This window comes from Bacillus cereus group sp. BfR-BA-01331, assembly GCF_022663915.1.
Taxonomy (GTDB): domain Bacteria; phylum Bacillota; class Bacilli; order Bacillales; family Bacillaceae_G; genus Bacillus_A; species Bacillus_A mycoides.
Map to the genome: position 1 here is coordinate 1 of NZ_JAKUGJ010000007.1, position 57671 is coordinate 57671.

Below are 57671 nucleotides of genomic sequence, written 5' to 3' on the forward strand. Positions count from 1 at the left end.
GCCCTGTTAATACTGTTGTAATCATTTTGTATTGCCCTCCTTTTGTTTGATTACTTGTATCATAAAACAAGTATCTGAAGTTGATATGTAGCTTATCTAGAGTGTATGTAAATTTAAAAAATCTCTAATAAAATGTTTATGTTGTAACGTTACCATCAAAACTAGTGCTTCAAACACCCTGATTTGAAGAGACAGTAACCCATATTCTAGCTTGAATTCCCACTACAGTTCTATATTGAGTAAAACCAGTTGATCCCTATAATATAAAAAGAGCACCACTTTTTGGATGCTCTTCGTTATAACTATATATTATTTAATTTCCTTCTTTTGTTGGTACCATTTTTCCTTCTTGAGAACCTGTACCTTCTGTTCTTTCAACAGTTTTTGCATCTCCTTTAGGAGTTGCTGGCACTGCATCTTTAGGTACATCAAAGTTTTGTGAGAAAGACGTTGTTCCATCTGCACTCCGTGTAATTACTTGATTTGAACTATCTTCATTTGATTTTAAATTGTCCATTTTCGCATCATCTGCACCTACTGCCCCCCCCCGCTACCAATCCTGTACTTAAAAGTGCTCCTGCTAATAATGTTTTAATCATTTTTCATTACCTCCTTGTTTTGTTTGGAACTACATTTAGCATAAGACAAGAATCTATAGTTGATATGGACTGTATCTGGAGATTATGTAAAGAAAAATAGATGATCAGTTGTATATCCTAATGGGTGCTTAGGCAAGATTGAAACTTAATATGAGTTTGATAATTGAGTTACCCTTCGTTTTTGGGTGTAAGGTTTTTGGCTGGGGTGAAGTGAGGAGCTAACCTTTTCTAATTTGAAACATTTACAACTAAATTTGCAATAAATTTCTCAATATAGATATACTTGTTATTTATAGTTTCAAAATTTAAAAATAAAGCGTGATAAAAATATGATGATTATTCCTTATGTTTACTCCTTGTACTAAAGATAAGATTGAATTCTCCGATCTTATCTTTTTTGTTTGTAGAAATTTAATGCAAAAAAACAGAATCCTTATAATAAGGATTCTGTAACAAGAAATGACAGATATATAGCAATAAAAAGAGTTACTTATATTATAATTTAAAAATGCAACAAAAATATTGAGAAAATTAAAAATAAATAGAATATTATATATGTGTTTCTCATGCAATTTTTGTTCAAAATGCCAATGTTATTTAAGACTTTCTCCACAATAACTGAATTAATTATCTTTAAACTGCAATTCTTCCGTAGAACCTTTCAGCGCTGTCGTAGATGAAGTTCCACCCGTAATCACTTGTGCTACTTCGTCAAAGTAACCTGTTCCGACTTCTCGTTGATGACGCATAGCAGAATAACCATGCTCTTCTGCTGCAAATTCGGCCTGTTGTAATTCAGAATACGCTGCCATACCACGTTCTTTATAGACGCGTGCTAATTCGAACATACTGTGGTTTAACGAATGGAATCCTGCAAGTGTTACAAATTGGAGTTTGTAACCATATGATGCCATTTCTTTTTGAAAGTTTTCAATTGTTTTTTGATCTAATTTTTGTTTCCAATTAAACGACGGTGAACAGTTATATGCGAGTAACTTTCCTGGGTATCTCTTATGAATTGCTTCTGCAAAACGCTTCGCATCTTCTAAATTTGGTTCAGACGTTTCACACCAAATAAGATCTGCGTACGGTGCATATGCTAGGCCACGTGCAATTGCTTGATTGAGCCCCGCTTTTGTACGATAAAAACCTTCCGTTGTTCTTTCTCCTGTAATAAATTCTTGATCAATTGGATCAATGTCGCTCGTAATTAAATCTGCTGCATCTGTTCTTGCCACGATTACTGTCGGCACGCCCATAACATCCGCAGCTAAACGAGCAGAAATTAAATTACGTACCGCCGTTTGTGTCGGTAATAATACTTTTCCACCTAAATGTCCGCATTTCTTTTCTGAAGACAACTGATCTTCAAAATGTACACCTGCTGCACCTGCTTCAATCATTCCTTTCATTAATTCAAATACGTTTAATTGCCCACCAAAACCAGCTTCTGCATCTGCAACAATTGGTACGAAATAATCTATATCACTGCCACCTTCCATATGCTGAATTTGATCAGCACGTTGCAACGTTTGATTGATTCTTTTTACAACAGCGGGCACACTATTCACTGGATATAAACTTTGGTCTGGATACATATGTCCAGATAAATTGGCATCAGCAGCTACTTGCCAACCACTTACACAAATTGCTTTTAAACCTGCTTTCACTTGCTGCATTGCTTGATTTCCTGTTAATGCACCAAGCGCATTGATGTAGTCTTCTATATGAAGCGATTGCCAAAGTTTTTCTGCACCGTGGCGTGCTAGTGTATGTTCAATATCGATAGATCCTCGAAGACGAATAACATCTTCGGCACAATACGGGCGTTTTACCCCTTTCCAACGTTTATCTAACTCCCAATTTCCTTGTAATTGTTGAATTCTTTCGTTTTTCATCTCTTCCATCTCCTCGTATGTTATTTTTCAGTTATTCTTCCGAGTAACTATTGCACTAAATATTTTCTTGGCCGCCTGAGTATATTCCTGGATAATGAAGATAAGAATCAACGCTTTCTTTTATTTGTTCTTGGAAGAAAGATGCTAATATTTATTTTCCTGTTGAACAAATCCTATTTCTCTAGCTAATTTATCCAAGATATGTGATGACATATGTCGGGGGAATTTCTCAGTAAACAATTGTAGTTCATTTTGAATAGAAAGAGTCATAAAAAATGTTATGCTCTCTGTAGGAATATACAGAGAGCATAACATTTTTTCATTTTGGGGGAACAATGAGTTTCTTAACTTGATGGCAATGTGTTGATGTTAGAAAAACACTAAAATTTGCTATACTACAAAAATTACCCTTAGCAATACTTAATGCTTGGAATGCATCAAACTTTTTGCTTTTAAGTATAGAATCACTTTTCTTATACACTCACTCGCCGCAATAAAGCAAAAAATACCATTCGTTACTAAACCTAGCGCATACTGACTTGAACCTTTCAAAATATACGTTACAATAAAACGTAAAATAAATACAACAATCCATATACCTAAGGCGATATAAGAATTTTTAGCATAAACCTTCCCATTATTTTTATCGATTCGTATTATAGTTGTAGAACCACGCACAGCTCCTACAATTCCTCCAAGAGCAAGTAATACTACAAATAGACCTGTTTCTATTAATACGAGATCGTTAAATACATGAGTAAATGTATAGTATGCGATTAATACAGGAGCAATCCACATTCGTTGAACTTTCAATTCCCTTTCTTTTAGTTGAAGGAGAATTATAAGAATTAAAATAATAAGACCAGTTGTATTATCCATGCTATACTCTCTTTCTTTTTTATTATGATCTGTTTAATTTCAATTAGAAAAACACTATGTTAATTTAAAATTTTATTCTTTTTACTACATACAGCAGATATCACTTTACAATTTTTTTTCGAATTGCCATTACAGCTGCTTGTGTACGATCTGTTACACCTAGTTTTTGAAGAATATTATGGATATGAGTTTTGACTGTCCCTTCGGAAACATAAAGGATTTTAGCTATTTCATGGTTTTGTTTTCCATAAGCTAATAATTGTAAAACATCAATCTCCCGCTTAGTTAGAGTTTCCGTATATTCAAGTTCTTCGCCAGCTAAATTATAATCATTATTATCGTGTTTTATAAATTGTGTAAAAGCTTGATTTGCTGTCGTGCTATTATAAATCATTGCCCCTCTATTCATAGATCGAATACTATCTAGCATTTCCTCCGTTTCAGTATCTTTTAATATATAACCCACCGCACCAGCTCGAATACCATCTAAGACATATTGTTGCACATCAAATGTTGTTAATAGGACAACCTTTGTGTTTGGTAATATACTCATAATGTTTTTAGTAGCCAAAATGCCTGATAAATCAGGCATTTGAATGTCCATAATTACCATATCTGGTGCAGTTTCTAAAGCCACTTTAATTGCTTCCTTACCGTCTTTACATTCCCCTACTATCTCCATGTCATCTTGCATTTCAATAATATAGCATAGGCCTTTTCGAACAAATGGTTCATCATCAGCTAGCACAATACGAATCTTTTCTGTCATACTTCTCCTCCATTTTTCTGAATTGGAATAGTGGCTTCAACTCGAAGTCCTTTTGGTTCATTTAGAAAAAAGGAACAATTACCTCCAACTGATTTACAGCGTTTTATCATACCATTGAGTCCAAAGCCATATTTTAATGGCTTATCCCCTGTATATATACCATTATCATCAATTGTGAGTTTTACTACTCCGTCTATTTCTGTTACGTTTACAATAACAGAATCTGCATTAGAATGTCGTAAGACATTAGTTAAAGACTCTTGTAGAATGCGATACAGAATTGTACTTTCCTCCATCGTCCACTCTGTTATATTTCCAGCTTGAATGAACTCAATTTGTAATAAAGAATTCGCTTGAACCTGTGAAATCAATCCTTTTAATGAAGTAAGCCCGAGATCTTTTTCATCACTTGTCCATTCCTTAACAGCGACGCGGATTTCTTCCATTCCTTTTCGTGCCACCTTTAAAAGTTCTTCAACATGATCTTGGGCATCAGCAGGATTTTTCCTTAAGATAATCTTAAGAACCTGTAATTGAATAATAAGTGAGGTCATTTGATGTCCAAGTCCATCATGAATCTCTCTTGCTAATTTTGTTCTTTCCGTAAAAGCTGCATATCGCATAGAAAATACCGTTGTTTCTTGTAGTTCAGCATGTGCTTCGTCTAATTCTTTTAGTTGTTTTTGATTTTTTTGATATGCGTCTCTTAGCTTGGATGTACTTCGGATCGAGACATAGAGGCCGATAATAATTAATGTTTCTTGATAAGGAAACGTATTCGCATGTATAAATAGAATAATAACTATCCCCGTTATAGCAGCTAAAATTGTCGTTACTCGTGTCCACTTGGGTTCTGCAGCGGTAAGAAAAACTATGAGTGGCCATAACGTATAATTTGGAAAAATCGGATGAGAAAAATATAATACACATGATATGCTTATTAATATACTCGTAAATAAAGCGTACTTCCTTGCATTCCACCAAGATTTTGGTGAATACAACATCCATAGATAAATTGTTACAAAAACGCTACAAACCCATATTGCAAAGGTACCATGAGGTGCGAAACCTTTATAAAAAAATACGCATATTAAGATGCTTCCTATCGCATTTCCTGCATGACTATCAATCATTTTTAAAAATACTTTTTCCATGTACTTATTCCCTCGCAACCTTACTGTTTAGTTTCTATATTTCTTGGCTATAGATGAACATCCATTTCTTGATTTAAAGGCTGGAAATTTACAACTCCCAATTATAATAGTTCATAGTCGAGTTAAATTCCTTTAATGCATATCATCTAAAATCTGAAATTAAAAGAATAATGAAGTAGTTATTATAGTGTGTTTGTTTTACCTACTTCATTAGACAAAAGAAGTTGTTTTTCTTAACCTATTTCTTTAATTTGCTTTTAGATTTTTTCTATATCTTTGTATCCTAATCACAATTCCAATAGTACGAATAACTACCATCGCAATTGTAAAAAATACGAAAGCAGGGGCTATAACATTAAAATCCAAGTGATTCGATACCATGAAATCTATAAATTGTTGTGGATACCAGTCTGTCGCTACATAAGCTAATACGACACGCCATCCAAGTCCAATAATCCATAAACATAAATAAGGAATACCAGCAGTTACGTACGCTTTATTGTCAGAACCATATTCTACTTTCACTGTAAAAAGCATTAGCCCTCCCATGATCATGCCGACCATTGTCATGATTATGAGTGCGGTCATATTTGAACCTGAGGTAGGTATTTCCTCGACGAATAAATAAATACTTATACCACAAAGAATAAATGGCAATACAGCCTTTGTGGTTGTAAATACTTTTCTTCCGATTTGTGTTAATAATACAATTGTTAAAAATGCACCAATCATTATCCAAGCTTGAGTATTCAAATTAAAACCCCCATAAAGTATAAATTTATTGTTTATTTGCTTACTTACTGGAGGATTGTAACATCCCTACTATTTTAGAACATCTATCTGAAAGATGATTTTTTTTGAATACCCTCTATCTATAGATAGAGTTTTTTATGATTCTTTTGTGAAAAAAGCCACTTGAATATATATAACTGGATATATGGGACAGCAGCATATCTTCATCAACCGAAATATTTTAACCAAAAGCCAATTATTATTACGGTAGATACAACAACAGCACATGGAAAAATGTTATTTGCTATGTGAAAAATAGGAGTTTTGAATATGTTTTCTTATTAAAATTGTAACTAAATATTTTTATGAGATGAGATGATATGAGATTTAAACTTTTGACTATCCTTATACAAGAGATGCCTTTTTGGTAATATAAACAAGCTTTTTCGAATTGATTTTCCTTTTGATAACAGGTCGCTAAGTCAATATAAAATATGGATAATTGTTTATTATTATTTTCATTTTTGAAAAAGGGAATGGCTGTTTTTTCGAGAAATTTTTTAAAATTTATTTTGTCAAAATATAAATGATTTTGATAGGAAAATAAACAGTATAATTTAGGATATTTGTTTTTTGTAGTTCGTAACCCTCGATGTAACATCTTTTTAGCATCATTGATTTTTTCTTTATCAATAAGTGAAATCATAGTGGGGTTCGGCCGAGATAGGTGTAAAAATAGGTCGTAGCGATACATTTTTTCCTAGATGTTATTTTTCGGAGATATTTGTAACATAAACGTTCATTTTTGTTACGTTTTGTATTTAAAAATACGAAACTTCCTAACTGTTGAACTGGCTGTAACAAAATACTGTATCAAAAATAATTCATAACATTATTGATTTCAAACCTTTTTGTTATAATAAAATATGGTTATTGGAAATAAAATACAGGATATGACCCGAAATTACATGTATCTCGGTCGAACCCCTACAAAAGTCATTGGAGATAATTATGACGATGTCCTTCGATTGGCACATTCCATTCGCGAAGGAACATCATCAGCTTCCCTTGTCATGAGCAAAATGGGCTCTTACTCCCGGCAAAACAGTCTTGCAACAGCACTAAGAGAGATGGGACGCATTGAAAAAACACTGTTTATCCTAGACTATATTTCTAGCGAAACTTTACGCCGGCGGATTCAAAGGGGTTGAATAAAGGAGAAGCTATGAATGCATTAGCACGCGCAATTTTTTTCGGGAAACACGGTGAACTTCGAGAACGGGCACTACAAGACCAATTACAGCGCGCCAGTGCATTAAATCTAATTATCAATGCAATCAGTATCTGGAATACTGTGTATCTATCTCAAGCTATTGAACATATGAAAAAGATTGGAAAACATCGAGAAGAGTTGCTTCCTCATATCTCACCTCTTGGTTGGGAGCATATTAATTTTCTAGGTGAGTACAACTTTACTGTCAGCAATTATCATTCGTTCCGTCCTTTAAGAACATAAAAAGACCCTGATTTCCTGCTTAGCGTAAGGAAATCAGGGTCTTTTTTCTCAAAAAATGTCTTAGCGTATAATATCCACGTTTTGACGTCAGGACCCCCTAATAGGGGTAGAGTCACATCGCTATTAAGCTAAGAAAATACAGCTATCCCCAGAACGAGATTTTGTGCTAATTTGTAATAAAAAAGCTCATTTTTTCGTTTTGGGGCTGATTTGTTTTCTTAAGTTGATGGGCATGTGGCAATCGCCCATATAACAACAATTAGTTAAATTAATATTTTATTCGTTGTTTTATTTCTTTAAAACGATCATGTATTAATTTCTTGATATCCGGGTGATCTTTATATAAGGTAACGGTATACATGATGGAAGATGCAAGAATAGTAGACCATATTAACCAATCTCCAGCATGAGAAAGAACTTTAATTATTTCACTCGTAAACTGTTCCTGTCCCGCTTGAAATGTCGATACGAGCGAGTTAAGATTGAACAACAATAAAATAACAATCCTGCCCAAAAGCATAATAATCCATCCGATAATATACGTATAGCCTCCAACACTACATAATTGATTATTATGATGAAAAACTTTCACCCTCTTAGCTTGCCAATAACCAACTATCGCTCCTAATATAAGCAAGCTAATTAATTCAATTGTAATAATATAGTCCAATCTATTTGGAAGACCCATATAAGTTCTGATTATAGCCATGATTGGTATACCAAGAAGATCGAAGCTATCTACTTTCTTCGGGATAAGCTGCCTAATAATCAATACAATAACAACTACAAGAATAATAATGAAAACTTTATTCATGCGATTAATCCCTCTTTTTTTCTTTTAAATAATACTCAATAAGTTGATTTACTTTTTCTTCTGGATATGATTCTGGTGTTTGAAGGACATGAATTACTAGCCCATCAATAAATCCGTACAGTATCTCTAATTCAAATTCTCTATTGTGACCTGGTGTGACGTATCCTAGATCCCTCATTAAATCTAGAATTATTCCCATAAGATACCTCGTATGGTCATCCATTTTCTTCCGAAGTTTAATAAGTTCTGGAGAACTAAAGGATATACCCAGAAATGTAATCCAAACCTTCCCTTCCAACATTTCTTCTTTATTAGAAGGAATAATAAATTTCATTAATCTTCTAAGTGCTTCTTCTTTCGTTCCCTTAAATTCACTTGTACGAGTGTTTGCCCGTTCTTCCATTCGATTCAATACTAAATTCATTGCATAATGAATTAATTCATTTTTAGACGAAAAATGATGCTGAACAAGTCCAACCGAAATGTTTGCCTCGTCAGCGATTTGCTGTATAGAAGCTTTATCAATACCTTTTTCTAATATTACACGCCAAGTAGCAGTGGCTATCTGATTCTTCCTTTGTATTTGATCAACAATTTTAGGCACTCATATCCTCCTCCCTTTTTATAATATGATCATATTATAAAAAAAGTACCTAAAATAATATGATCATATTATTTTAGGTTTCACATTGCTCTCAAGCTAACAAAATTCCCCTATAATAAAAAATACGGTATTCCTACCGTATCCTCTAAAAAAAGAAACAGCATCTACTAGCATTTTTGAAAAAACGTTAGGTAAAAGTAAGAACATACAGTAGCTGGCTTTATTTTTAATATTATTCTTATTCCCCTTACAATCGTTCCAAAAAGATAGTAACTTTCCCCAAGAAGACTCTTACTGTCGACGTTCAAAAGCAAGACGTACAGCAAGACCTGTCAAGACGCTTGCCATAAGCCAACGCTGCACTCGCAGCCACGTTGGGCGTGTGCCAAACCATTTGGCAACTCTACTTGCTGTAAATACAATTAGGAGGTTGACTATAAAGCTAACCGTTATTTGTGTAAAGCCCAGAACTGCACCTTGTAGAAGCAACGATCCTTTCTCAGGATCTTCAAATTGAGGTAGAAGTGACACATACAAAATAGCAATCTTAGGATTCAGCAGATTCGTCATAAGTCCCATTAAAAATAATTTCCGTGGCGGCTCAATAGCAATAGTACGAGGTTCCATAATAGATGTAGCACCAGGCTTAATCGAATTCCATGCGAGCCAGAGTAAGTAAGCAGCACCTGCCCACTTAACTGCTTCATAGAGAGACGGAACAGCTAGGAAAAGGGCTGTAAGTCCGAACATTGTTGCAATTATATAAATTATGAAGCCAAGCATGATACCCAAAAGAGAAATGAATCCTGCCATACGCCCCTGCGTAATCGAGCGAGAAAGGAGATAAATCATGTTAGGCCCAGGTGAACAAACCATACTAAGTGAAACAATTGCAAAAGTTAGCAACGTGCTAAAACTGACCATGAATCTTCCACCCCTTTATCTTACATAAATTTCTTATCGTTTATTTTATCAGAACGTAGTGTGTAGCAGACTGTAAATATTATTTACTTATGTAAAAAAAGGCTAACAATTCAAGATCGTTAGCCTTAATCGCGCCTTTTAAAAAATAACTCAATATAACAAATGAATGATTCTTCAACTTACACTATATTCTCCTTTTATCACAAAAAACGAACCTCGAATTGTTCCAGCAAGTTTAGACTTCTGTCTAGCAAACTTAAACTTCTCTACTAACTCCGTTGGTATCTCCATTCCCTCAGAAAGCTTAAATCCAACAGCCCGCTTCTTTGGGTTATCCAGCGTATACATGACGTTGACTGCAAGACCATCCTCATAGAAGACATAGGCAAATTTAATATTTTCCACTTGAAAACACGATGTTTCTAAAGGTTTTGCCGCAAACTCAATATCACGTTCTTCTTTCAAAATGCGGTTCACATAATCAAGAGTCTTCTCGCTTTCACTAGCTGGTACAACCGTAAATTCATGCTTGTATTTATTCATAAAGTAACGTGCTTCATGGGCACGTAAACCAGCAAGTGCTTCTGCTACAGGTGAAGACTCCATGCCAGCTGTAGTTACGTTTTTAAAATCAACGATATCGGACAATTCCATCTCTCCTTTTAACACTTTACTTCCTAACAACTGGAATCCATATTTCACCAAATACTAAGCCGTTTCGCTGCCCCATCTCAACTGTTGTATTTGGCCCACCAACATAGGAAAAATCTTTTTCTTCTGCTAATGCTTGACCAAATGCAATACCAGTAAGCTTATTACTTAGCTCCTCAGCTGTATTGCCTTCACCTTTAACTACTAGGTATTCTCCCCTCGGAAACTGGATAACTCTAGATTCTTCTTGTATCGTTGCCTCTGTCATGACACCAGCGTAATACATCATCTTGTTATTCACCGCTTCACTCACAGAAAAAATGTAATCATTTGTAGCTAAAGCTTTTAAAGCGTCCAACCTTCCATCTTGTTCGACGGCCAGCCAAAAGTCTGCCTTTTCCTTGTTTATGCCCGCAAAGTCTGTATAGTGGCTCTTAAGTTCAGTTCCAATACCTAACACGATAAAGCTATCTTTTTCTTCTATTGTATAATTTTTCATATTTAAAACCTTCCTCACTTTTAAATTAATCAAACGATTTATCTTTTCACTTGATGAGTTTATAATATCTTTAAATCATGTCAAAAAATGATACTGTTTAGGAGACCAACATGAAAAAAGTTGAACGGATTAATACGATCATGCGGTACATTAACAACCGCTCCCACTTTACAATTTCTGAAATCATACGAGAATTTAACATCTCACGATCGACAGCTATTAGAGACATTAGAGAAATTGAAGCCATGGGGATGCCGCTCGTCGCTGAAGTTGGCAGGGATGGAGGATATTTTGTCATGCATAACTCTATCCTGCCCGTTGTTCGCTTTACTGATAATGAGGTCAAAGCTCTTTTTATTGCCTTTATGGCCACAAGAAATCAACAACTTCCCTATCTAAAGAGTCGTCAGTCTTTAGCCGAAAAATTACTAGGACTCATCTCAGAAATCCAGCAGGATGACCTTGTTCTTTTAAATCAAATCTTGCTTTTTGAAGGGACTAACCCTCATAATCCTGACCTACTTGAGCTTTCCGACCTCCCCCACCCTATGTTAGAAAAACTCATCCAAACCCTTCTTTTGGATAGCCATTTATTGATTACCGTAAAAGAAGAGGAGGAAACCAAGTCTTATCCAATTTATCTACTACACCTTTATCAAGAAAAAAGCCATTGGATAATTGAAGGCTTTGACATAAAAGAAGAACAAAAGAAGATGTTTCTTGTCGATCATCTCATTAATGTCGAACCCTATACGACGAAAAATAGATTAAGTAAGAAAAAAATTTCAGAAAAACTAAGTAAGAAGGACGAAGCAATCAACCTTGTACTTGAACTTGGTCCAAAAGCGATTACCCAGTTCAAAAAATACCATCCTATAAAAATTTCTATTTCCTATACAAATCCTTACCAATCCACAGCCATTCTAAAAACTTTTATCAATGTTAACAATCTCGATGAATTGATAGAAATAACAAATTGGCTACTTTTCCTAGGTAAAGATATCAAAATCAGGGAAGTTCCTGAAGAAGTGTTAGAAGGTTTAAAAGAGAGATTATGCTTATACTGCCCATAAGCAGTGGCCAGTTAAACCCAAAATAATATTGAGTTTGACTAGATGCCAGTTACCTCTATTTAAATACCTAGTAAAAACATTTTATTCTCTACCGCTACTTTAAACGCTCTTCTAAGAATAACGCCAACACAAAAAAAGACATGAACTAATCTTTGTTCATGTCTTTTTATATTAGAGTTTAACCCTCATAAAACAGCTTGTTTAAAATTCGAATATGGACGTATCTTATCCATAATCTCTTTCATTTTTTTTCATATCCCACTATTTTAGCACTTGAACTAACAATAGCGAATTAGAATAATGACTTAATACTTGCTAGGACAGTAAGTATACCTACAACAATAACAAATACATTGCTCATTTTCCCTTTGTATTTAGCTAGTACTGGTACTTTACTAATCGCATACATCGGTAATAGACATAAGATAGCAGCAACTAATGGACCGCTCAGAGAATCAATAATTCCAAGAATACTTGGATTTGTATAAGCGACAAACCAGCATGTTAATACAACAAAAGTAAGGATCATTGTCTTAATTGTTTTTTCTTCAATAACTTTTCCACGTGTTTTACCGAACTTCATAATCACGTCACGCATTACCTCAAATGCTCCTATATAATGGCCAAGGAAAGACTTTGTAATAGCCACAAAAGCAATGATTGGAGCTGCAATAGTGATTACAGGCGAATTAAGTTCATTAGCAAGATATGAAAGGATTGATAAGTTTTGCTCTTTTGCCATTTTTAAATCCTCTGGAGTCAAACTCAGTGTACTACTCCAAACGAAGAACATAACTACAACGAATGTCATGATATAACAAACTTTTTGTATTTGTGCACATTTAGCATCAGTAGCTTCTATTCCATACGTAGCCTTCTGTTTCACAACAAATGATGAAATCATAGGTGAATGATTAAATGAGAATACGATGATTGGTAAAATCATTAATATCGTTCCAAAATATCCTGTTCCTGTTGAAGCAGTAGAAACACTTGAAAAGCTAAGCATTGACGTATTCCACTGTGGAATTAAAGATATTGCGATGAAAAGTAGAGAAGCTATGAAAGGATATACGAGCATACTCATGATTTTCACAGTAATATCTTGACCAAAATTTAGTATAGCAATAAGGCCGAGCACTAATACAAGAGATAAAATGGCCCTTGGAGGCTCCGGCATGTGCAATTGATGCACGATAAAACTACTTGCGGTATTTGTAAGCGCAACCGAATACATCAATACGATTGTATAAATTGAGCCGAAATATACGATGTTAAAAATGATACTTGCCTTATTTCCGAAATACTCTCTTATTGTGCCTGTAATCCCCTCATCAGCAGAATTAGAAGTGTAAATCATTTTAGCAAGTGCCCTATGTGAGTAATACATAACTGGATATGCAAGCAATGTAATTAGTAGTAATGATAATAAACCACCTGAACCTGCATTAATCGGTAAAAAGAGCACCCCTGCTCCAATTGCTGTTCCAAAAAGGCTCAATGCCCAGGTAGTATCTTGTTTATGCCACTTTTTAGGATCTAGATATTTCTCATTTTTCACTGCAGTATTTTCAGCTTGAAATTCTATTTTTTTTGCAGTATTCCCATTCATATAATAAATCCCCCTTGTATCCTATTTTTACGTCTCTTTTTAGGCTTAAGAATATAGACCATTCTTAAAAAATGAACCGCTTACTTGATGCACCATATTGTAAACGATTCCACCTAAAGCTGTCTCTCTTAATGTGCGAGGCATTTATCCTCCAACCCTATACTTACCATTGATGATATTGTTTACACCAGCTAATACGATATCCGCTGCTGCTAAACTATTTTGAAGAAATCCCCCTTCTGGTCACACACCTTTCTGTAATTAATCGTTTCAGTCTGTCCAATTTTAAAATGTTTGATATTTTCTTCGTAGGTAATCGGTTACCTCTCGACGCCCTCATTATAACGTTTATATTTGCGAGTCTAATATTTTTTTATTTTTAGAAAGACAGAATAAACAGAATTATGAATAGATAATAAATTACAATTGGTATGTAGCAATTGTGTCTATTTTTTGAAGCTGTATTAGTTAATAGAAAAATAAACATAATACAGAGTTCCTTTCGTTAACACATTGATTATATTAGGAACTCGTTATAAAGATACTTATATTTCCCTTTGCTTTCACATCTTATCTTTGACATGAAGCTGTTGTAATAAATAATACACATTGATGTAAAGGAATAAATTTAGAAAACATAAAATTATTCCCATGAATTTTTATTACATATAACGAATTAATATTCATTTTTCAGAAAAGAAGAACTTTTACAAAGGAGCCTACGCACCTTATATAATGGTTATCATGTTAAGCCTGTTAAAAGAATTACACCATAAGTTTCCATTTACTATATGTAATATTTATTAAGTGTAGTTTTTTCTAAATATGCATAATTACATATTTAGAAAAGGAGAGTATACTTTCGAATTGTGTAGTAAAGATATAGCCCACCTACGGAAATAGGTGGGCTTTTCATGTATAAAAATTGCATTTATTATATGGCAATTAGAATTGAGGTCAAAATATTATCTCTTCCCTTTTAACTCTCTCAGTCTGCTTTTTCTCAACGTCTGATCCTACTTACGTACCAACTACGCAACCAGTAAAAATACCAACAACTATAGCATTAACTAAGATTGATGTGATTTTAATCCACTTTTCCAAACATATATATTATTTCAGAAGATTTAGTTGCAATAGAACACCGAACTGATGGTTTTACCCTAACTGACGTTTAAATGCTTTACCAGCGAAGAAGTAAGCGATAACCATAATGCCAACGCACCAAGCAAGTGCAATCCAAATATCGTTGCCAACAGTCCCTTCATATAAGAGGGCACGAATCGCATTCACGATTGAAGTCACAGGCTGGTTTTCAGCGAACGCACGAACAATTTTTGGCATAGTTTCGGTAGGAACAAAGGCCGAACTAATAAAGGGCAGAAAAATTAGTGGGTACGAGTAGGCTGTCGCCCCTTCCATAGACTTCGCTGTCAATCCAGGAATGATAGCCAACCATGTCAGCGCCAGCGTAAACATCCCGAGTATTCCAGCTACCGCGAGCCAATCCAGAATATTAGCACTGGAACGGAAGCCCATTAAGAGCGCAACAAGGATAACCACCACGATAGTAAGCACATTAGCAACAAGTGATGTTAATACGTGAGCCCATAATACCGACGAACGCTTGATAGGCATAGTAATGAAACGTGCCATCAGCCCGCTCTTTACATCCGTAAACAACCGTACGGAAGTGTAAGCGACACCGGATGCGATAGCCATCAGCAAGATTCCCGGCAATAAATAATTGACGTAGTTATCCGTTCCTGTCTTTATGGCGCCGCCAAATACGTAGACAAACAACAGCATCATCATAATCGGCGTAATCGCTACCGTAATAATTGTATCCGGACTGCGCATAATGTTGCGCATTAAACGCCCTAATAATACCCCTGTTTTGCTATTCATTTACATCTCCTCCTTTTTGCCAATGATCGCAAGGAAAATTTCTTCCAATGTCGGCTGCTTCTCGATATACTCCACTTTTGTTGGCGGGAACATCTCTTTAAGTTCTGTAAGAGTACCAGTCGTAATAATTTTTCCACCATGCAAGATAGCGATACGGTCCGCCAGTTGTTCGGCTTCCTCCAAGTACTGAGTTGTCAGCAAGATGGTTGTGCCTCCGCCGGCAAGTTCCTTGACGGCATCCCACACTTCAATCCGCGCTTCGGGGTCAAGCCCTGTCGTCGGTTCATCGAGAAAAATGACTGCTGGCGTCCCAATCAAACTCATCGCGATGTCAAGCCGGCGCTTCATCCCACCTGAGTACTGGTCTGCCCTCTGGTTGGCTGCATCAGTCAGGCTGAATCTTGCAAGCAAATTATCAGCGACTTGAGCAGGACTAGAAACTCCACGCAAATTGGCAATCATTATCAAGTTTTCTCTCCCCGTGAGCATACCGTCTAAAGCTGCAAACTGCCCTGTCAAACTGATACTTTGACGAACATGATCCGGTTGACGCTGGACGTCAAAACCACAAATACCTACTTCGCCGCCATCTTGCTTCATCAGCGTCGAGAGGATATTGACTATCGTCGTCTTGCCCGCTCCATTTGAGCCCAGCAGTGCGAAAATTTCGCCACGCTGCACTTCAAAATCCACCCCTTTTAACACTTCCTTATCTTTAAAGGATTTTTTTAACCCTTTTACAGAAATCGCTGTGTTGCTCATGCTTTTTTCCTCCTTGAAAAATGTTTTGTAAAGTTAGACTGCCTGCACTCCTCTATTTAGTATTACTGATAATCTGTATTACTTAGTACTGGTTTAAAAATATAACTGAATAGCGATGGTGGCAATTCACATTTGTAACCAGCTAATCAGTCGGTATTACCTGTTGCATTTATTTTTTTCTCAATTGCTTCATGATACTTTCGTTCAAATCTTCACGATACTTGGAAACATAAGTTTTAGCATTTGCCACTAGTTCGTCAGCAAAGGATGCCACGTCCTCCCCAGTGATTTCCAGCACTTGTCTGCCTTCCGCCGCACCGGCTTCAAACAAATCGATTAATTCATACTGTATGTGTAGCATATCCATCCCGTTACCCGCTGAAAAATTCCACATGTAGTTTTGGATTTTCTTAAACACAAACTGATAGTCCTCTGGCAGAGCCCCAACCCGTGCCATCATCATTTTGTACTCTCTTTTATCACCAATTAATTTTTTGAACATTTCCATCATATTATTTTTCCTCCTTTTTTATAAAGCAGAACAAGAAACTCCAAAATATCGGACGCAATACTTATCTTATGAAGCTAATTTGACTTCAAGACGTTAATTTTTGACGATACAAAATCCCATTTTTTCCAAAACAATTCAAGCTCCTGACGGCCATCCTCATTTAGTGAATAAAACTTACGAGGCGGCCCCATATCTGACGGTTTCTTTTCAATATTCACAAGTTTTTTCTTCTCTAATCGCACAAGGATGGTATAGACCGTTCCTTCCACGACTTCAGTAAACCCAAGATCATTCAGGTGGCGGGTAATCTCATAGCCATAGGTCTCACGGCGGCTGATAATTTCCAGCACACAACCTTCCAGCGAACCTTTCAGCATTTCAGTTAAATTTTCCATGTTCTGATCCTCCTTTACCCCCTATTCTGTCTGACTTATATTCAGTATCACAGAGTACTAAGGCTAATTTTTACTGAATAGATTTTGAGAAGCCTCACTATTCAGTATTACTTATTACATCTACATTGTATGACTGAGTAGATGGAATGTCAACTCGATTTTAAATTTTTTCTTAAATCCGCTTTTGCCTATTGGATACTGAATATATTTTTAAAAACTACGCTATTCAGTATTACTCATTACCACTACATTGTATGACTATGTAGATAGAATGTCAACTCGATTTTTAAATTTTTTCTTAAATCCGCTATTATCTATTGGATACTGCCTATTTTCTTCTTAAGAAATCTCACCACATACCTATCCAGCTAAGAAAAGGAAATACCCAAAACAAAAATTCCACATTTTTGTTTTGGGGCGTTATAATATTCCGAAGTTAATGAATGTGGCTAGCTCTCCTTATTAAAAAGACGGATCATTTTTTGTTCTTCTACTAATGCACCTGTGCATCTAATACATGAGCTTGCGAATACATACAAATTCTTTATAAAGTCAACTCTACATATAGGACATCCTTTTTGTTACGATAACATCATATTCATGTCTTCTGCTGCGGTTGTAATTAGTTTTAAACCGAATGTTTCTTGTAATACATCAAGCACACCAGGTGAAATAAATTCAGGTGCCTTTGGACCAATGCGAATATCTTGAATACCAAGACTAAATAGCCCAAGTAAAATGGCAACCGCTTTTTGTTCGAACCATGATAGAACAATACTCACTGGCAATTCATTCACTTCACATTGAAAAGCATCAGCTAAAGCGGCCGCTATTTTCACTGTAGAAATTGAATTATTGCATTGTCCTAAATCAATGTAACGCGGAATCTCCGTACCAGGTACAACACCATAACTCACATCATTAAAACGGAATTTCCCGCAAGAAGTTGTTAAAATAACCGTTTCTGGCGGAAGCGACGTTGCTAATTCACGATAATATTCTCCGCCTTTTCCCGGAGCATCACAACCTGCGATGACAAAGAAACGCTTAATCTTTCCTTCTTTTACTGCATTAATAATTTCCGGAGCTAATGATAATACTGTATTATGATGAAACCCTGTTACTAACTGCTCATCCGACTCCATATGTACTTCTGGAAGTTCAAGCGCTTTTTGAATCAATGGTGCAAAATCATCATTTTCAATTTTTTGTACACCCTCTAAACCTGCAATATCATATGAAAAGAATCGATCAGAGTATGATCCTTTAATTGGCATAACACAGTTCGTTGTCGCTAATATGGCACCTGTAAATTTTTCGAAAAGTCGTCGTTGATCGTACCATGCCTTACCGATGTTTCCTTTTAAATGTTTATATTTTTTCAGTTGTGGATATCCGTGTGCTGGTAGCATTTCAGAATGCGTATAAATGTTAATTTCTTTTCCTTCTGTTTGCTTTAATAACTCTTCTAATGCAAATAAATTATGACCAGTAACTACAATTGCCTTACCTTCTACATGGTTTTGTGTAATTTGAACAGGCTCCGGAACACCAAAGTGATTCGTATGTGCCTCATCTAATAACTCCATTACTCGTAAAGCCGATTTCCCTACTTTCATAGCCATATCAATATGTTCTTGTTCATTAAAGTTAGAATTTGTTAATGTCATATATAGCGCTTCTTGAGTTGTAGCATCTACAAATGCATCTGTATACCCTAGCTGAGCAGCATGAGTACGATAAGCAGCAATTCCTTTTAATCCAAACACAATCGTATCTTGTAAACTTGCAATTGTTTCATTCTTACCACAAACACCCATCACTTTACATCCGCCTGTTGGCGTTTGTTCACATTGATAACAAAACATATCATCCCACCCTCTCCCAATCATTCCTTACAAATCAAGCATAATACCCATTAGGAAAAAAGGATGTGATATGAATCACAATAATATATATAAATTTGTGGCAGTTCATATTGTTGACATAATATTTTTATTGGCGCTAAAAAACGGACACCTTTGTTAATACTTTCAAATAGCTAGATGATTGATTTAGAGAACTATTAGCAACTAATAAGCATACAAAAACGCTATTCTTTCTATCATTCAACAGAAAGAATAGCGTTTTTTCATTTTGAAGAACTATCAATTTTTTGATTAAAGATTTTAGAGGAAACCTCTTTATTTACAATACATTTACACCATCTTAACATTTTTTACATTATTTATATGATATATTTATATAGAAACTACTTAAGAAATTTCATGTACATCGTTATCTTTATAATCTCTTAACTGATTGATAAGAGATTATGTTACATTTTCATACCAGGGGTGAATTAGGATGACTGAAACTTTAAAGACACTTATAATGCTTGATGTTACTTACGTTGTTATAGCAATTATGACGGTACTGGTATTTGTATACTTGGAATTAAAATCTCAGTAACTTATGCAGGCATAATTGATAGCTTCGCATTTAAATATAGTTAGAAGAAAGCGAGGAGAAAATTATTTCTCCTCGCTTTTATATTCCCACAGTTTCTTATTTCAACAAATCCAATGTATGTAAAAGTAATCCTCTGTCCCCTACTTCTCCATGACCAGGCACTACTAAGTTCATATTTCCGTATCGGTTCAACACATTCTCAATCGATGTGGACCATTCATTTACATATGCATCAGCAACATTCCCTAAATCTTTAGCTTCCGCAGATTTCACTAAACAGCCTCCAGCTAAAATGTTGTATTGCGGTAACCATACGACAATATTATCTTCTGTATGCCCTTTCCCTGGATAGAACGTTTCTACTTTTATATTTCCAAACTTCATATTCGTAATTGTTTGTAAGTCTCCAAGTGGCTCTTCATATCCATTTTTCTTTGCTAGTTCCGCAGTTAATGCTGTACTATGCGCTTTAATGCCTCTTTCTTTCAACGTTTTAATTCCGCCAATTCGATCAGCATGCGCATGTGTAATAATAACATCCGTTACGCGCTTCTTAAATTTCTTTTCTACCATCTCTATTAGTTCCTTCGTTAACTTATCATCCCAAGAAGAATCGACAAGTACTAACCCATTAGAAGTAGTAAGAACTAGACCACTCGAAGGAACTGCTACTCCATTAAAATAACCTAGCTCAGTATGAACCCATACATTTTTATTTAACTGAGAAATTGAAATAGTTCCTGTCTCATTCTTTATTACTTTTTGCTCTAGCTTTTGTTCCGCTTTCACAGAAGAAATTGTGCTAACAAATTGGGTTGTTCCTAGCAAACTAACACATACCCCTAATTTTAATAATGTATTCTTTTTCATTTTCTCCACCCTTTCTTTCAAACTAAATAGTTATTACCTATATTAGACAGTTCATCTCAAATGTTTGTTCCATCTTTTTTTACATATTTTTCATACCATTAATAAAAAGCGCACAAAATTTTGTGCGCTTTTTAACTTTCCTTTTACCATTCACGTTTTTTATTAATCATCATTTTTTCTTCGAATGCCTTCTCTAAATCAATTTCTAACTTGTTTGCTAAATCACATACATTCCAAATTACATCAAACATTTCTAAACCAATCTCTCTTTTCGAATCTTGTATTTTATCACGCCTTAATATAACTTCCGCTAATTCACCTAATTCCGCCATCGCATACATCGTACGCTCTTCAATTGTTGTATCTTGAAATCCTTTTTCTTTACTGAAACTCGATACATATTGCTGGAATTCCGAAATATTCATATGTAATCTCCCTTCATCGTAAATATCTCATTTTTAATAAACTTAAAATCATACTATAATTTATTTATAGTCCATTAACGGAGGTGTTCTCAATGACTCTCTTCGCTTCTCCATCATTATTCATACTAGCAATCATTTCATTTGCATTAGCTTATTTCATCGGAGTAAAACAATACACTTGGCTCTTATCAAGATTCAATGAACGCCGTGTGTCAGATAAAGTTAAGTTATCGAAGATAGTTGGTCTTTATAATTTAACCGCTGGTGTTATCGCCACAATTGGTAGTGTCTTCACTACCCCTAATGCAAAAATCGTATTTCCTATCATTATAATTGGCCACGTTATAATAGCTGCTTATGTAAATACACGTATGGTGCAGTGAAAAAAGATCACCCAAATGGATGACCTTTTTATAACTTATCAACATATTGCTTCGCTTCTAGTATTGAAAAACCAAATGCTTCTCTTACTCTCTTAACTGCCGTAACTGTTTTTCCTTCTTCCATAAGCTGCCGCAACTCTTTATTAATTTCGGGTTCTCTATCTACAATTCCCATTTCTTTCGTAATTAATTGTAATCTATCTTCCATCCGCTTTAAACGCGCATCCGTTTTCTTTTCGATTTTATTTAATTTTTCAACTATATAAATAAACCCAAAGACCGCTATCGGTATGATCATCCAAAATTCCATGACTATTCCTCCTCACTAGCTTTCATATGTTTTATTTAAGTAACTTATGTAAATTTTACCACATGACACATTTAATGTATAATAGTAATATACAACACTGTTGATAAAGTGAAACTTTAATCAGTGGGAGTTTTACTGCCCGTTAATGCGGGATAAAACCTTTTATTTTAGGGGGATACTTTATGAAAAGATTTTTAAATACGTTACTACAATTTGTAGTTCTTTCAATTGCACTACATTTATTATTTGATATCGTTGGCTGGCTTGTTTTCAATGCACCAATTAAAAACAAACAAATCATTATTTCCTTACTAACAACCTCATGGCTTATGTACATGTACCGAGATAAATTTTTCAAAGCCTTTACTTCGAATTAACTTAAACTAAGAAAACACTTCATCGATAATAGATGAAGTGTTTTCTTTTTCTCTCCTTCTCTCTATTTATTACTGTATAATAAAAATAATATTCTGTCTTTTGAAGGAAAGGGGGCACCATGAACTTAAAAAACAACAATATATATGAGAAAATGAACCAATATTCTGTTGCAGGGTTAAGCTTTGCCGTTATACGTGACGGTAAACTTGATGAAGCTACTGCTTTCGGAACACTTGAATCTGGAACAACTAGAACTGTCACTACGAATTCCATATTCAATTCTTGTTCTATTAGCAAATTCATCACTTCAATGCTTGTACTAACGTTATCAGATCAAGGAATCGTACATTTAGATGAAGACGTAAATGATAGACTCACATCTTGGAACATCCCTACCAATCTATTTACTTCACAGAAAAAAGTAACGCTGCGAAATTTATTAAGTCACCAATCTGGAATCATTGATCCTCCCAATAGTTTTGAACATTATACACTTGCACAAGAACTACCTAAAATGGATGAGCTCCTTGCTGGTAAAACATTATATTGCCCAGTACCTATAGAAGTAACTTATGCACCAGAAAGCCAATTCCACTACTCTGACGCAAATTTTTGTATTATCGAACAACTACTTGAAGATATTACTGGGAAATCGTTCAACCTTTTACTTGAAGAATTTATTTTTCAGCCACTACAAATGAAAAATAGTACACTCTTCTCTCCCGAAGACATAGATAAAACCGATGCTTTTGCTTGCGGGCATAATAAAGATGGAACTGTAACAAATGAGAAGTATCCATTTTATCCATTCGCAGCAGCTTCAGGCGTTTGGACAACACCAACTGACTTATCAACTTTAATTATTGAGATCATTCAGTCCTTACAGGGAAATAGCAAACTGAAACTTTCTCAAAAAACTGTACAAGATATGATTTCTCCTCAAGGATGCACCAAATGGACTGGGTTAGGTGTTTTTCTAGAGTATTCTAATGAAGACTTACAAATTCATTCACTTGGCTGGGGTGTTGGATTTCAATGTATGATGGTATGTAATCCATACCGAGGTAATGGCGCTGTTATTATGACGAACTCGGATTTAGGTGTTCATCAAAAGGATGGGATTATTGGTGAGATTTTAAAATTGTTATCCTTATAATTAACGAAGTAAAACAAAGAAAGAAGCTGATTCTCCCAGCTTCTTTCTTTATATAACATTTTTCACCACAATTTTAATATGTTCTGGTGCGATAATTTCCGTTATACTTTCTTGGAAATCTTCATGCAGCAGTTCTTCAATATGTTCTAACTGCACTTCGACATGTGTGCATTCTAAATTATGTATGTTTAATAGTGCATAATGATCTTTCTTCTTAATTACTAAATATTGATTTTCTTCTGTTATGAGTACAGAACCTAATCGTATTCCTAGTAGACGTTGATCATCAAACTTCACAATCTGTTCCCCTTCCCAACTGTGAATGTAATTACTATACAAAAAAGATATTTTAAGGAAATCAATCTTATATAGACTATATCATACTTTACTAAAATATAAAGTGAAACTTTAATCAGAGGGACTTTTGTCCCTCTGATTATTAGCCCTCACCAATCGGGCTTTTACGGGCAGTTGATCTCTCACCTAACTTCCTCGCATGTGCCGAATTTTGAGGTGGGGGATCTTACTGCCCGTTAATGCGGGATAAATATCATATTTTCTTTCAATAGAAATCCCCGTTTTTTTATATATTTCGATACAAAAAACTTTCTCAACAAAAAAATGTAATTTTCAGTTTTTTATTTCATGAAAATCTATTATACTAAAGCTAATAAACGTTTGAAATGTTTGACCTCTCCTAATTCATGTACATATGGATGATCAGTAGCTGTTGCTACTGATCTATTTTTTGATTTCAGAAAGCAAATACACCGCATCCTTTCCTACACCACAAATAAGCGCAGAACCCCTTTGAGATTGCCACGGCAGTCCAATATAATACAATCCTCTTACTGGACTCATTCCCTTTGTATGATTAGGAAATCCATTCATATTCACTGCCTTTTCTATTTCAATCCATTTATAATCTTGAACAAAACCAGTTGACCATATAATACTTTGTGCACTATACGTGCCACCATTCTGAAACATAATATTATTTCCTGATGCACTTACCACTTTTCCCTGTAGTTTTATTGCTCCACTACGAATAAGTTCCTTACCTTCAAAACCAAAAATGGGATCCTTTCGCTTCTGAAACCACCTTCCTCTCTTTGTATGTATTTCGGCATACAATAAACCCATTTTTTCTAACCAATTAAAAATGCTTTTTCTAAAAAGATATAACGGTAAAAAGGTTAACGGATGACTTATAGCCATTGTAACTTCATGCGTTTTTGCAAGTTCTACTGCCATTTGCATGCCTGAATTCCCACCACCTACTACAAGTACTTTTCCCTTTGGAATTTGTAATGGTGATTTATATTGTGATGAATGTATTTGAAAAATATGTGATGAAAGATGTTGTGAAAATGAGGGGATGAATGGTTGCTGAAAACCACCTGATGCGATAATAACTTTTTTCGATTGTAAAATTTCTGTAGGAGTGTGTAATTCAAATATTTCTTTCTCTTTTCTTATTTTTAAAACTTGAGTCTGTAATTGTACCGGCAATTGAAAATACCTTGCATATTCTTCTAAATAAATTGCAATTTCATCTTTACATGGAAATCCACTCCCTTCTCCTTTTAATATCATACCTGGTAAACTACTATATTCCCTTGGTGTGAAGAGCTGCAAAGAATCATAGCGGTCTCTCCAAGAATCGCCAATTCGGTTTCCCGCCTCAAGTAATAAGAAACTATATCCTCCCTGCTTCAAGTAGTATCCTATTGTTAATCCAGCTTGACCAGCTCCAATAATAATTAGGTCTTTCACTCTAATCCCTCCTCCTCTTATATATGAATACATGTTCACACATTCATATGTTTCCATAACCATAACATTTTATTTTTATATAATTCAACATCTACATAAAATAAAAAGAGGAGTTTACTATAAAGTAAAACTCCTCTTCATTCTACCTTTCCAGTCTTTAGCGCTTGTGCCCAGTCATGCCTTTCCTGTTGAACAGCTAACCCAGCTGCTTCTTCCCAATTATAAGGAACTGAAATTTGTTCAATTATCCATTCTCCCAATTTTTTTCTATCACTACATATTTTGCGTGCGGAGTTCCTGACTCCATTTTATGCAAAACGGGTAATTCATCTTTGTATGCAGGAAGTCCTACACTCCCTGGATTTATAATGATTTTTCCGTTCGCTAAATAAACAACTCTAGGAATATGCGTATGACCACATACTATTATTTTTTGTTCTATATTTTGGAGTTGATCCATTATATTTTTTCACTCTTTAATACTGCACCATTCTCGTCCATCTCTTCTAATAAATACACCTCATCTGAAGTTGGCGTACCATGACAAAATAAAATATCGTCTACAATAAATTGGGAAGGATGTTGTTTTAACCAATCTATATGATTTTTTGTTAATTGATTTTGGACAAAAGTCAGTGTAGCATAGGTTCCCAAAGCATGCGATCACAATTACCCTTAATATGTATCATCTCGTTATTCATTAATATTTCAATTGTCCCTAAAGGATCTAACGGCCCATACACACTATCTCCTAAATTGATTATCATTTCGGCCTTGCGACGTTCAATATCTTTTAATACTGCTTTTAATGCGTGACTGTTCCCATGAACATCTGAAATTATAGCTATTTTCATCTAAATCCCCACTTTAATATATTATTTATATACATCCGCCGCCAATTCCCGCAAAACATCCACATTCATCACTTCAAAGCATCCATTGTTTTTCTGTATTATCCCTTTATCACAAAAGGTATTTAATGTACGTAATAAATGCCGATAACTCGTCCCTAACAATTCAGCTATTTCCGTTAAATTCCCACTAAACACAATTCTATTTCCGTGCTGAACCGCCCGTTCCCCTGCTGCTAACATGTAACTCGCAAGTCGATTTTCAAGTGGATACAGTAAATTAATTGTACTATTTTTTGAAAGTCGATTTAATTTATGGGCTAAAGAACCGCAAATACATCTTAAAAATTTCGCATCATGAAATAATTGGTTTCTCACTTTCCCTAAAGGTAGCCCAACACAATATGAGTCTGCCATAACTTGTACGTTTGAATTGATTCTTTGAGAGTGAATTAACTCTACATCTCCTAGCAACTGCAAACTGTCATAAAAACATAATAATACAGATTTCCCGTTACTTAATGTGTTAAACGCTTTCGCTTTTCCTTCAACAAAGAAATATAAATAATCTATCTCTTCGTTTTCTCTGCAAATGAACTCATTCTTTTTAAAAAATATAAGTTCCATATATGGTTTCATATCACTACTAAAAAATGAATCAATATTATTTTGTTTCATATACTCTGCTAATTTATTAGAATTACATACTTTCTTCATAGTCCCCCACCTTTACAACTCATCCCAATTGTAAACAAAATTTTCTTCTTTCACTATGACATATGTCATAGTAATACACAATTTCAGCATGATACAGTCATTACAAATATGAAATATAAAAAGGGGATATTACATTGTATAACTTTCTTTCTGTCTTTATTGGTGTGCTTATTGCCATTATGCTCCCATTGAATGGGATTTTATCTGAAATAATCGGTAATTATACAGCGAGTGTTGTCATTCATCTTGTCGGTTTAATAGCAGTTATTTTCGTTTTAATCCTTAACAAAAATAAACTCCATTTTGATAAAGGTATTCCACTTTTTTTATATAGCGCTGGGGCAATTGGAGTATTCACTGTTCTTTTTAATAATATAAGTTTCTCTGCTCTTGGTGCCTCTATTACGATTGCATTAAGCTTACTTGGTCAATCCATCGCTTCCATAGTTATTGATCATTTCGGTTTATTAGGAATGAAAGTTTCGAAGTTTGATAAGAAAAAATTAATTGGATTATTATTCATCTCTTCTGGAATTATAGTCATGACAATTTATTAATGGAGGTAAGAAAATGTTATATATTTGTATCGCTATTTTAGCTGGTGTTTCTATCGTTGTTGCTAGAATTATTAACGCTAATTTAGCAAAGGAAATTGGAAATTGGGAAGGCACATTTTTCAATTATATTACTGGATTATTTTTCTCCATGTTATTTTTAATTTTCAGTTCAGATTCGTTGTATATTTCTAGTCATACGCTACAATCCATACCTATTGCTGTATACTTAGGCGGATTAGTAGGCGTTATCGTCATCTCATTATCAAACTATATTACTCCTAAAATATCAGCATTTTATTTAACGTTACTCATCTTTATCGGACAATTGTTTACGGGGACTATCATCGATTTCTTCCTGTCACACGAACTATCAACCGGAAAAATTATCGGTGGATTTCTCGTATTAATAGGGCTTACTTACAATTTACTCGTTGATCGCCCTATAAAAACCGTGAAGCATAACCACGTTCAACTATAATACTTTACGCTTACCTATCATATATTAATAGAAAAGCTCTTCACATGAAGCCATAGAGAGGAGAATACCCTATTAAGAAAATCATTTTATTGATAGGTAGCGCATTGATTGTTTTTGGAACCGTATGGTTTTTAAACTCTGGAAAATCTATTCAAGATCTCTATACAGCAAGTAAACCAAAGAAGAAAGCTACTATTATTTCAACTCAAAGAGACCCAAATGCACCTCCTGTTTTTTTAGGAAAACAGGAAATAAAAGATATACATGTAGAGTCGCTTAAGACAAAAAAATCTATCTTCCTTACAAAAACAGATGAATTAAAAACATTCATTAACAGTATGGATACAGCAAAAAAAGGCGATTTAACGCTAGATGAAGAAGGTTCTGATTTAGTAGATTGTAACATGTGGATTACTTTCCAAGATGGAACTTATAAACAATATTTAATTTGGATAGTAGATAACAACAGTAGTGAAGTTATGATTGCCCATCAAAACACTCCTGATGACGTAGACCTTACTTATTATCAATTAAATGAAGGTAATTCAAAAAAAGTATATAACTTATTTAAAAAGGTTATTTAATAGAAAAAGTCATGAGCTACTAGGCCCATGACTTTTTCTATTTATATATATTCAGGGAACACTTTACAACTCTTTTCCTGCTCTATATCATGTCCAAAGAAAACAATTGGGTTCTCTTTCCTAACAACTTCTTTTAAACGTTTAATTGAAGATAAAGCTAATTCCGAATCAAATCCAGCGAACCGCACTTCATCTTCAAAATTTTCTTTCGTATACGATGCATCGATCGTTAATAACACTGGGCCAGAGTTCTCTGTCTCAATGAATAGCGACTGATGCCCCGGAGTATGTCCTGGTGTATACAATAATTGAACTCCTGGTACGACTTCATAATCCCCTTCAATGATCTTGTATTTCAAATTCGGCAATATACATTCTTTCATATATTCTTCACTATGTTGTGCCGCCTCATATTCAGCACGCTGCACAATAATCGGTGTATTTGTAAAAGCACCATTTCCTCCTGCATGATCAAAATGTAAGTGAGAACTAATAATATACAGAAGGTCTTCCGGCTCATAACCAACGCGTTTTAAAATATTCACGATTCTATCTTCTTCAGTCATTTTCGGTAAAATCTGTCCTTCAACAAATGTACCGTTAAAAAGGCCTTCATTATTAATCGCACTTTCTGGCATACCTGTATCTACTAAAATAGGTCCTTCTTCAGTCTCCAAAAGATAACACCAAACCGGTAAGTCTAATAATTTTCCTGGTGTTAATGTACTGTTAACAGACGAATGATCCAACATACAACGACCTGCTGGGACGAAATAAAGCTTTTTTACCGTCATTATGTATCCACCTTTACAAATAATTTAGGATAAAACAATACTATATTTCGCTTATGAGAAATAAACTCCTTCTCACCTTTCATTATTTCAACTATTATCTTTTCAATTGTTCACAACTTTTCATTCCAAATCCAGTGATACTGGAAAGCCTATGCAGAAATCCAATCCTCCTTTAAGTATATAAGATAAAAGTATCACTTTTTCTTATAATAACACTACAATTCCCTGAAAACAGAATATATTTGATATTTTCAGAGAATTGATTGAGTCGTCGAAACCAAGACGTTAAAACGAATTTTGGACATAAAATAACCGACTACCTACATGTTTTAAAAAAGGAGTCGGCTATTTTGCTTATTTATTATTGATTTGCATGCTCTTTATATGTGATGAGCGAAAATTTTCAAGAGTAATATGCTACTTTAGTTTCCATGCTTTTTCACTGAAATACTTCCGTTATGTGTGTTTAATTTAATTTGATTTTCTCCCTTCCCAATAACGGCATTTCCATTATATTTATTCAGGATATTCGCTTTTCCATTGTCGACAGAGACATTAAATTGAACATTAGTTGGTTCTTTTTCAGTTTCAATATTAATCTTGCCATTATGAGTCGTAAAATTGAGATTTCGATCAAGTTCATTTGTTTTAAGAGAAAGACTTCCGTTTTTAGATTGCCCTTCTAGTTCACCTTCAACATGATCTAGCATTATTCGTCCATTATTCGATTTCACATGAATATTTTGCGCCGTTATATCTTTAAAGTCCATACTTCCATTATTTGTTTCCGCATTAATTTTTTGCGAATTGATCTCTCTTAATTCAACACGCCCATTGCTTGTATTGATATCAAAATGCGTTGTATTTTGTTGTTTTGCAGAAACGTAACCATTGTTATTGGAAATTTTTAATGAATCATATTGTTTTTCAGGCAGATAGACATTTAATGTTAATGGGACCAATACTTCAGAAATGTTGAAGTTGAACCAACTCTGTTGTTTTTCTTTGTAAGAAATGAGAAGCGTTGAACCTTTTTCATCCGTAGCTAATGTTCTTTTTATGTTAGGATTAACTTCCCCATCTAATGTTACTTTCATGTTACTTTCTGTTGTAGGATTGATGTTAACACGCACGTTATTCGTATCGATAATGACGCTTGACACATTATTATTGTTAATGACCTTTTCTTCTGAAATTGGTACTGTGGCAATTGAACGATAAGTGAATAGACTTCCCACAATCCCAATAATGAAAATAATACCTGCAATGATTGAAAGTTTCTTTTTATTTATCATGCTTAAAACCACCTTTTACTAGTGCTATATTGAACTTTAAATAACGAACAAATCCATTCTTTGCTAGCTTCGTTAAAAATAACATAGCAATTACAATGAAATATCCAAGTCCACAAAGTGCTAAAGAAACGAAAAGATTAAATAACAAGAATGTATTTGGATGTATAATAGTATCAACTAGAACAAGTAATGGTGAACCTAAAAATGAGATTCCTAGAACCCATCCTGAAAAAATCAATGCCGCTAATGTAATTGCAGGTCCAAGCACGATTAACAAATTGAAAAAACCTAATCCAATTACTGCCCAAATTGCCCGAAAAACATTTCCTGTTGTTGCACTTGCTGTTACTTTCTCAATATGATAATCTGCTAATAACTCTTTGGCGATTTGAGCTGGAGAACCTAATGAAGCTACAATTTCTTCTTCACTTTTCCCTTCCTCTAATCCGAAAGTAAAATGTTCTTCATAATCTTTTAAAATATCTGCACGCTCTTTTTCAGATAATCTTTTTAGAGATGCATTTAATTGTTGTAAAAATTTATTTTTCGTCATTACGTACACCTTCTTTTATTAATTGATTGACACCTTGTGAAAACTCATTCCATTCCTCCAAAAGTTGATACAAATACGTTCTACCTTTATCCGTCAGTTTATAATACTTCCTTGAAGGCCCTTCTGAAGACTCCTGTAAATACGTTGTAAAATATTCTTCTTTAGTTAATCTACGAAGTAGAGGATAAACAGACCCTTCTGATATTTCAATTTGATTGGAAATACTCCGAACTAATTCATACCCATAACGGTCTTGCTTATCAAGTAAGACAAGAACACAAAGTTCTAAAACTCCTTTTTTAAATTGTACATTCAATATTCATTCACCCTATTCTAATTGGCATCTACTACTATTTATTGTTTAGTACTGTTTTATAATAAGTAACTACAAGTATAATATAACACTTGGTATTGTTCATTGCAAGGTACACTGGAAAAATAAGTATACCTTTCATCCGACGCTTATAAAATCAAAACGATGGCTCCTCTCCAGTTACAAAGTTCTAAATGAGGTTGAAACAAGCCTTTAACAAAATGGAAAGGACCCAACTTTTTTACATAATGACACTTTACCTACTATAATAAAAGAGAAAAATACTCTTACTTTAATGGAGGGAATAAAAATGAAAGCAATTGGTTTACATGAATACTTACCTATTGAAGAAGAAAACAGTTTAATTGATATTGAAGTTGAAAGACCTGTTGCCACAGGAAGAGATATACTTGTAAAGATTAACGCTATTTCCGTTAATCCAGTTGATACAAAAGTTCGATCTCCAAAAGATAAAAAAGAAGATATAGCAAAAATACTTGGCTGGGATGCTAGTGGTGTTGTCGTGCAAACTGGCGATGGTTGTACGTTATTTAAAGAAGGCGATGAAGTGTTTTACGCTGGAAGCATTACAAGGCAAGGTACATACAGTGAATACCATTTAGTTGATGAAAGAATTGTTGGTAAAAAACCAAAAACGTTAAGTGATGCTGAATCTGCAGCACTTCCTTTAACAGCCATTACCGCATGGGAAGGTTTGTTTGAACGTTTAGGGATTGATTATAATAAGAAAGATGAAAATTCATTTAAAAACATTTTAATTATCGGCGGAGCTGGTGGTGTTGGCTCGATTGCTATACAGTTAGCTAAATGGGCTGGACTAAACGTAATCGCAACCGCATCCCGCAACGAAACTATACACTGGGTGGAAAAATTCGGTGCAGATTATATAGTTAATCATCACCAACCTTTAAAAGATCAAATATTAGAATTTGGGCTAAAAGATGTAGATTATATCTTCTGCTTAAACAATACTGATCAGCATTGGCACGCGATGGGTGACATCATTAAACCACAAGGTAAAATTTGCTCTATCGTAGAAAATGAACACCCTCTTGAGATGGGAATTTTAAAAAGTAAAAGTGCTACATTCGTTTGGGAGTTTATGTTTACAAAAGCGATGTATGAAACTGGTGATATGAGTACGCAGCACGAACTATTAAATAAAGTAAGCGAGCTATTAGATGAAGGTATTTTAAAGACTACATTAAATGAAACATTCACACCAATTAACGCTGAAAACATAAAGAAAGCACATGCACAACTTGAAAGTGGGCGTACAATTGGAAAGATCGTTGTAGAGAAATTTTAATAATAAAAAGTCCGATTTCTAAACGGGAAATCGGACTTTTTACTATCTTTATTTACTTGAAATCTCTTGATCATTTTTAACGTCTAACGGAGCTCGTTTCCCTATTCCGAAAGCATAGAAACTAATTGTTACGATAGCTAAGAAAACAATACCTACAATTAGTGAAATACGTGTATCATCGTTAAACCACATTCCGATTAATACCATAATTAAAAAGGCTATCGTCAAATAGTTTGTAACAGGAGCAAATGGCATTTTGAATGGATGATCTTTCATCTCTGCTCCCTTTTCTTTTCTAAAACGAATTTGACTAATTAAAATGACAAACCATGGCACCATACCAGGAAGTACACTCGCACTATATACATATACGAATAAGTTTTTTGGTGCAATATAACTTAAAACAACACCAACCGCTAAACCGATAATTACACCAACTGTACCGAATAAAGGTACACCGTTATTAGAGATCTTCGTAAAGTATTTCGGTGCTTGTCCATTTACACCTAGTGTATAAAGCATACGTCCAGCACTATAAATACCACTGTTACAACCAGACATTGCGGCTGTAATAACAACGAAGTTAATAAGTCCCGCAGCTGCCGTAATACCAACTTTCGCAAAAGTCGCTACGAACGGACTACCAATTGAACTTAATTGATCCCAAGGATAAACAGTTACAATAACGAAAATAGCACCAATATAGAAAATTAAAATACGCCAAATTGTACTTTGAATTGCTCTAGTAAGTGTCTTCTTCGGATCTTTCGCTTCACCAGCAGTAATCCCGATTAATTCCACACCTTGATACGCTCCAACTACAAGTGATAATGCAAAGAAGAATCCTGAAAAACCACCTGTAAAGAAACCACCTTTTGCCCAAAGATTAGATATGCCAATCGCTTCTCCGCCGTTACCAATTCCAAAGAAAATAAGTCCAAATCCCGCAATAATCATTAATAGAATCGTAACGATTTTAATCATCGCAAACCAAAATTCAAATTCACCAAATGACTTAACAGAAATTAAGTTAGCCGCACCAAGAATAACCATCGCGATAATACCAGGTATCCAAGCTGGTAAATCCGGGAACCAATATTTCATATACGCTCCAACTGCGATAATCTCTGACATCCCAACAATAACCCACTGAAACCAGTTACTCCACGCTGTCATATAACCAGCTAACGGATGAATATATTTGTGACCAAATGTCGCAAATGAACCTGTGCTTGGCTCCATATACAACATTTCTCCCATGGCACGCATAATGAAGAAGATGAAAACACCTGCGATTGCATATGCAAGCATTACTGACGGACCTGTCCATTTAATCGTGCTGGCTGACCCCATAAACAAACCAACACCAATTGTTCCGCCTAAAGCAATCATTTGAATATGACGTGCTTCTAAACCTCGTTTCAATTCTTTGTTTGCCACTTCATTTCCCCCTCTTAGATGATTCATAGCCGCATTTAAAGTAAGATGGTGTACCCTAATTCCTGTTTGGCCCTGAAAATGATGAAACAAACGTCATTTTAGACTAACTTTAAAGCTATCCTAAAATCTCATTTTGCCTCTTATAAAATTTCCAAAACCCCTCATCTTCCTATTTTCTATAAAATTTAAAATTGCTCACTTCATATTAATTCATTTATCTGAAAAGTTCAATTATTTTTTCAGTAAATTATTATACATTAGTTTGATTAATTTTTAACTAAATTAACAATAAAATACATCTATTCAATATGATTCCGGTATGAATATTATTACAATATAAATAACCGAGGAGAAAATATCCGCCTCGGTTTCATACTGTATATACTTCACTCTTTATAGTTTGTACTGTAATTGCTTACACATGCGATTAACGTATCACGCAGAAATTTAATATATTAGTAGAACTACAAAGTCACTAACTTCTACTTTTCTTAATTATCCCATTATCACAGCTGAAAATTCTCTTTCCCATCTCCTACTTTAAGAAAAATATAACCGCACTTAAAACAATCAACAATACACCGGAAAGAGGAAAACTCTTCTCCTCAGCTTTTATCTTTTCCTTAATAATACCTTTAATTTTTGTCTTTATATCCTCTGGGCATTTTCTAAATAAAATATTAGTTGTATGTAATGGCCTATTCAATATTCGAATTTTAACAGGAGATTCTGATAAATATATATTATTTTTATCCAATGTAAATTCTATGTTCGCTTCGGTTAACCCGTCTTTCACTAATATATTCACTCGGCTAGAAGGTAGATTAAATACCGTATAATCGTTAAAAGCGAGCCCTCTAATCTCGAAATGTGAGTATATAAGAATAAAAGTTATCAGCAACAAACATAGTATCAATATAGTTTTTGTTAACGAAAGTTGCTCTAATACGTAGGAAGATGTTGTCATATAAGCGCAAAAGAATGCCATTAAATTACAAAGATAATGATTTAAAATGAAATTTTTTCTCACAACTATAATAAGTCCGGAAATGATTAGTAGAGCGCATACTAGGTTCATTAACATATTTTCACCCTCCCCAATAACTATAACTATAACTATAACTATAACTATAACTATACAACTTTGCTACATTTTAACATTAATTACATATTCATACCTATAGTTATGTTCATAAAATATAAAAGAGTCTCATTAAAAAATGAGACTCTTTTATAAATACAATTATGATTGTTGTAAAAACACACTATTTTTTCTATACTCAAGTGCCAAGTCATGTATCCTTTCCGTATTTTTAAAGTAGAATACATCTTCTTCATCAAGTCCTACTAATATGTATGCGATTTTCAGTGAGTATGGTGCAATTTTTCTATTTAATTTACTCCCTACATACACTCCAGCTACTACACCTATCACTGTACCGATACCAGGGATTGCTATTGTACCTAGTGACGATCCCACAACACCTAAAATTGTATTTATGCCAAACCTTGAAAACAGAATTAAAGCTTTCACTGCTCCTAGACGTGCTTTATCAGTAGCTTGTACTTGTTTAAAATCTCTATTCACCGAGGCTAAATCGAAGAGTAGTCTTATCCCTAAAACTATTTCTGTTGAATATGGTGCTAATGCAAAAACTTCATCTGGCACATCAATTCCTAAGTTTTCCCTCAATGTTTCCAATCCATCTTTTACGTCTTGTGTAAATTCATAACTTGAGATATCGATTGGAATAAATTGTTCCTGTAATTCCGGTTTTGCAGTAAGAATTTTTTCTCGTATTTCTGAGCTAGTAGTATAATAAACATCCGGATTATCTTGCATAATATTAGATAAATGGTTTGCTTGGGCAGGATCCATCATTTTCACCTGAATTAACATTTCTTCCCCGTTTTCTTGGCTAATACCTTTTATATCCCATATAGGTTGATTCGCACTCTCTGCAATAGTAAAATCATAGTCCGGATATCTTTCTGATAAGTTATTTTGAACATAATATTCAAATTGCTTTCCTTTAACCCCATTTACCAAACCAGCAATAGAACCTTCTCCCTTTTCATAAACTTCTACATACTTTTCATAAAGAGATACACCACTACTAGAAAGTTGTGGGTACTGGGAAGCATATGCATCAAACAACTCATCCGGAACATTTCTTGTTTCAAGTATTTGATAACCTATTATTGATGAATAAATGCCTGCTTGTAGTACAACATCTCTATCTTTTAACGCTTCTAATTGAGAAAACATTTTTTCTTTTGATACATTATTTGATGCTGATTTCGGTATTTTTTTTAATGACTCCAGCATTTTATAAGATTCCATACTTACACCTCATAGAATAATTGTAATAATAGATAGTATCATTGCAATTAAAACACCTATATTGACAGCTAAATTCCCTTTATTATTTCCTGTAACTCCTAAACTTTTATTCACTTTTTCCAGAACTTTTTTTACTTCTCTAATCTCTTCCTCTTGATTAATCAACATACTTTTCATTTCACTAATATGTATATCTTGTTCTTCTACTTTAGCAGTTAATTCACGTATTTGTTCCATCCGTTTAGATGATTCGCTTTTTAACTCCTCATGTAAACTACCAATCTCTTCATTATTTTTATCTATGTTTTCTTGCGACAAAGACATAGATATTAAATTTTTATCAAATTGAGCTGCCAAGTCTGTAATCATTTCATGATTTTTCACAACTCTCGGTATTAATTCTTTATTTATTTGATCTTGCTCTTCCCAAAATTTTAATTTCTCTGCTATTTTAATTTCTTTAGATACTTCACTCAAAAAACTTTCGCTCCCTCTAATATATAATGATTTGAATATATTAGTAATTATAATAAAAGAATATTTTCATTACAACTACATTACCCAAAAAATGTTAAACATAGGAATTCATTTGAATGAAAAAACTATTTTAGATGTAATAAAACAATAATGCCCTCCCAAAAAATTTTGAGAGGGCATTATTGTTTTTATACTTAAGAATTAATACATTTGCACAAAATAACGATTTGTTCCTATTTTATTTTCAAATCATTTTTGAAGTTTGTTTACCTAAAATAAACACTTTAGTAAATACCATCATGATAACTACTATAGCCAGAAAATAAAGCGGCATCACCATCAACGAGCCCGTATGAAGCTGACTCATTCCCCAAATTGTCATCGTTACAATTACATAGTAGCCTAAGCTAAACAATGCTCCAGCTGTACCAATGACATCTTGAAAATCTACTAATGCTAAACTTAAACAGTTAGGCAATGCTACCCCAATTCCTAATAGCAATATAAACATCGCTACTAAAAATCCAATCATATATATTACGTTTGGATTTGATCCAACAAACGTAATAACAGATAAAATGACTGCTCCCCCTGTCATTACAAGACAACCGATATATATGATTTTCTCTGGTTTATAAGTAGCAAGTAACCGCTTTGAACCTTTCGCCCCAATAATAGAAGCGGAAGCGACAACAATTCCTAGAAATCCGTACATACTAGGCGATAACTGAAAGTATTCAATAAAGATAAACGGCGCTTCTGCATAGTAGCTAAATAAAACACCATTCGCTCCTCCAATTAATAATCCATACGTTACTACTTTCGGATTTGTAATCAACCGTTTTAATACAGAAAATACATTTATTTTACCCGTTATTGCGTCCGTTTTTGTTTCCGGAAGCGAAACAAAAGTATAAAGCAAAATCCCGACACTCATAACAACTAAACTTAAAAATACTATTTTAAATCCAAACATTTGATCAAGAAAGCCCCCAATTAGTGGACCTATCGCTGGTGTAAAAGCAATGACTGCCGAAATTTGAGCAAACATAACATGACGTTTATGCCCCTCTACACTTTCACGAAGAATCGTTTGTGTCACAACTGAACCAGCACTTGCTCCAAATGCTTGAATAAAACGACTAAACAATAAAAATTCAATAGAATTTGCAATATAGCATAAGAAACTTCCAGCGCCATATACTACAATTCCAAATAACATTGCTGGGCGACGACCAATTATATCTGATAACCATCCAATAAAAAATACACCTAAAGCAAATCCAGCAAAATAAACACTAAGTGTTAACTGTACCTCATTATTACTTACGTGCAACGCCTTTGAAATATCTGGTAAAGACGGTGTGTAAATTGTTTCACTAATTTGTGGAAATGCCACAAGAATAATCATTAACCAAAGTGACGGTACTGAGACTTTTTTCACTTTTAATACCCTCCTATAACTTTGAAAATCTCAGAAATGAATAGACTTTCCTTAGCTATGGAACAGGAGGGGCCATTATAGAAATTCGATCATAAAACAACAAAGAAAACACCTCAATTACGCATGTTAATACTTATAGGAGGGTAATATTAACATTGATTTTAATATATGCTTTTTCAATTATATTACATATTACATTTCTTTTTCTAGTGTTGAGCCTTGGAGGATTTGTTAGAAGGATAACTTGATACCATCACCTTTTTATGGAATAATTAGGAGTAGTTTGAATTAATGGATCTAATTATCAAACGATAGACTAGCATTTTTTAATGTCGCAAAGCTTACAAACAGGAGGACTTTTGTAATGATTGAAATTTTAAGGACCATAGTAAACTTCCTAATTTCTCTATTCTCAGGAGAATTACCAATTGTATATTATGTGTGGATTATTACCCTATTCCTAATTCAAATAATCCAATCTACTCTAAACTATAAACTATTTAACAAGAAAGATAATTTCAGCACTTATATATCAGAAGGATTACTTGCTTTTATTATTTTATTGTTTGGAGGTATGTTAGTATCTAAGTTACTTGCTTACATAATAGACGACTCTACTATTAGTATGACAAATTTAACACATTATTTTATTTCTCTTATTATATTAACTATATTTGTCGTCATAAGCTGTCTTAAAGATTTTATAGAAACATCTATCAAAAATAAAAATGTGTCTCTTTTTAGCTTTTTAGTAGTTTCCTTAATAACAAGTATACTTTCATTCAAGTTTTTATCACCTTTAATCGAAGGTTCTTTTTCTCTTTCTAAATCTTTTATAACCACTTTAATCATTCTTGTAACTATATCAATTCCTCTATTAATTTCCTTAGAGGAAAAATATGCAGATAAAAAAGAAACGGAAAATTTATAGCTTCTCATTTACATAAAAGAAAGGGGAAGCTCCCCTCTTTCTTTTATATCGTCCTATTTCACAAGATTAAATCATCCCTTTTAATATCAACCCCAAAACTGACATTACTATTGCACTTATAATAATTCGCAAAATCCAAGTTATGTTTGTACTTATTTTTTCCAATTGCTTATTGATTGTTGCTATGTCTTTCTCATTAATAGTGGTACGCGTTTCTAAATTACGAATGTCTCTCATAATTTCTTTTTGCCCCGCCTTGAGACTGTCAATTTTAGCGTAAACATCTTCCATATATTTACACCATCTGTTCATCTCAATAGAAAAAACTATATATATTATGAGACAACCCTCTTACCTGTGAATACATTCCGTATATCCGCACACCAAATTATTTGTACAATCTAATTGAATTACTTACACGTTTCCATTCTCCTATATATAAGTCTTCGTTTAGATAATATGTGGTATAAAAAGAAATCTCATTATTCTACTTTAATAATGTATTCTAAGTACTCTTTATATGCCGTTTCATAAAGACCTGTAGCATATTTAAAGGCTATTTTATTTTTTTAACAACAAACAAGGTGCAATCCAACATGTGGTAGCACCTACGATAATTACTATTATTTAAATCACCATTCTCATATTTACAACTCAATATAGTCAGTATTCTCTTCTTAAAAATCAGCTTTTTTAGCTACTTAATGTATACTAATATTAATATGAAATAGCTGTATTGATAAACTCTCTAGTACAAGAAATATACTAGCTGAAGCAGATCTATATCCGATATTTTTCCCATTAACATTAATGCTGATTTCCACTAAATGAGTTTGAATAGCATTGTTTTCAAAAATTTCATCCTCAACTTTTACAATATCAGCTTTACTATCCACTTCTTTAAAGGTTTTCAATAATTTTGTTTCTAATAGACTAAAATCAAAATTTTCATCTTTTATTACAGCAAATTTAATCTTCATATCAATTTCCCCATTTTTAACAAACTAAAATCATTAAATTAATATAAATATATATCAATCTATTAAATAATTCAAAATATACGCTTCTTATACACTATTACTAAATATCAGTTCTAAAAGGATTAAGTGCAAAAAAGAAAGAAAGTAAATAAAGAAAAAATTAGTACTCTCACAATTAAGTAAACGCTAATTTTTTCTTCTATCTACTTATTATTTAAGGTTAATAGTGATATAACCAGACTAAAAAATTTGACTTAAATTCATTGATGAATGGAGAGGTTTATATGAAATTAAAAGACAAAGTAGCAATCATAACTGGTGGTGCAAGTGGAATTGGTGAATCCACTGTTCGCCTTTTTATTGAAGAAGGTGCAAAAGTAGTTATTGCTGACTTTTCTGCACGCGGAAAAGGCCTATCAGATGAATTAAATGCACATGGATATAATACATTATTTATTAAAACTGATGTAACAAAAGAAGCAGATATTAAACAGCTAATCCATGAGACAGTAAGTAAATACGGTAAATTAGATATTATGTATGCCAATGCCGGCGTTGCTGATGATGCACCGGCAAACGAATTGTCCTATGAAAAATGGAAAAGAACCATTGATATTAACTTGTCTGGGGTATTCCTTTCTGATAAATATTCGATTGAACAATTTCTTAAACAAGGTACAGGCGGTGTCATCGTTAACGCTGGTTCGATTCATAGTTTTGTTTCATTACCTACCCCAACAGCATACTCCTCTGCAAAAGGTGGTGTGAAACTATTAACTCAAAATTTATGTACTGCCTACGCTAAATATGGAATACGTATTAATGCGGTGTGCCCTGGCTATATTGACACCCCTTTACTTGGTAGTATTAATCCTCAACAGAAAGGATATTTAGCTTCACTTCATCCACAAGGCAGACTTGGAACACCAAAAGAAGTAGCCAAAGCTGTCTTATTTTTAGCAAGTGATGATGCTAGCTTTGTTAATGGTACAACACTTCTTGTTGATGGTGGCTATACTGCACGCTAATTTTAAAATTTGAAGTACGGCTCTAAGAAATATATAGTCTTTAACAAAAAAAGCGCCATCACAAGTGACGGCGCTTTTTATATGTAAGAGCTACTAGAAGATACCCTTCTAGCCTACTCCCATTTATAAGTCCAAAACTGTTCAAGTTGCAGCCATTTTAATGTTGCTGCATCTTTATTTTTTATTTTTGCATGCGTGTCTTCCAGCATCGCTTCTGTTTGTGAACGATGTGCACCTAGTGCAGTTAACTTATGTTCAAATACTTCACTAATATTATTTACAACATCCGGCTCACCGAGTACTGCTTCACGATTTTTCGTAATTGCAACTGCATGAATGACTGGACGCCCTTCTTTTGGCATACGTGATACAGCGCGAACGACAGCACGGCCAAATGCATTATGGTCTGGATGTACGCCATGCTCAGGATAAAATGTAATAATTCGAGATGGATTTACTTCTTGAATGATTGCTTCAATTTTGTCTGCAACGAAATCAACATCTTCAAACTCTAACGTTTTATCATGGAAACCAAGCATTCTTAAATCTTGAATGCCCATCGCTTCACAAGCCTCTTTCAATTCTTTCTCGCGAATATTTGGAATCGTTTCACGGTTAGCGAATACGTTTTTCCCCATATTACGTCCCATTTGTCCAAGAGTACCACATGCATACGTTACAGGTACTCCTTGATCTGTTAATAAGCGAATTGTTCCTCCCGCAGCATATGCTTCATCATCTGGATGCGGAAATACAACAAGTACATGTCTCTCCATAAGTTTCCCTCCTTCTTACTTAAATGGTGTTAAGCTTAATTCAAGCGCAACTGCTAGGCGGCCTAGATTATCATGTCCAGCTAATAATAAACGCTCTTGATCATCTACTTCCCAATGCGTAATACCTTCAGCATATACCCAGCCATGATCCATTTTTAGACCAACTCGGTATGGGTTTGTTCCAGTTATTTTCCCGCGCTCAAAACGGATAATTGCATTTCGAATGAATGCTCCAACTGTCATCATCTTTTCATTTATGTGTGATGCATACGCTCCGTTTGTCGTTTCTAAATGAATATATACATCTTTATTTACAAAACGTTCGATTTCATTTTGAATAAGAGAACTATCTTTTACTATTTCCATCGGAATTCACCTCTTTAAACCATTTTACGCAAAAATAATGTAAATTGCTATCTCTATATTAGAGGACAACGCTCACTTTTCCTAATAATTTGCACTGTGTTTTTTTATTTTTTTATATCATATGTAGAATTGATGTTTTTTCCTTCACTTTGTTAAATAGTTTTCTTTCTTTTTTGAATTTGCTACAATATAAATTACGCAGAGGGATGCATTTTTACAATTGAATACATACTTTAAAGAAGGTGACATGTTTGGAACATTCAGCACATGAAGTAGCAAATTGGCAATATTATTTTGCAATTGCTGTATTTTTAGTCACGTACGGTTTTATTATTTCTGAGAAATTGAATCGTGCTGTAATCGCACTATTCGGTGCTGCTATTATGATTATTTTTGGAATTGTAGATTTACATACTGCTTTCACATCACATATTCAATGGGAAACAATCACCCTTTTAATTGGGATGATGATTCTCGTACATATTGCGAGTCAATCAGGCGTATTTGAATTTGTAGCCATTAAAGCAGCAAAAACAGCTGGCGGAAAACCAATCCGCATTTTATTATTACTATCCATATTAACCGCTGTCGGTTCTGCATTTTTGGACAACGTAACAACCGTATTATTAATCGTACCTGTTACACTATCCATTACACGTATTTTAAAAGTAAATCCTGTTCCTTATTTGATTTCAGAAGTACTATTTTCAAATATAGGTGGAACAGCAACATTAATTGGTGACCCACCGAACATTATGATTGGATCAGCTAATAAGCATTTAGACTTTAATGCCTTTTTACTAAACTTAGCTCCAATCGTAATCATTATTTCTATCGTTACACTTGGCATTATTTACTTCATGTATCGCAACAAACTAAAAACAACGCCTGAGCAAATCGAAAAGCTAATGGCATTAAATGAAAAAGATTATATTAAAGATCAGAGCCTCCTTTTAAAATCCATTACGATTTTAGGACTAACTATTTTAGGCTTTGTACTTCATTCTATTATTCATGTAGACGCTGCCGTTATTGCGATGACAGGTGCTACACTTCTTATGTTAATCGGTGTGAAAGAACATGATATTGAAGATGTATTTGCCCACGTTGAATGGGTAACAATTTTCTTCTTCGCTGGACTATTCGTTCTCGTTGGCGGATTAATTGATATCGGACTTATTTCTTCACTCGCAAAAGAAGTACTCGACGTAACAAATGGCGATATCGGTTTCGCTGCTATACTTATCTTATGGGTATCTGGCATCGCATCTGCGACAATTGATAACATCCCATTTGTCGCAACGATGATTCCACTTATTCAAGATTTAGCTACAGGACTCGGACTATCTGTCGATTCTCCGCAAATTGAAGTACTATGGTGGGCGTTATCACTTGGAGCTTGCCTAGGAGGCAACGGAACATTAATTGGAGCATCAGCAAACGTAGTCGTTGCTGGTATTGCAAAACGTGAAGGACATGGGTTCTCTTATATGGACTTCTTAAAAATCGGTTTCCCCTTAACGATCATTGCTCTATTGTTATCACATGCTTATATATATTTACGTTATTTAATGTAAAAGCTGTATTATATGAAATTATATCTTCAAACAAAAAAGGTATGCAGCACTACGCCGCATACCTTTTTCCATCACCAAAATATACCTATAATTGCTAATCCACCTAAAATCATACCACCAATTTGTCCGATGATTGTTGGTGATAATTGAACACCTTTCCTCACTTCAACAACCGGCCTTTCGTGCCTTAGTTGCTGCACTTCACTTTGAAGTTGGTGCACACTTCCATGTAATTCTTTGATTAGTTCTTTTAATTCAGCGACCTCTTCATTTACTGGCTTACTTTTTTCTAAGTTCATCTCGCATAACTCCTTATAAATTCAATCAGTTCACTGTAAAATTTCGCCAATTATCGTTATATCTCCTGCATACTACATATATAATATGGAATGTACCTTTATTAACAAGACCCTTTTAAGAACAAATTTAGATATTTTAAAAAGACAACTTTCATTAGTTCTTTATATATAAAGGACTAATATATTCAACAATTCTATTCTTTATAGTTTCTTTTTCATACAAAAAGCTTCACTAAAATTTAGCAGGTGTACCTTGATGAAAATACATTTGCCATCTTCCTTCTCTAAATTTCCATATCGAACTACGTAACGAGTGTTGATTATTTATTTCATTGAATATTCGATAAGTAGTTAATGCTACATCTTTGGATAATGGATGTACTTCGAAATCACTCAAAGTCATTTTTACCACACCAATTCCACTTTTATCGATATCCTCATTTTTATATAAAACTTTACCAGAACTCCCAAACTCAAAAAAATCAGCGGCAAGTATCTTTTTAAGCTCCTTTTGAGATGTGCGAACCCCTGGTTTAAGTAATCGTTCCTCTAGCTGATATAAACACTCTCTTAATGAAGATAAACCTTCCATTAGTACACTCCTCCGCTCATCATTACCCAAATATTACAACTTTTCACTCTACACTACACAATTATTCTGTATGTTTTTGCTAGTTCTGCAGCTCTATCCATTCATCCCGCAATATCCCCATAATCATACGATCAAAACACTTTCCGTCTCGCTGAACTGCTTCTCTCATACACCCTTCCATCTGAAAACCCATCTTTTTATACAACGCAATGGCTGCTTTATTATAAGAAATAACATCGAGACCGACGCGGTGTAAATTCATTTCATAGAACGCATACTTTAGAATAATATGTATCGCTTCTTTCCCATATCCCTTCCCTCTATCATTTGCCTCTCCTATACCAATTGCTAATAGACCTGTTCTGTTATTCCACTCTATGCCGTGAATTGCAACAAAACCAATTAAGCGATCATCTTGAACTGTTCTTAACATGAAAGAAACACTATTCGATCTCCGTCCCTTTAATAGCCCATCACTCGCTATTTCATGTAACGATTGCGGGAATGCTAAGTCTGTATCTACATTTCTTAAATATTCACTATCCTCTTGCCACATAGCCATTACTTCAGCATCTGTCGCTCTAATAGCTGATAATTTAATAGTTTTATTTTGAAAAAGATTCATCGTCATTTCAAACTCCCCCTTTATTAAATAGCGGGGATAATTATTTTAGCCTATTTATCCCGCATTAACGGGCAGTAAGACTCCCACCTCAAAATTCAGCTGGAGCGAAGAAGTTAGGTGGGAGATCAACTGCCCGTAAACGCCCGATTGGTGAAGGCTAATAATCACTGGGGGATGAACAAAACCCCCACTGATTAAAGTTTCACTTTATCCCCTTGTTCCATAAACTGTTTTTTAACGGGATACTTACAATAAGCGCTGACATTGGCACATCTCCCTTGCATTGAATTAACTTCATTGTATAATTTTTCATTTATTCTAACAATAACAACAATAAAAAGGCCCTCCAAATTTAGAGGGCCTTTCCTAATAGTAAAACTGTATTATTTCGTAAACATTTTCTCCGCTTCATCCATTGCCATTTTGTTGCCTAAAGCAGAATAGTCAAGCCATGGTTGGTCATTGATAATGTATACGTGCTTGCCTTTAACAGCTTTTAAGTCTTTCCAAATTGGTGTTTCTTGAAGTTGTTTAAATGCTGCTTTCGCTTTATCGTCTCTGTTTACAACAACGAAAATAGCATCCGCATCAAAGTCAGGTAATACTTCTTGTGAAATGACTTCGAAAGGACGGTCTCCATCAATTTTCTCTACACCATTTGCAGGTTGTAATCCTAAGTCTTGGAATAAAATTGGTCCCATCGGTCTTTTCGTACTAAATACACGTAATTCTTTTGCAGTAACGCGAATTGCCATTACTTTCTCATTATTACCTAGCTCTTTATCTATTAAACTTTTTACTCGTTTTGATTGCTCTTCATAATCTTGAATATATTTATCTGCTTCTTTCTCACGGTTTACAAGCTTACCAACTTCTTTTAAATGATCTCTCCACGTACCTTCATCTAAATTAAAAGAATGTGTTTTTGCAATTTTTTCGTATTTCGCTAAATCTTTGCCAGCATATTTTTCATCCACATAAATTTCAGATGGCTTTAATTGTAGTAATGCTTCCATATTCGGATCTGTTACAACGCCAAGTTTCTTCGTATCTTTCAACTGTTCTTTCACGTGAGGTAAGAAATCTTTTAAATCTCCACCAATTACAGAACCTACCGGTGTAATTCCTAATGCAAGTAAGTTATTCGTTAAATGAATAGACATAGAAGCAATTTTTGGATCATTACTTTTTTCAGTTTTTTTAGTTGCCTCTTCACTAGATTTCGTTTGACCACATGCTGATAATACTAAAATAAACATAATGCTAAATAAAATAGTAAGTTTCTTTTTCATATGTTCTCCTCTTTGAAGTATTTATTTTGTTTTTGTAAGTAAATAAAGAAAATATGGCGCACCTAAAGCCGCTACTACTACGCCAGCTGGAATAGAGTTTGGCTCAAATAAAGATCGTCCTATCGTATCCGCGAGTACTAAAATAATCATTCCAATTATGCCAGCTAACGGAAGGAAATGTTGATATGTACTACCTACTAACTTTCTTGCGATATGCGGAGAAACTAAGCCGATAAAGCCAATTCCCCCTGCCATTGATACACTTGCACAAGACAATCCTACCGCTGTAGCTAAAAGCAGTAACCGTTCTTTTTGAACAGATACACCAAGCCCTGCTGCTACACTATCACCTAGTGACAGTGCATTTAACGTTTTGGATTTCAGCCATGCGTACGGAGTTAGTATCAAAATCCAAGGTAATAATGCTAGGACATGAATCCAATCTCTTCCCCACACGTTACCAACTAACCACCTAGAAGCGAATGTATACGTCTCATCATTTAACTTGAGCGAGAAAAATAACGAAAGTGCACTAAAACCAGCTGAAACTGCAATACCAACAAGAATAAGTCTAATGGGAAGTAAACCTTTTGACCGATCACTCGCAAGCAAAACAATAAGAAATGCAGCTAACACTCCTCCGCCAAATGTAAATAACGGTATTAAAATCGATGCACTCTCGTTAATAGAATGAAAGAAAGTAACAAATACAATAAGCCCGAAAGATGCACCCGAGTGTAATCCGAGAATACCAGGATCTGCGAGAGCATTCCGAGATAATCCTTGCAAAATCGCACCGGAAACCCCAAGGCCAATACCTGCTAACATTGTGATTATAATTCTTGGCATACGATAATCGTATAGCACGGTTGCACTCTCAAAATCACCATAGCCAAAAAGCGTTCGAATTACTTTGAGCGGTGCGATGCTCAGCGTTCCCGTATTTAAGCTAATCAAAATTACAGCGATACTTATACATCCGAAAATTGTAGTTACAGTAATAGCTCTCTTTTTATCCGTGCTAAAAAGATCCTTCACTTATAACTCCCTCCCAACTTTACGTGCTATATAAAGGAAGAACGGAACTCCAACAAGAGCTACCATAATTCCTATCGCAAGTTCTTTAGGAGGATTTACTGTTCTTGCTCCTAAATCAGCTAAAACTAATAACATAGCTCCTAATAATGCTGACATAGGAATAATAAGTTGATAATTAACACCTACTAATTTTCTAGCAATGTGCGGGATGACCAATCCTACAAATCCAATGGAACCAACAGCTGAAACAGAAACACCTGCTAGAATCACTACCATAATCATCCCGAGTATTCTCGTTCGGTTCGTTTTTACACCTAAATTTGTAGCGACATCATCCCCCATTGATATGAGTGAAATAGATCGCCCTAGCGCTGTCGCAAAAACAATTGTTATGAGAATAATAGGCACTAAAAATTTCAAGTGTTCCCACTTAACCCCCGCAACACCACCAGCATACCAAAACGCTAAATCTTGGCTTAAGTCATAATAAATCGCGACACCTGAACTTAACGAATGTAAAAGCGCGGCCATAACCGCCCCTGCAATCGTTAACCTCATCGGCGTTAGCCCGCCTGATGTTGCTGATCCAATAATAAAAATGAGTACTGTACTTAAAACTGCTCCAATAAAGGAGACAATCATTAAATAGGAATACGGCATATGCGGGAAAAAAGCAAAGCTAAGTGCTACTACAAACATCGCACCTGCATTTATTCCGAGTACACCTGCATCAGCTAAAGGATTTCGTGTTACCCCTTGCATAACAGCTCCAGCGACTGCAAAAGCAGCTCCTACAACTGCCGCTCCAATTACCCTTGGGAGCCTTAATTCATAAATAATTTGATGCTGTGTTAATTTCGGATTATAATCAAAAACCGCTGCCCACACCGTTTGCAAATGAATATCCTTTGCCCCGAATGCAATAGCTAAAAATATAGATCCGATTAAACATAAAATTGTTAAGCTCATGAAACATACGAACTTAATATGTATCCAGCGATTATTGCCAGCATGTACAGTAGATTTATGTAACATGTTTCATTTCATCCTTTATATTCAGTTCTTTTTTATAATTATTTTTTATTTATAATCATTATTGATAATAATTATCATTTTCATTTAGATATTATATCCCCACTTTTTTTAAATAGCAAACTATTTTTTTACTTTGTTAAACTATCAAAATACTTATTACAATTACCTTCTAAAACTTCCAAATACATGCAAAATGACGTACTGTTTTATTTTCAAATTTGTAGTATACTAAGTTATTATTTTGATTTTTCGAACAATAATCTTGAAGGTGAAAACATGTTTTATGTAAAACAACTACTCTATTTTACTTATGAACAAGCATTATCCTGTTTGTTCCCTGTCGTTATTTTTTTAACACTTGCTCTTTCAAAAATCATTTCGATTCCAGGGCTGTACCGATATGATTTCATACTCATCGTATGTCTTCTTATGCAATGGATTATGTACAAGACTGGTCTTGAAACGAAAGACGAACTAAAAGTAATTACTGTCTTCCACCTCATCGGCCTTTTACTAGAAATATATAAAGTACATTTCGGTTCATGGAGTTATCCTGAAGAAGCGTATTCAAAAGTTTTCGGAGTTCCGCTTTACAGCGGTTTTATGTATGCGAGTGTCGCAAGTTACATATGCCAAGCGTGGAGAAGATTGCATTTACAAATGTATCATTGGCCGAAAGCTATTTTTGCAATACCTCTAGGAGCAATGATTTACTTTAATTTTTTTACACATCATTTTCTATATGACTTTAGATGGGTATTAACTTTACTATTATTCATTGTTTTCTTTCGCACATTTGTGGGATTTTCATTACAAGGCATTACATATAAAATGCCACTCGTTCTCTCCTTTTTCCTTATCGGTTTCTTTATTTGGATTGCAGAGAACATTGCAACATTTTTCGGAGCATGGCAATATCCAAATCAACAGGAAACGTGGAATCTCGTTCACCTAAGCAAAATTAGCTCATGGTTTTTACTCGTTGTTATTAGCATTATGATTGTTACACAACTCAAACATTTGAAGCAGTCGAAAAGATAATGCTGATTATGTAAAAACAGTTAGCCCATCACTCATTAGAGAGTGATGGGCCTTTTTTAAACCATCCTCATCAAAGGCATTATAGGTTCATCATAATTTACGAGAGCATAAGCAGTTGCACATTATGAACTAGTACTAGCAGAAGAGGTTGCTGCAGATGAAGCGGCAATCGTTGCTATCATAGCTGCTTGTTGTGCTTGTATGAGGACTTCTATCATTGTTTGTAAACCTGCGTTGGTAGCTTTACTTTCCTCACCTTTCTGACTTACGAACAGTTGAATAGCAATAAGAATATTCGCATCTGTATGCCAACGGAATAATTTCTCCCCCTGCAATTTTTCAATCAATGCTCGAATAGAATGAATCTCTTTTTCTCCATCCTCAAGTAACGCTAGTAGCCCGATAGCTGGATAATGCATCTGTTTCACTTTTACCTTTTCTTGTTTTAACAAATTCCATATGTTTGTGCATGTTGCAACTAACATTTCTTCACGGACATCCTTCTTTAGTGAAAGAATATGACTTAAAAATTGAAGATCATTCCCTTTACGCAAACCAGCTTTCGCTAGTTTCTGATAAAGACGTTCCACTCGGTCCATAAGTGTTTCTACATTCTCTGATTGTCCTGCTAGTAAAACCGCGAGCGGATAATCATTTGTACCTGTAAGAAAAAGATGATCCTCTTTCATGCGTTTATATACTTGCATCGAACGCTGAATGTGCGTACCTTGCTGTCCACGTTCTTCTGTTAAAAGCACAGCTGCTGCGAGATAAGTAAATATACTCCGGCTAAAGCCACCAGCGACCAATTGTTCATATAAATCTAAAAACCTCCGAAAAGCTTCCTTGTAATCTGTAAAGTGAATATCTAATGTTGCGGCCACCACAAAGCGATGATAAGACTTTAAGTATGAAAACATCCCTACCTGATTCTTAATATAACTACTAATTTCTAAAAAACGTCCGAGATCAAACAGTTTATCACTACCTACATACATAGCAGCAATCATCATACCTGTTCGAGAATCACTTGTTTTCCATTTTAGTTCTCCCTTTAACTGTGCATATGTATGTGTGTATTGCTCCAACTTTTGTTCCAATGTAATCATAGTATTCCCCCATTTTCTAGTTCCTCTCTTTTATTATACGTATATTCCATATTTAGGAATACCCTATTTCATACAGATTTTGCAACCTTATACTTTCTTCTGTATTATTTTCAATATTTTTCTATTAAGTAATACAAAAAAAATAATAACTACCATAAAACTTAGGATGTTTCTTTATCCTAATTGGTTGGTTTTCTTTCCTTCTTCATCAGCATCACGATGATTAGCGTTCATACTCCTTAATCCTTCAAGAAGTTCAACAACAAAAAAGGATAGATAATAAATTATCTACCCCTTTTTTGTCTATATATTATTTAACATTACCAAAAACTAAAGAGCCTTAATAATACGTTCCATCGCCTTCATTTGCCCAATATGGTCTGCTTCATGATAAAGCATCATACCGTAAAGCTCTCCAACTGTTTCCAACCCTAAAAATGGCTCTGGAAGTTTATTTTCAAATGCTTCTGCTGGAATTTCTTGAATGCGCTTCGCTTGTTCTTTTAATTGAACCGTTAACACTTCTAATGATGGCCCTTCTGTTTTCCATTTCGATGGTCTTGAACCATATCCAAACATACCTGGATATTCAGTTGGTAATTGTTTAAATTCTTTTCCAAACATGAAAACTTCTGCTGCCGTTAACACATGACCGATATGCCAGCGAATTGTATTGTTAAAGCCCTCCGGCTGCGTATCCGCAGTTTTATCATCTAACGTTTCCATAAATTGAAGTAATGCCCCACGCGTTATTTCAAATTGTTTTAAACCAATTATTCTATTCATTTTATCGTCTCCTTTTTTATGTACAATTTATTATGAACTAAGGATGTTAAACTTATTAAAGTTTCACCTTGTTTAATCTATCAGAAACAATTAAGAAAAACATCTAATATGCTTACTGAAAACAATAAAAAAGGACCACTCCTCATAAATATAGAAATACTTACTGCACAAATATTACAGTAAACAAAAGAGGAGTGTAATTACATGTTAGATGTTTTAAAACAACAATATAATCTTATTAGTTCTACAAGGGAAAATCTATTTACATTTTTGGAAGAAATTCCACAAGAAAAATTGCACAGTACGGTTCCTAATTTCGGAAGCGGTAGCATTATAAAGACGCATATTCATGTAGCCGATTGCTATCGATACTGGCTTGGAACATTCGCATTTAACCAAAAACGAGCAGATTTCTCATTTGCTAGCGATTATGAAATTGAACATGCAGATGTCACAAAAGTCCGTGCTAGATTTAAGATAGTAGATGAGACTGTACAACGCTTTTTAGATGAATACAATGACCGGTGGCTCGAAAATATAGCAAATGAAGTGAAATGGCAAAAAGAACCTTGGAGCACAACTCCACTATGGCTTTTAACTCATGCGGAAACACATGAATTTCATCATAAAGGCCAAATTGTATCAATGACTCGTCACCTTGGATATACTCCTCCTGACACAGACCTTAGTTAATTCAATTGTTCTAACAAATGAATTACTATAACTGTCGTTAGCATTGTTTATGTATACGGAAAGGCTCTTCATTCTTTTTGATATTGTTTATAGTTTTGCAAATTTTTTTACGGCACAAACTTGTATTATATTTTAATTATGTTTGTGTCGTGTTCTTATTAATTAGTTTCATATCCATAAAAAATATATTAATATGTTTCCTTTTATTATTTCAGTTACCTAATCAATAAGAGGTTCTTTCTTTTTATTATGACTTTATACACGATAAATACGAAAATTCCGAAAATAAAAGTTGAAAATGCTGGTAACACTTTATCATTTGGCACGTACACACTCCAAAAAGAATTAAGAAGCGCATGAAAAATTAGACACATAAAAATACTTTTAGTTGCGTTAAAAATTGTAGTTAATAAGAAAGATACGGCAATTGTCGTAATTATAAAGGCTATAAAATCCCTTTGAGTTTGATTCGTGCCTGGAATAAACCATAACGGCCAGTGCCAAATAGCCCATATAACACTCACAATAACCGTACTAAAAAATGCCGATTTTTTTTCTGAAGGGCAGGTTGTAAAAATCCTCTCCATCCAATTTCTTCAAGACCACCACCAACGATCATTGTTGGAAAACTAAGTAATGCCACGTATAATGGTTTTTGTATCGTTGCTCCACCAAATATCGTTGGAAGATAACAGCTAATAAAAGCTAGAACAACGATTAGAACATACCATACAAAGTGATGCCTAGGATTAACAATATTTTTAATAAACACTCTGAACTCTTCTTTTGATCCATATTTTTTCTTTAAACTAATTGCAACGATTGCCGGCATGATTCCCCCGAAAACAAATAATATCATCGCTAGCGGTGTACCAAATGTCGTAATGTTTAATTTTATTAAGCTAATTAATAACCCCCATAGTATCCATGTAAATATAAAAGTTCGTATTACATATCGTTTAATCTCATTCCCCATTTACTTGCCTCCTTTATTTTAATTAGAGCATAAATTTAGAGATATGAAAATCACTTATGCTAAATTATTCCAAAAAATTAAAGGAACCTCCCTACTCTATCAGGCTTTTCTGGATAGGCCGACTCCTACCTACTTTGCTTCGGTCAAGGTTCGAAGTTGGAGTCTCACTATCCGTTAATACGGGATAAACAAACAAAAAGAAGGAGCATGTTTTGAGAACCAATCAAAACATGCTCTTGTAAAGTGACAATAACGTTATTTAATTCTTGTTTAACTACGGTGCAAATTAGTGGGAAAGGCTTATTTTCCACTAAAAATATTTATAAAAAATTCATGTTCATTTAAAAGTGGAATGATAAGCAATAATAATAGTATTATCAAAAAACTTGTTGATACATTTTGTTGTGTATAAAACTTTTATTATTTGTTTTAGGTATACCATACCATTATAAAATTCATGTAACATCAAATTAAGATACATACTTTTCAAACAATACACAAAATAAAACTCTTCTTCAATGTATATCAAAAATATTTATATACTCTATCACCAACCTTAAGGAGAAATTTATAATGAGATTAGAGAGTGAAAGAATTTATTTAAGGCCCCTTTGCGAGCTAGATGCGCCCATTATATTAGAAAGTACAATGGATGAAGAAATAAGATATATGACTGGAACCAAGCCTACTTTTTCATTGGAGCAAATTAAAGCACATATAGATAATATAAATAATGATTCAAATCGCTATGATTTCGCTATTTGTTTAAACAGCACTGACGAAATGATTGGAGAGTTATCGATTTTAGATATCGATGAGGAGAACCAAAGAGCTGGATTCAGAATATCTATGCTTTCTATTTCATTAACAGGGAAAGGCTACGGAACTGAAGCTATGAAAATAGTTTTAAGATTTGTTTTTGAACAACTCACATTCAATCGTTTACAGTTAGAAGTATTTAGCCATAATTTACGTGGAATTAGAGCTTATGAAAAGGTTGGGTTTGTAAAAGAAGGAACCTTACGTCAATCCTTATTTTATAATGATACGTACTCGGATGAAATTATTATGGCAATACTTAAAAATGATTATAAAAATATGCTATAAAGAACCGATACTTGTTTCATCCAAGTATCGGTTCTCTCTATACAAAAGTGCCATTTTTTCTTACATATAAAACAAATATTTCTCCACTTAATTCCTTGCAAAATACTCCCTCGTCACCTCAATAAATTGCTGTAACGGCGCTGTCATCCATTTATCTTTATGCCAAGCAATTTGCGTATAGATCGGAGTGATTGTATTCTTTAAGACTAATTCCTTTATCGTTCCCTCTCGTATATCTTTTTCTACTACTATTGCTGGCAAAACTGCTATACCTAAATCTGCAATAACGCATTGTTTAATTGCCTCGACACTAACAAACTCAATCTTATTTGCTGGATACACATCTTCCGTACGAAATAACTCTTCAAATAAAGTCCGATATGAGCACCCTAGTTCTGTTAACAAAAGTGTTTCACTCTCTAAATCTTTTGTAGAAACGGAAGGTTGTTCAAGTAAACGATGCGTAGGAGCAGCTACTACTTTTAATTCTTCTTTCATAAGTGGCTCCACATGTAAAACATCCTCTGTTTTACATTCGTCCAAAATAAATACAAGATCTACTTTCCCCTCCATCAATTGTTCCTTCGCATCTTTATTGGAATGTGCAGGTTTAAATATAAGCTTTATTTGGGGAAATTGTGCTTTAAATTTCTTTAATATAGATGGAAGCCTATATGTACATTGACTTTCTTGTGCACCGATTATTAACGTACCCGCTATTTCCTCATCATCTTTCACAGCCGTTTTCGCTTCGTGACTGAGTGCAATCATCTTATCAGCATATAGTTGAAACTTCCTGCCTGCTTCAGTTAAGAAAAGACGTTTTCCTAATCTCTCAAATAATGGCGTACCGAGCTCAGCCTCTAACGTTTTAATTTGCGCTGTCACGCTCGATTGAGCAAAGTTCAATTTCTTCGCAGTTTGCGTAAAGTTCAAAGTGTCCGCTGCTACTTTAAATGTAATTAATTGTTTTATCTCCATTTATCATCCCTCTTTTCAATCGGTATTTCCGATTGATTTCATCGAAATAATCCTCTTTGTCTATTGATATTTGTATTGTATGATAAAGAACATCGACAAACAATATAAATGGAGGTATTCCATATGAAAGCACTTTGTTTCGAAACATTCGGAGACGCTGATGTACTACAATATAAAGAAATACATGATCCAATCATAAATCCAAATGAAATTCTTGTTCGCATGCAAGCAATCGGTTTAAATTTCGCTGATATTTATAGACGCCGCGGCGATTATCACCTCGCTGGTAACCCGCCTTATATATTAGGTTATGAAGGCGCTGGTATTGTTGAAAAAGTAGGAGCTAACGTTACTACTATCAATCCCGGAGACCACATTGCATTTGCTGACGTTCCATTCTCAAATGCAGAATTAGTTGCCGTTCCATCTGAAAAAGCAATTACGCTTCCAGATTCTATTTCTTTTGAAACAGCCGCTTCTGTCTTATTACAAGGATTAACAGCACATTATTTAACGAAAGATAGCTATCAAATAAAACAGGGTGATATAGCTTTAGTACATGCCGCAGCTGGTGGCGTTGGTCAGCTTCTTATCCAAATGATTAAACTACAGGGCGGAACAGTTATCGGCCTTACGTCATCAAAAGAAAAAGCAAAGATAGCTACGTTAGCTGGTGCTGATCACGTATTTTTATATACCGAAGCATGGCATACGAATGTACTTGAAATGACTAACGGTGCCGGAGTAAATGTTGTGTATGAATCCGTAGGTTCTACACTCGCGGAAAGCTTTAAAGCAACTAAAACTGGTGGTACTGTCGTATTTTACGGAATGGCCGGCGGTAATCCTGAGCCAGTTGATCCACGTATGCTTATGGATACTTCGAAAACTTTAACTGGCGGAGACCTTTGGAACGTTCTTACTACGTATGAAGAACGCAAGCAACGCTCTACTCAATTATTTGATTGGATCACTGCAGGAGAATTAAATATCGCGAGTCCAACTACATTCGCTTTACAAGATGCTGCTCTTGCACATGAATTATTAGAGAGCCGAAAAAGTACTGGGAAGATTTTATTAATTCCATAACCGTTCTACTTTAAAAAGGAAAAGATAAGCATATAAAAGAGCATCGATTCCGATGCTCTTTTAGTATGGAATTTTATTAGTTTCTTTTTATTCCAGTAATTTTCGGCTCATCATATGAAATAATGTCGATGATATGGTTCAAACAAGGAATTTGATAGTGGACGAACTGCTCTTCAGGAAATATAAATTCAGCAATTGTTCCTGCTTTAATGAAATCCAAATATCTTGATTTTGAGTAAATCCTAAAAATTCTACCTTCTGAAATTTCGTAGTCATCCATTACAGTAAACGATTCATTAGTAATGGAGTAAGCAACATACGTTTCAAAATCCAATTGCACAATTGGTAGATTGTCATCAACATCAATGGATGATCCTTCTATTTCAACCTCATTTGTAATTTTCATAAGTCCCTTAGTTTTGTTAACTTTGCACCTATCAATAAGTACCCTCAGTGAATTTTCTTCAGGTTCAATCAATTTGTTTAAATATATATATCCTTTAAATTCCATCAAATCTTAAAAATCCATTATTCCCCCCATTTTGAAAATCTAAAAGGCATCGTAATACACCCTGTTAAATTTCCACACTTTCTTTCCCTTTTGCAACATAACTCATATCCCCAACTGATTCTACTGTATATTCCCCATCTTGATATACAACTTTCGTTACACTTGCATTCTCTACTCCAAGTTTTGTTTTGGTACTGTCTAACATTTCTATTAAGGCAGTAATCAAAAGCCCATGAACGACAACTAAAACGTTGCCACCTCCATTTTTAGCAGCTTCTTCACTAATTTTATCAATCTCTGTTTTTATACGAGTAGAAAATAATTCCCAATCTTCCGCCTGTTTCGTAGGGTCTGCTGCTCTAATCAGATTAATCACTTCTTGAATAGAAAACTTCATGAGTTCTTCTGGTGATGCAACGCCCGCAGCTTTTCCAACCACATCCCACATATTTTCAAGTTTTTCACCTTCAAAAATACCAAAATTTAATTCTCGTAAATCTTTTCTTTTCTCAAGTTTCAATTTTGATTGCTCACTATATTTTAATACTAAATTAGCAGTTTCAATCGCTCGGCCGCTATCACTACTATACGCATTCATAAAATGAATATCTTT

Annotated in this window: 61 protein-coding genes and 7 pseudogenes (1 of these 68 running past the window's edge); 17 read left to right on the forward strand and 51 right to left on the reverse strand. The window is 34.3% G+C overall.

Annotated features, from left to right (window positions below):
* Nucleotides 1–319: 319 nt before the first annotated feature.
* From MR155_RS14490 to MR155_RS14515, 6 genes and pseudogenes are all read right to left on the reverse strand, one after another.
* Nucleotides 320–599 (reverse strand): annotated as a pseudogene (locus MR155_RS14490) (hypothetical protein); the annotation flags it as partial.
* A 623-nt stretch (nucleotides 600–1222) separates the two neighbouring features.
* A complete protein-coding gene (aceA, locus tag MR155_RS14495; RefSeq protein WP_242310309.1) occupies nucleotides 1223–2497 on the reverse strand; it encodes an isocitrate lyase in 1275 nt (424 codons plus the stop codon).
* Nucleotides 2498–2917: 420 nt separating this feature from the next.
* The gene (locus MR155_RS14500) at nucleotides 2918–3376 is read right to left on the reverse strand and encodes a CcdC protein domain-containing protein (RefSeq protein ID WP_242310311.1); all 459 of its coding nucleotides are present in this window, start codon (nucleotides 3374–3376) and stop codon (nucleotides 2918–2920) included.
* A gap of 100 nt (nucleotides 3377–3476) precedes the next feature.
* Entirely contained in the window at nucleotides 3477–4145 is a 669-nt protein-coding gene (locus MR155_RS14505; RefSeq protein WP_242310313.1) for a response regulator, read from the reverse strand.
* Nucleotides 4142–5299 carry a sensor histidine kinase gene (locus tag MR155_RS14510; protein ID WP_242310315.1) on the reverse strand — a complete coding sequence of 386 codons (1158 nt, stop codon included), beginning with the start codon at nucleotides 5297–5299 and terminating at the stop codon, nucleotides 4142–4144. The genes MR155_RS14505 and MR155_RS14510 overlap by 4 nt, the downstream gene beginning before the upstream one ends.
* A gap of 246 nt (nucleotides 5300–5545) precedes the next feature.
* Nucleotides 5546–6052, reverse strand: coding sequence for a hypothetical protein (locus MR155_RS14515; protein WP_242310317.1), 507 nt, complete (start codon nucleotides 6050–6052; stop codon nucleotides 5546–5548).
* Nucleotides 6053–6214: 162 nt separating this feature from the next.
* Between MR155_RS14515 and MR155_RS31795 the strand changes: the two genes are divergently transcribed.
* Together MR155_RS31795 and MR155_RS14520 are read left to right on the forward strand one after the other, a co-directional pair.
* Nucleotides 6215–6343, forward strand: coding sequence for a hypothetical protein (locus tag MR155_RS31795; RefSeq protein ID WP_277958685.1), 129 nt, complete (start codon nucleotides 6215–6217; stop codon nucleotides 6341–6343).
* A gap of 665 nt (nucleotides 6344–7008) precedes the next feature.
* Nucleotides 7009–7547 (forward strand): annotated as a pseudogene (locus MR155_RS14520) (Tn3 family transposase); the annotation flags it as partial.
* 268 nt (nucleotides 7548–7815) lie between these two features.
* On the opposite strand, the gene MR155_RS14525 reads toward MR155_RS14520, so the two are convergent.
* From MR155_RS14525 to MR155_RS14545, 5 genes are all read right to left on the reverse strand, one after another.
* The gene (locus MR155_RS14525) at nucleotides 7816–8361 is read right to left on the reverse strand and encodes a hypothetical protein (RefSeq protein WP_002137530.1); all 546 of its coding nucleotides are present in this window, start codon (nucleotides 8359–8361) and stop codon (nucleotides 7816–7818) included.
* Nucleotides 8362–8365: 4 nt separating this feature from the next.
* The gene (locus tag MR155_RS14530) at nucleotides 8366–8965 is read right to left on the reverse strand and encodes a TetR/AcrR family transcriptional regulator (protein ID WP_242310319.1); all 600 of its coding nucleotides are present in this window, start codon (nucleotides 8963–8965) and stop codon (nucleotides 8366–8368) included.
* Between the two features lie 291 nt (nucleotides 8966–9256).
* On the reverse strand, nucleotides 9257–9889 hold the full coding sequence (locus MR155_RS14535; protein ID WP_242310320.1) for a LysE family translocator: 633 nt from the start codon (nucleotides 9887–9889) through the stop codon (nucleotides 9257–9259).
* A 174-nt stretch (nucleotides 9890–10063) separates the two neighbouring features.
* Nucleotides 10064–10573: a hypothetical protein gene (locus MR155_RS14540; RefSeq protein ID WP_002185291.1), complete on the reverse strand. Its 510-nt coding sequence runs from the start codon at nucleotides 10571–10573 to the stop codon at nucleotides 10064–10066.
* Nucleotides 10560–11039 (reverse strand): GyrI-like domain-containing protein, encoded by a 480-nt coding sequence (locus MR155_RS14545; RefSeq protein ID WP_242310506.1) that lies wholly within the window; start codon nucleotides 11037–11039, stop codon nucleotides 10560–10562. Before MR155_RS14545 ends, MR155_RS14540 begins: the two co-directional genes overlap by 14 nt.
* Before the next feature lie 110 nt (nucleotides 11040–11149).
* On the opposite strand from MR155_RS14545, the gene MR155_RS14550 reads away from it, so the two are divergent.
* Nucleotides 11150–12112, forward strand: a complete 963-nt coding sequence (locus MR155_RS14550; RefSeq protein WP_242310322.1) for a helix-turn-helix transcriptional regulator — start codon at nucleotides 11150–11152, stop codon at nucleotides 12110–12112.
* 292 nt (nucleotides 12113–12404) lie between these two features.
* Here MR155_RS14550 and MR155_RS14555 read toward each other — a convergent pair whose 3' ends face one another.
* The 10 genes and pseudogenes from MR155_RS14555 to MR155_RS14595 all read right to left on the reverse strand — a co-directional run bounded on the left by MR155_RS14555 (nucleotide 12405) and on the right by MR155_RS14595 (nucleotide 21046).
* Entirely contained in the window at nucleotides 12405–13724 is a 1320-nt protein-coding gene (locus MR155_RS14555) for an aromatic amino acid transport family protein (protein ID WP_016100936.1), read from the reverse strand.
* 147 nt (nucleotides 13725–13871) lie between these two features.
* A pseudogene (locus MR155_RS14560) lies at nucleotides 13872–14025 on the reverse strand (L-serine ammonia-lyase, iron-sulfur-dependent, subunit alpha); the annotation flags it as partial.
* 607 nt (nucleotides 14026–14632) lie between these two features.
* Nucleotides 14633–14828: pseudogene (locus MR155_RS32030) on the reverse strand (PRK06770 family protein); the annotation flags it as partial.
* A 54-nt stretch (nucleotides 14829–14882) separates the two neighbouring features.
* Nucleotides 14883–15632: an ABC transporter permease gene (locus MR155_RS14565; protein ID WP_242310324.1), complete on the reverse strand. Its 750-nt coding sequence runs from the start codon at nucleotides 15630–15632 to the stop codon at nucleotides 14883–14885.
* Entirely contained in the window at nucleotides 15633–16394 is a 762-nt protein-coding gene (locus tag MR155_RS14570) for an ABC transporter ATP-binding protein (RefSeq protein ID WP_242310326.1), read from the reverse strand.
* Between the two features lie 169 nt (nucleotides 16395–16563).
* The gene (locus tag MR155_RS14575) at nucleotides 16564–16905 is read right to left on the reverse strand and encodes a DUF1048 domain-containing protein (protein ID WP_193648986.1); all 342 of its coding nucleotides are present in this window, start codon (nucleotides 16903–16905) and stop codon (nucleotides 16564–16566) included.
* A gap of 74 nt (nucleotides 16906–16979) precedes the next feature.
* The gene (locus MR155_RS14580) at nucleotides 16980–17300 is read right to left on the reverse strand and encodes a PadR family transcriptional regulator (protein ID WP_000429486.1); all 321 of its coding nucleotides are present in this window, start codon (nucleotides 17298–17300) and stop codon (nucleotides 16980–16982) included.
* Nucleotides 17301–17881: 581 nt separating this feature from the next.
* Nucleotides 17882–19168 (reverse strand): hydroxylamine reductase, encoded by a 1287-nt coding sequence (hcp, locus tag MR155_RS14585; protein ID WP_002137545.1) that lies wholly within the window; start codon nucleotides 19166–19168, stop codon nucleotides 17882–17884.
* Between the two features lie 679 nt (nucleotides 19169–19847).
* Nucleotides 19848–20621, reverse strand: coding sequence for a BcII family subclass B1 metallo-beta-lactamase (bla2, locus tag MR155_RS14590; protein WP_002137546.1), 774 nt, complete (start codon nucleotides 20619–20621; stop codon nucleotides 19848–19850).
* 143 nt (nucleotides 20622–20764) lie between these two features.
* Nucleotides 20765–21046 carry a MazG nucleotide pyrophosphohydrolase domain-containing protein gene (locus MR155_RS14595; protein WP_219303217.1) on the reverse strand — a complete coding sequence of 94 codons (282 nt, stop codon included), beginning with the start codon at nucleotides 21044–21046 and terminating at the stop codon, nucleotides 20765–20767.
* A 92-nt stretch (nucleotides 21047–21138) separates the two neighbouring features.
* On the opposite strand from MR155_RS14595, the gene MR155_RS14600 reads away from it, so the two are divergent.
* On the forward strand, nucleotides 21139–21429 hold the full coding sequence (locus tag MR155_RS14600) for a DUF3784 domain-containing protein (protein ID WP_219303218.1): 291 nt from the start codon (nucleotides 21139–21141) through the stop codon (nucleotides 21427–21429).
* A 28-nt stretch (nucleotides 21430–21457) separates the two neighbouring features.
* Here the strand turns inward: MR155_RS14600 and MR155_RS14605 are convergent, their stop codons facing one another.
* The gene (locus MR155_RS14605) at nucleotides 21458–21739 is read right to left on the reverse strand and encodes a hypothetical protein (protein ID WP_219303219.1); all 282 of its coding nucleotides are present in this window, start codon (nucleotides 21737–21739) and stop codon (nucleotides 21458–21460) included.
* Between the two features lie 182 nt (nucleotides 21740–21921).
* Here MR155_RS14605 and MR155_RS14610 point away from each other — a divergent pair, with 182 nt between their 5' ends.
* Nucleotides 21922–22116, forward strand: a complete 195-nt coding sequence (locus MR155_RS14610; protein ID WP_000819647.1) for a hypothetical protein — start codon at nucleotides 21922–21924, stop codon at nucleotides 22114–22116.
* A 119-nt stretch (nucleotides 22117–22235) separates the two neighbouring features.
* Nucleotides 22236–23273, forward strand: a complete 1038-nt coding sequence (locus MR155_RS14615; RefSeq protein ID WP_242310328.1) for a serine hydrolase domain-containing protein — start codon at nucleotides 22236–22238, stop codon at nucleotides 23271–23273.
* A 48-nt stretch (nucleotides 23274–23321) separates the two neighbouring features.
* On the opposite strand, the gene MR155_RS14620 is transcribed toward MR155_RS14615, so the two are convergent.
* The 4 genes and pseudogenes from MR155_RS14620 to yeiL all read right to left on the reverse strand — a co-directional run bounded on the left by MR155_RS14620 (nucleotide 23322) and on the right by yeiL (nucleotide 26617).
* Entirely contained in the window at nucleotides 23322–23570 is a 249-nt protein-coding gene (locus MR155_RS14620) for a hypothetical protein (RefSeq protein WP_002087603.1), read from the reverse strand.
* Nucleotides 23571–24014: 444 nt separating this feature from the next.
* Nucleotides 24015–25049 carry a flavin-containing monooxygenase gene (locus tag MR155_RS14625; protein WP_242310330.1) on the reverse strand — a complete coding sequence of 345 codons (1035 nt, stop codon included), beginning with the start codon at nucleotides 25047–25049 and terminating at the stop codon, nucleotides 24015–24017.
* A gap of 137 nt (nucleotides 25050–25186) precedes the next feature.
* Nucleotides 25187–25903: pseudogene (locus MR155_RS14630) on the reverse strand (metallophosphoesterase family protein).
* A 21-nt stretch (nucleotides 25904–25924) separates the two neighbouring features.
* Entirely contained in the window at nucleotides 25925–26617 is a 693-nt protein-coding gene (gene yeiL / locus MR155_RS14635) for a transcriptional regulator YeiL (protein WP_242310331.1), read from the reverse strand.
* A gap of 134 nt (nucleotides 26618–26751) precedes the next feature.
* Between yeiL and MR155_RS14640 the strand changes: the two genes are divergently transcribed.
* The 3 genes from MR155_RS14640 (at nucleotide 26752) to MR155_RS14650 (ending at nucleotide 28236) form a co-directional block, all read left to right on the forward strand.
* Nucleotides 26752–27174: a DMT family transporter gene (locus tag MR155_RS14640; protein WP_002185273.1), complete on the forward strand. Its 423-nt coding sequence runs from the start codon at nucleotides 26752–26754 to the stop codon at nucleotides 27172–27174.
* A gap of 13 nt (nucleotides 27175–27187) precedes the next feature.
* Nucleotides 27188–27652, forward strand: a complete 465-nt coding sequence (locus tag MR155_RS14645; protein ID WP_016100928.1) for a DMT family transporter — start codon at nucleotides 27188–27190, stop codon at nucleotides 27650–27652.
* Nucleotides 27653–27756: 104 nt separating this feature from the next.
* Complete coding sequence (locus MR155_RS14650) at nucleotides 27757–28236, forward strand: hypothetical protein (protein WP_002128384.1); 480 nt, start codon at nucleotides 27757–27759, stop codon at nucleotides 28234–28236.
* A gap of 41 nt (nucleotides 28237–28277) precedes the next feature.
* Here the strand turns inward: MR155_RS14650 and aiiA are convergent, their stop codons facing one another.
* The 4 genes from aiiA to MR155_RS14670 all read right to left on the reverse strand — a co-directional run bounded on the left by aiiA (nucleotide 28278) and on the right by MR155_RS14670 (nucleotide 31194).
* Nucleotides 28278–29030, reverse strand: coding sequence for a quorum-quenching N-acyl homoserine lactonase AiiA (aiiA, locus tag MR155_RS14655; protein ID WP_016100927.1), 753 nt, complete (start codon nucleotides 29028–29030; stop codon nucleotides 28278–28280).
* 422 nt (nucleotides 29031–29452) lie between these two features.
* Nucleotides 29453–30325: a DUF4097 family beta strand repeat-containing protein gene (locus MR155_RS14660; RefSeq protein WP_002137564.1), complete on the reverse strand. Its 873-nt coding sequence runs from the start codon at nucleotides 30323–30325 to the stop codon at nucleotides 29453–29455.
* Nucleotides 30315–30878, reverse strand: a complete 564-nt coding sequence (locus MR155_RS14665; RefSeq protein ID WP_002137566.1) for an HAAS signaling domain-containing protein — start codon at nucleotides 30876–30878, stop codon at nucleotides 30315–30317. The genes MR155_RS14660 and MR155_RS14665 overlap by 11 nt, the downstream gene beginning before the upstream one ends.
* A complete protein-coding gene (locus MR155_RS14670) occupies nucleotides 30865–31194 on the reverse strand; it encodes a PadR family transcriptional regulator (protein WP_002137567.1) in 330 nt (109 codons plus the stop codon). The genes MR155_RS14665 and MR155_RS14670 overlap by 14 nt, the downstream gene beginning before the upstream one ends.
* 307 nt (nucleotides 31195–31501) lie before the next feature.
* On the opposite strand from MR155_RS14670, the gene MR155_RS14675 reads away from it, so the two are divergent.
* Complete coding sequence (locus tag MR155_RS14675) at nucleotides 31502–32521, forward strand: zinc-binding alcohol dehydrogenase family protein (RefSeq protein ID WP_113735950.1); 1020 nt, start codon at nucleotides 31502–31504, stop codon at nucleotides 32519–32521.
* A gap of 48 nt (nucleotides 32522–32569) precedes the next feature.
* Here the strand turns inward: MR155_RS14675 and MR155_RS14680 are convergent, their stop codons facing one another.
* The 5 genes from MR155_RS14680 to MR155_RS14700 all read right to left on the reverse strand — a co-directional run bounded on the left by MR155_RS14680 (nucleotide 32570) and on the right by MR155_RS14700 (nucleotide 38226).
* Nucleotides 32570–33961 carry an amino acid permease gene (locus tag MR155_RS14680; RefSeq protein WP_242310334.1) on the reverse strand — a complete coding sequence of 464 codons (1392 nt, stop codon included), beginning with the start codon at nucleotides 33959–33961 and terminating at the stop codon, nucleotides 32570–32572.
* 535 nt (nucleotides 33962–34496) lie between these two features.
* Complete coding sequence (locus tag MR155_RS14685) at nucleotides 34497–35045, reverse strand: hypothetical protein (RefSeq protein ID WP_016095173.1); 549 nt, start codon at nucleotides 35043–35045, stop codon at nucleotides 34497–34499.
* Nucleotides 35046–35204: 159 nt separating this feature from the next.
* Nucleotides 35205–36305 carry a sulfite exporter TauE/SafE family protein gene (locus MR155_RS14690; RefSeq protein WP_242310335.1) on the reverse strand — a complete coding sequence of 367 codons (1101 nt, stop codon included), beginning with the start codon at nucleotides 36303–36305 and terminating at the stop codon, nucleotides 35205–35207.
* Between the two features lie 9 nt (nucleotides 36306–36314).
* Nucleotides 36315–36782: a hypothetical protein gene (locus tag MR155_RS14695; RefSeq protein ID WP_242310337.1), complete on the reverse strand. Its 468-nt coding sequence runs from the start codon at nucleotides 36780–36782 to the stop codon at nucleotides 36315–36317.
* Between the two features lie 244 nt (nucleotides 36783–37026).
* Nucleotides 37027–38226, reverse strand: a complete 1200-nt coding sequence (locus tag MR155_RS14700; protein WP_242310339.1) for a multidrug effflux MFS transporter — start codon at nucleotides 38224–38226, stop codon at nucleotides 37027–37029.
* Nucleotides 38227–38590: 364 nt separating this feature from the next.
* On the opposite strand from MR155_RS14700, the gene MR155_RS14705 reads away from it, so the two are divergent.
* Nucleotides 38591–39157, forward strand: a complete 567-nt coding sequence (locus MR155_RS14705; RefSeq protein WP_002087629.1) for a DUF5823 family protein — start codon at nucleotides 38591–38593, stop codon at nucleotides 39155–39157.
* 66 nt (nucleotides 39158–39223) lie between these two features.
* On the opposite strand, the gene MR155_RS14710 is transcribed toward MR155_RS14705, so the two are convergent.
* Nucleotides 39224–39448: a hemolysin XhlA family protein gene (locus tag MR155_RS14710; RefSeq protein ID WP_242310341.1), complete on the reverse strand. Its 225-nt coding sequence runs from the start codon at nucleotides 39446–39448 to the stop codon at nucleotides 39224–39226.
* A gap of 410 nt (nucleotides 39449–39858) precedes the next feature.
* Nucleotides 39859–40137 carry a hypothetical protein gene (locus tag MR155_RS14715; RefSeq protein ID WP_002137577.1) on the reverse strand — a complete coding sequence of 93 codons (279 nt, stop codon included), beginning with the start codon at nucleotides 40135–40137 and terminating at the stop codon, nucleotides 39859–39861.
* Nucleotides 40138–40421: 284 nt separating this feature from the next.
* Between MR155_RS14715 and MR155_RS14720 the strand changes: the two genes are divergently transcribed.
* Nucleotides 40422–41165, forward strand: coding sequence for an SDR family NAD(P)-dependent oxidoreductase (locus MR155_RS14720; RefSeq protein WP_002137578.1), 744 nt, complete (start codon nucleotides 40422–40424; stop codon nucleotides 41163–41165).
* Nucleotides 41166–41278: 113 nt separating this feature from the next.
* On the opposite strand, the gene bshB2 is transcribed toward MR155_RS14720, so the two are convergent.
* The gene (gene bshB2, locus MR155_RS14725) at nucleotides 41279–41941 is read right to left on the reverse strand and encodes a bacillithiol biosynthesis deacetylase BshB2 (protein ID WP_219303228.1); all 663 of its coding nucleotides are present in this window, start codon (nucleotides 41939–41941) and stop codon (nucleotides 41279–41281) included.
* 15 nt (nucleotides 41942–41956) lie between these two features.
* Complete coding sequence (locus tag MR155_RS14730; protein WP_000407045.1) at nucleotides 41957–42307, reverse strand: YojF family protein; 351 nt, start codon at nucleotides 42305–42307, stop codon at nucleotides 41957–41959.
* 251 nt (nucleotides 42308–42558) lie between these two features.
* Between MR155_RS14730 and MR155_RS14735 the strand changes: the two genes are divergently transcribed.
* Nucleotides 42559–43884 (forward strand): ArsB/NhaD family transporter, encoded by a 1326-nt coding sequence (locus MR155_RS14735; protein ID WP_242310343.1) that lies wholly within the window; start codon nucleotides 42559–42561, stop codon nucleotides 43882–43884.
* Between the two features lie 71 nt (nucleotides 43885–43955).
* Here the strand turns inward: MR155_RS14735 and MR155_RS14740 are convergent, their stop codons facing one another.
* The 6 genes from MR155_RS14740 to MR155_RS14765 all read right to left on the reverse strand — a co-directional run bounded on the left by MR155_RS14740 (nucleotide 43956) and on the right by MR155_RS14765 (nucleotide 48765).
* Entirely contained in the window at nucleotides 43956–44183 is a 228-nt protein-coding gene (locus tag MR155_RS14740; protein ID WP_002033458.1) for a coiled-coil domain-containing protein, read from the reverse strand.
* 232 nt (nucleotides 44184–44415) lie between these two features.
* Complete coding sequence (locus MR155_RS14745; RefSeq protein ID WP_002033457.1) at nucleotides 44416–44775, reverse strand: nuclear transport factor 2 family protein; 360 nt, start codon at nucleotides 44773–44775, stop codon at nucleotides 44416–44418.
* A gap of 79 nt (nucleotides 44776–44854) precedes the next feature.
* The gene (locus MR155_RS14750; protein WP_219303230.1) at nucleotides 44855–45406 is read right to left on the reverse strand and encodes a GNAT family N-acetyltransferase; all 552 of its coding nucleotides are present in this window, start codon (nucleotides 45404–45406) and stop codon (nucleotides 44855–44857) included.
* Between the two features lie 377 nt (nucleotides 45407–45783).
* Entirely contained in the window at nucleotides 45784–46692 is a 909-nt protein-coding gene (locus tag MR155_RS14755) for an iron-hydroxamate ABC transporter substrate-binding protein (protein ID WP_219303231.1), read from the reverse strand.
* Between the two features lie 21 nt (nucleotides 46693–46713).
* Nucleotides 46714–47730: a FecCD family ABC transporter permease gene (locus tag MR155_RS14760; RefSeq protein ID WP_242310345.1), complete on the reverse strand. Its 1017-nt coding sequence runs from the start codon at nucleotides 47728–47730 to the stop codon at nucleotides 46714–46716.
* Entirely contained in the window at nucleotides 47731–48765 is a 1035-nt protein-coding gene (locus MR155_RS14765; RefSeq protein ID WP_242310348.1) for a FecCD family ABC transporter permease, read from the reverse strand.
* A gap of 276 nt (nucleotides 48766–49041) precedes the next feature.
* Between MR155_RS14765 and MR155_RS14770 the strand changes: the two genes are divergently transcribed.
* Nucleotides 49042–49806, forward strand: coding sequence for a DUF817 domain-containing protein (locus MR155_RS14770; protein WP_242310350.1), 765 nt, complete (start codon nucleotides 49042–49044; stop codon nucleotides 49804–49806).
* A 122-nt stretch (nucleotides 49807–49928) separates the two neighbouring features.
* On the opposite strand, the pseudogene MR155_RS14775 reads toward MR155_RS14770, so the two are convergent.
* Both MR155_RS14775 and MR155_RS14780 read right to left on the reverse strand, forming a co-directional pair.
* Nucleotides 49929–50965: pseudogene (locus MR155_RS14775) on the reverse strand (DUF4003 domain-containing protein).
* 280 nt (nucleotides 50966–51245) lie between these two features.
* Complete coding sequence (locus tag MR155_RS14780) at nucleotides 51246–51701, reverse strand: DinB family protein (RefSeq protein WP_002033453.1); 456 nt, start codon at nucleotides 51699–51701, stop codon at nucleotides 51246–51248.
* Between the two features lie 204 nt (nucleotides 51702–51905).
* On the opposite strand from MR155_RS14780, the gene MR155_RS14785 reads away from it, so the two are divergent.
* On the forward strand, nucleotides 51906–52394 hold the full coding sequence (locus MR155_RS14785) for a DinB family protein (RefSeq protein ID WP_242310354.1): 489 nt from the start codon (nucleotides 51906–51908) through the stop codon (nucleotides 52392–52394).
* A 215-nt stretch (nucleotides 52395–52609) separates the two neighbouring features.
* On the opposite strand, the pseudogene MR155_RS14790 reads toward MR155_RS14785, so the two are convergent.
* A pseudogene (locus tag MR155_RS14790) lies at nucleotides 52610–53370 on the reverse strand (CPBP family intramembrane glutamic endopeptidase).
* Nucleotides 53371–53943: 573 nt separating this feature from the next.
* Here MR155_RS14790 and MR155_RS14795 point away from each other — a divergent pair.
* Nucleotides 53944–54477, forward strand: coding sequence for a GNAT family N-acetyltransferase (locus tag MR155_RS14795; RefSeq protein ID WP_002190291.1), 534 nt, complete (start codon nucleotides 53944–53946; stop codon nucleotides 54475–54477).
* 87 nt (nucleotides 54478–54564) lie between these two features.
* On the opposite strand, the gene MR155_RS14800 is transcribed toward MR155_RS14795, so the two are convergent.
* Complete coding sequence (locus tag MR155_RS14800; RefSeq protein WP_242310356.1) at nucleotides 54565–55458, reverse strand: LysR family transcriptional regulator; 894 nt, start codon at nucleotides 55456–55458, stop codon at nucleotides 54565–54567.
* A gap of 123 nt (nucleotides 55459–55581) precedes the next feature.
* On the opposite strand from MR155_RS14800, the gene MR155_RS14805 reads away from it, so the two are divergent.
* Entirely contained in the window at nucleotides 55582–56547 is a 966-nt protein-coding gene (locus tag MR155_RS14805) for a quinone oxidoreductase family protein (RefSeq protein ID WP_242310359.1), read from the forward strand.
* Nucleotides 56548–56623: 76 nt separating this feature from the next.
* Here MR155_RS14805 and MR155_RS14810 read toward each other — a convergent pair whose 3' ends face one another.
* The gene (locus MR155_RS14810) at nucleotides 56624–57058 is read right to left on the reverse strand and encodes a hypothetical protein (RefSeq protein WP_242310508.1); all 435 of its coding nucleotides are present in this window, start codon (nucleotides 57056–57058) and stop codon (nucleotides 56624–56626) included.
* 64 nt (nucleotides 57059–57122) lie between these two features.
* Nucleotides 57123–57671: the 3' portion of a histidine phosphatase family protein gene (locus MR155_RS14815; protein WP_242310361.1), read on the reverse strand. It continues 162 nt past the right edge of the window; the window shows 549 of its 711 coding nt (coding positions 163–711); the start codon falls outside the window, past its right edge; its stop codon occupies nucleotides 57123–57125.

Excerpts from the sequence above, each read along its gene's own strand:
- aceA (WP_242310309.1), bottom strand. The coding sequence starts at position 2,497 with ATGAAAAACGAAAGAATTCAACAATTACAAGGAAATTGGGAGTTAGAT.
- MR155_RS14500 (WP_242310311.1), bottom strand. The coding sequence starts at position 3,376 with ATGGATAATACAACTGGTCTTATTATTTTAATTCTTATAATTCTCCTT.
- MR155_RS14505 (WP_242310313.1), bottom strand. The coding sequence starts at position 4,145 with ATGACAGAAAAGATTCGTATTGTGCTAGCTGATGATGAACCATTTGTT.
- MR155_RS14510 (WP_242310315.1), bottom strand. The coding sequence starts at position 5,299 with ATGGAAAAAGTATTTTTAAAAATGATTGATAGTCATGCAGGAAATGCG.
- MR155_RS14525 (WP_002137530.1), bottom strand. The coding sequence starts at position 8,361 with ATGAATAAAGTTTTCATTATTATTCTTGTAGTTGTTATTGTATTGATT.
- MR155_RS14535 (WP_242310320.1), bottom strand. The coding sequence starts at position 9,889 with ATGGTCAGTTTTAGCACGTTGCTAACTTTTGCAATTGTTTCACTTAGT.
- MR155_RS14545 (WP_242310506.1), bottom strand. The coding sequence starts at position 11,039 with ATGAAAAATTATACAATAGAAGAAAAAGATAGCTTTATCGTGTTAGGT.
- MR155_RS14550 (WP_242310322.1), top strand. The coding sequence starts at position 11,150 with ATGAAAAAAGTTGAACGGATTAATACGATCATGCGGTACATTAACAAC.
- MR155_RS14555 (WP_016100936.1), bottom strand. The coding sequence starts at position 13,724 with ATGAATGGGAATACTGCAAAAAAAATAGAATTTCAAGCTGAAAATACT.
- MR155_RS14565 (WP_242310324.1), bottom strand. The coding sequence starts at position 15,632 with ATGAATAGCAAAACAGGGGTATTATTAGGGCGTTTAATGCGCAACATT.
- MR155_RS14570 (WP_242310326.1), bottom strand. The coding sequence starts at position 16,394 with ATGAGCAACACAGCGATTTCTGTAAAAGGGTTAAAAAAATCCTTTAAA.
- MR155_RS14575 (WP_193648986.1), bottom strand. The coding sequence starts at position 16,905 with ATGATGGAAATGTTCAAAAAATTAATTGGTGATAAAAGAGAGTACAAA.
- MR155_RS14580 (WP_000429486.1), bottom strand. The coding sequence starts at position 17,300 with ATGGAAAATTTAACTGAAATGCTGAAAGGTTCGCTGGAAGGTTGTGTG.
- hcp (WP_002137545.1), bottom strand. The coding sequence starts at position 19,168 with ATGTTTTGTTATCAATGTGAACAAACGCCAACAGGCGGATGTAAAGTG.
- bla2 (WP_002137546.1), bottom strand. The coding sequence starts at position 20,621 with ATGAAAAAGAATACATTATTAAAATTAGGGGTATGTGTTAGTTTGCTA.
- MR155_RS14595 (WP_219303217.1), bottom strand. The coding sequence starts at position 21,046 with ATGAATATTTCGGAATTCCAGCAATATGTATCGAGTTTCAGTAAAGAA.
- MR155_RS14600 (WP_219303218.1), top strand. The coding sequence starts at position 21,139 with ATGACTCTCTTCGCTTCTCCATCATTATTCATACTAGCAATCATTTCA.
- MR155_RS14605 (WP_219303219.1), bottom strand. The coding sequence starts at position 21,739 with ATGGAATTTTGGATGATCATACCGATAGCGGTCTTTGGGTTTATTTAT.
- MR155_RS14610 (WP_000819647.1), top strand. The coding sequence starts at position 21,922 with ATGAAAAGATTTTTAAATACGTTACTACAATTTGTAGTTCTTTCAATT.
- MR155_RS14615 (WP_242310328.1), top strand. The coding sequence starts at position 22,236 with ATGAACTTAAAAAACAACAATATATATGAGAAAATGAACCAATATTCT.
- yeiL (WP_242310331.1), bottom strand. The coding sequence starts at position 26,617 with ATGAAGAAAGTATGTAATTCTAATAAATTAGCAGAGTATATGAAACAA.
- MR155_RS14645 (WP_016100928.1), top strand. The coding sequence starts at position 27,188 with ATGTTATATATTTGTATCGCTATTTTAGCTGGTGTTTCTATCGTTGTT.
- aiiA (WP_016100927.1), bottom strand. The coding sequence starts at position 29,030 with ATGACGGTAAAAAAGCTTTATTTCGTCCCAGCAGGTCGTTGTATGTTG.
- MR155_RS14660 (WP_002137564.1), bottom strand. The coding sequence starts at position 30,325 with ATGATAAATAAAAAGAAACTTTCAATCATTGCAGGTATTATTTTCATT.
- MR155_RS14665 (WP_002137566.1), bottom strand. The coding sequence starts at position 30,878 with ATGACGAAAAATAAATTTTTACAACAATTAAATGCATCTCTAAAAAGA.
- MR155_RS14675 (WP_113735950.1), top strand. The coding sequence starts at position 31,502 with ATGAAAGCAATTGGTTTACATGAATACTTACCTATTGAAGAAGAAAAC.
- MR155_RS14685 (WP_016095173.1), bottom strand. The coding sequence starts at position 35,045 with ATGTTAATGAACCTAGTATGCGCTCTACTAATCATTTCCGGACTTATT.
- MR155_RS14690 (WP_242310335.1), bottom strand. The coding sequence starts at position 36,305 with ATGGAATCTTATAAAATGCTGGAGTCATTAAAAAAAATACCGAAATCA.
- MR155_RS14705 (WP_002087629.1), top strand. The coding sequence starts at position 38,591 with ATGATTGAAATTTTAAGGACCATAGTAAACTTCCTAATTTCTCTATTC.
- MR155_RS14710 (WP_242310341.1), bottom strand. The coding sequence starts at position 39,448 with ATGGAAGATGTTTACGCTAAAATTGACAGTCTCAAGGCGGGGCAAAAA.
- MR155_RS14715 (WP_002137577.1), bottom strand. The coding sequence starts at position 40,137 with ATGAAGATTAAATTTGCTGTAATAAAAGATGAAAATTTTGATTTTAGT.
- MR155_RS14720 (WP_002137578.1), top strand. The coding sequence starts at position 40,422 with ATGAAATTAAAAGACAAAGTAGCAATCATAACTGGTGGTGCAAGTGGA.
- bshB2 (WP_219303228.1), bottom strand. The coding sequence starts at position 41,941 with ATGGAGAGACATGTACTTGTTGTATTTCCGCATCCAGATGATGAAGCA.
- MR155_RS14730 (WP_000407045.1), bottom strand. The coding sequence starts at position 42,307 with ATGGAAATAGTAAAAGATAGTTCTCTTATTCAAAATGAAATCGAACGT.
- MR155_RS14740 (WP_002033458.1), bottom strand. The coding sequence starts at position 44,183 with ATGAACTTAGAAAAAAGTAAGCCAGTAAATGAAGAGGTCGCTGAATTA.
- MR155_RS14745 (WP_002033457.1), bottom strand. The coding sequence starts at position 44,775 with ATGGAAGGTTTATCTTCATTAAGAGAGTGTTTATATCAGCTAGAGGAA.
- MR155_RS14750 (WP_219303230.1), bottom strand. The coding sequence starts at position 45,406 with ATGACGATGAATCTTTTTCAAAATAAAACTATTAAATTATCAGCTATT.
- MR155_RS14755 (WP_219303231.1), bottom strand. The coding sequence starts at position 46,692 with ATGAAAAAGAAACTTACTATTTTATTTAGCATTATGTTTATTTTAGTA.
- MR155_RS14765 (WP_242310348.1), bottom strand. The coding sequence starts at position 48,765 with ATGTTACATAAATCTACTGTACATGCTGGCAATAATCGCTGGATACAT.
- MR155_RS14770 (WP_242310350.1), top strand. The coding sequence starts at position 49,042 with ATGTTTTATGTAAAACAACTACTCTATTTTACTTATGAACAAGCATTA.
- MR155_RS14780 (WP_002033453.1), bottom strand. The coding sequence starts at position 51,701 with ATGAATAGAATAATTGGTTTAAAACAATTTGAAATAACGCGTGGGGCA.
- MR155_RS14785 (WP_242310354.1), top strand. The coding sequence starts at position 51,906 with ATGTTAGATGTTTTAAAACAACAATATAATCTTATTAGTTCTACAAGG.
- MR155_RS14795 (WP_002190291.1), top strand. The coding sequence starts at position 53,944 with ATGAGATTAGAGAGTGAAAGAATTTATTTAAGGCCCCTTTGCGAGCTA.
- MR155_RS14800 (WP_242310356.1), bottom strand. The coding sequence starts at position 55,458 with ATGGAGATAAAACAATTAATTACATTTAAAGTAGCAGCGGACACTTTG.
- MR155_RS14805 (WP_242310359.1), top strand. The coding sequence starts at position 55,582 with ATGAAAGCACTTTGTTTCGAAACATTCGGAGACGCTGATGTACTACAA.
- MR155_RS14810 (WP_242310508.1), bottom strand. The coding sequence starts at position 57,058 with ATGGAATTTAAAGGATATATATATTTAAACAAATTGATTGAACCTGAA.